This is a genomic window from Hydrogenophaga pseudoflava (genome assembly GCF_004353865.1).
Lineage (GTDB): Bacteria > Pseudomonadota > Gammaproteobacteria > Burkholderiales > Burkholderiaceae_C > Hydrogenophaga > Hydrogenophaga pseudoflava.
On sequence record NZ_CP037867.1, the window covers coordinates 1442842 to 1497058 of the forward strand.

Here is a 54217-nt window from a genome sequence, read left to right on the forward strand (position 1 = left end):
TCGCCCTGGTGCGTGCCGACGGTGATGAACGGCACCAAGGTGGTGATCGTGCACACCGACCTGCGCGAGGCCGAGCCCATGGCCTGGGACTTCGTCATGAACTTCGCCAAGGACAACGACCTGCAGGTCGTCGAAGGCTGCCTGCTGCCCGAGCCGCCCGCCAAGGGCTGAAGCCCGCGTTTCTTCGCGGGTATGCTCCCGCTCCGGATTTCTTCCCAACCGAATCAGGAGCGTGTTCCCATGGCAATGGACGTTGTTGACTACTACCTGCACGGCGACGACATGCAGTTCGTCGAGATCGAGCTGGACCCGGGCGAGGCCGCAATCGGCGAGGCCGGCAGCATGATGTACATGGAGGACGGCATCGGCATGACCACCGTCTTCGGTGACGGCTCCGCCGGGTCGGGCGCCGGCGGTCTGTTCGGCAAGCTGCTGGGTGCGGGCAAGCGCCTGATCACCGGCGAGTCGCTGTTCACCACGGTCTACACCAACCAGGGCAGCGGCAAGCGCAAGGTGGGGTTCGCGGCGCCCTACACCGGCAAGATCATTCCCTTCGACCTGTCCCAGATCGGTGGCACCCTGATCTGCCAGCGCGACGCCTTCCTCTGCGCGGCCAAGGGCGTGTCCCTGGGCATCGCCTTCCAGCGCAAGCTGGGCACCGGCTTCTTCGGCGGTGAAGGGTTCATCATGCAGAAGCTCGAAGGCGACGGTCTGGCCTTCGTGCACTCAGGCGGCACGGTGCTCAAGCGAGATCTGGCGCCGGGCGAGGTGCTGCGGGTCGACACCGGCTGCGTGGTGGCCTACACCACGGGCATCGATTTCGACATCCAGTTCGTGGGTGGCGTGAAAACCGCGCTGTTCGGTGGCGAAGGCCTGTTCTTTGCCACCCTGCGCGGACCGGGCACGGTCTGGATCCAGTCGCTGCCGTTTGCGCGCCTGGCCTCGCGCATCTTCGCGGCGGCGCCGCGCACGCAGGGCGGTGGTGGCTCGGGCGGGGAGCAGGGCGGCCTGGCGGCGGGCATCCTGGGCGGTGGCCTGCTGGGCGGGCTCATCGGCGGGGATGACTGAATGAAGTCCCCCCTGCGCCGCTGACGCGGTTTCCCCCCTGCTGCGCGGGGGGACGCACCCTGTGGCCTGGCAAAGCCAGTTCCACGGGTGCCCTGGGGGACGGTCACGCGCGCCGGAAACCTCTCCTGTCGGTTGTCGAGCGCCCAAAGAAAAACCGCCCCGGAGGGCGGTTTTCTTTTTTTGCTGGCAGCGCACCGTTTCAAACGGCGGACCGGAGAACCGGTCCGGGCTGGTGCACGTCGCCCGAATCAGGCGGCGGCGGTGGCCAGGGCCTTGACCTTGGCGGACAGGCGGCTCTTGTCGCGCGAGGCCTTGTTCTTGTGGAAGATGCCCTTGTCGGCAACGCTGTCGACCACGGCCTGCATCTTGCCGAACAGCTCGGCGGCCTTGGTCTTGTCGCCGGCCAGAATGGCCTTCTCGACGTTCTTGACGGCGGTGCGGTACTTGGAACGCAGCGAGGTGTTGGCGGCGTTCAGTTTGACGTCCTGGCGGACGCGCTTGCGGCCAGACGCCAGACGGGGGTTCTTTTTCTTCGGCTTGGTTGCCATGTGTATATCCTTTGAGTGTTTGGGGATGTTGCCAGCAAAGCCCGCGATTCTATCACGCACCCCCAGGTGAGGCCAGTTCTGGCCGCCGGGCGGCGACCGGGTGGTTACACTGCCGCGGTGTCGCTCTTCAAGTCCGCCTCCCTGGTTTCCCTGTTGACCCTGGCCTCGCGCATCACCGGTCTGGTGCGCGAGCTGCTGATGGCGTCCACCTTCGGCGCCAGCGCCCTGACCGACGCCTTCAACGTCGCCTTCCGAATTCCGAACCTGCTGCGCCGCCTGTTCGCCGAGGGCGCGTTCAGCCAGGCCTTCGTGCCGGTGCTCGCGGGTGTGCGTGCCAAGGATGGCGACGACGCCACCCGCGAACTGGTGAACCAGATCGCCACCGTGCTGGTCTGGGCCTTGGTGGCCACTTGCGTGGTGGGGGTGGCGATCTCTCCGATGCTGGTCTGGGCCATGGCCAGCGGCCTCAAGCAGAGTCCCCAAGGCTTCGAGTCGGCGGTGCTGATGACGCGCTGGATGTTTCCCTACATCGGCTTCATGTCGCTGGTGGCGCTGTCGGCGGGTGTGCTGAACACCTGGAAAAAATTCGCCGTGCCAGCTGCGACGCCGGTACTGCTGAACGTGGCGATGATCGGCGCCGCCTGGCTGGGGGCGCCCTGGTTCCAGTCCTTGGGCATCGAGCCGATCTACGCGATGGCGGCCGGCGTGATGCTGGGAGGTGCCCTGCAGCTGGGGGTGCAGATCCCGGCGCTGTTGCGCATCGGCATGCTGCCGCGCGTGGGCCTGCGCTGGTCGTCGCTCAGGGCGGCCTGGGCGCACCCGGGCACGCGGCGCGTGACCACGCTGATGCTGCCGGCCCTGCTGGGCGTGAGCGTGGCGCAGATCTCGCTGCTGATCAACACGCAGATCGCCTCCCACCTGGCCACCGGCAGCGTGAGCTGGCTCAGCTACGCCGACCGGCTGATGGAGTTCCCGACCGCGATGCTGGGCGTGGCGCTGGGCGTGGTGCTGCTGCCTCAGCTGGCGGCCGCCCGGGCTGCCGACGACGGCGAGCGCTACAGCGCGCTGCTGGACTGGGGGCTGCGGCTGGTGGTGCTGCTGGCGGTGCCCTGCGCGGTGGCCCTGTTGACCTTTGCCAAGCCCCTGGTGGCGGTGCTCTACCACTACGGCGCGTTCTCCGAGCGCGACGTGGCCCAGACCACGACCGCCCTCATGGGCTACGGCGCCGGCCTGCTGGGCCTGGTGGCGATCAAGGTGCTGGCGCCGGGTTTCTATGCGCGCCAGGACATCCGCACGCCGGTGAAGATCGCCATCGTGGTGCTGCTGCTGACCCAGGCCATGAACCTGGTGTTCGTGCCCCGCCTGGCCCACGCCGGTCTGGCGCTGGCCATCGGCCTGGGCGCGATGGTCAACGCGCTGTGGCTGCTGATCGGCCTGGTGCGGCGTGGCGCCTACCGTCCGGCCCCGGGCTGGGCGCGCTTTGCGATGCAGGTGCTGGCCGCCAGCGCCTTGTTGGCGGTGTTCCTGATGTGGAGCGCAGGTTCGGTGAACTGGGTGGCGTTCGAGGGCGGTGCGCTGCTGCGGGTCGGCCTGATGGCCGCGATCGTGGTGGGGGCGGCGCTGCTGTACTTTGTCGCTCTGGTGCTTTCGGGTTTAAAACTTCGGCAATTCGTCCGAAAATGAATCCATCATGCCTTCCGCCTTTGAACTTCCCTCGTCGACGCCGCTGGCGTATTTCGCCTCGCTGGTGAAGGACGACGACAGCCTGCCCCTGCTGGAAGCGGCCGCTTCCATCGCCCAGGACGAGTACCCGGACCTGGATGTGCAGGAGGTGTTGGGCGAGGTGGATGTGCTGCTCTCGCGCCTGCGCCGGCGCAGCCCCTCGGACGCCGAGCCCCTGCAGCGCCTGCGTGCGCTCAACCAGTTCTTTTTCAGGGATCTGGGCTTTGGCGGCAACGTCAACGACTACCACGATCCCGACAACAGCCACCTCAACGTGCTGCTCAGGACGCGCCGCGGCATCCCGATCTCGCTGGCGGTGCTGTGGCTGGAGCTGGCGCAAGGGCTGGGCCTGAAGGCTCGCGGCATCAATTTCCCGGGCCACTTCCTGGTCAAGATCAACCTGCCGGAAGGGCAGGTGGTGATCGACCCCTTCACCGGCCAGTCGCTCAGCCGCGAGGAGCTGTCCGAGCGGCTGGAGCCTTACAAGCGGCGCAACGGGCTGGTCGACGACTTCGACGTGCCGGTGGGTCTGTACCTGCAGGCGGCGCCCTCGCGCGACATCATCGCCCGCATGCTGCGCAACCTCAAGGAAATCCACCGCACGCAGGAAGACTGGCTGCGCCTGATCGCGGTGCAGGACCGGCTGCTGATCCTGCTGCCCGATGCCTGGATCGAGTACCGTGACCGGGGCCTGGCCTGGGCCGAAATGGGCGATGCCGCCCTGGCCGCGCAGGACCTGGAGGTCTACATCGCCCACACCGACGATGCGCTGGACCGCGACGCCATTCAGTCGCGGCTGAACGAGCTGCGCCGCGCCCGGGGCTGAGCGCTCAGCGGGCCGCCGCTCTGTGCGTGGTGCCGGGCGTGCCCGGCTGTCCGTGCCGGTGCCAGGCGCGGCGCAACTGGGTGTCCGACCCGAACCCCGAAATCTGCGCAGCCTGCGTGACGTTGCGCCCGCTCTGCAGCGCTGCCTGGGCCACCGCGAGCCGGATGCGCTGCAGGTAGGTGAGCGGTGACACCCCCGCGTGTTCTTCGAACAGGCGGGTCAGGTGGCGCGCCGAGGTGTGGCCCCGGTCGGCCATGCGCGGCACGGTCCAGGCCTCCTGCGGCGCCTGGCTCACCGCGTCCTGCACCCGGTGAAGGACGGGGTGCAGGTGGTCGCGGTGGTGCAGGAAGGGCGAGAGTTCGGGGTCCTGCGGGCCCCGGCGCAGCGCCACCACCATGGTCTGTGCCACTTCGGCTGCGAGTGCCGGCCCCAGGCGGGCGGCGATGCGGTGCAGCGTGAGGTCGATGCCGGTGGTCACGCCGGCGCTGCTGAACACCGGAGCGTCCAGCACGAACACCCGGTTGGCCAGCACCTCGCAGTCGGGCGCGGACTGGCGCAGCTCGTCCAGGTGGTGGTGGTGCGTCGTGGCCTTGCGGCGCGCCAGCAGGCCGGCGCGGGCGGCCACCACGGCACCTGCGCAAATGCACATCAGCTCCACCTGTCCCTCAGTCAGGCGCAGGCCGCGCAGCCAGTGCAGCAACTCGCGCGCCGCAGGGCTGTCCAGCTCCACCCGGTCGCCCGGCTGGCCCACCAGCACCACCCACTGCGGGCGCTGGGGCTGAGACAGGTCGGGCAGCGGGGCCAGATGCGACACCCGGGCACCCACCGAACTGACCGTTTCGGCGCGGGGGCCGGTGAAATGCAGCGCAAAGGCCGCCGGCCGGCCTTTGGCCAGCAGCGACTGGTTGGCCATGCGCAGCGCCTCGGCCGGGCCCGCCCAGTCGAGGATCAGGCTGTCGTCCAGCAGCACAAAGTGCACGTCCACCACGGTGGGTGGTGTCAGTCGGGTCGGCTCATCCATCGGTAGTCCATCTGTCGTGCGGTGCGTTCGGCCAGTTCGGGGCAGGTCAGTCGGGCCACGAGGTGCAGCGACAGGTCGATGCCGGCGCTGATGCCCGCCGAACTGAACACGCGGCCGTCCTCGACCCAGCGCACGCCATCGACCACGTCCAGCAACGGCCACTGGCGGCGCAGGTCGGCCAGGTCCTCCCAGTGCGTCGTCACCCGGTGGTTGGTCACCACCCCGGCGGCGGCCAGCACGAACACGCCCGTGCAGACCGAGGCCGTGAGCGTCGCCCGCGCGCCGGCGCGCCGCACCCAGGCCAGTGTGTCCGGGCAGCGGGCGGCGGCGTCGACCACCCCGCCGGGCACGATCAGCAGGTCCACCGGTGTCTCGTCGCTGAAATCCCGGGTCGGCAGCACCTGCAGCCCGGCCCGGGCACACACCGGCGCCCGGGTGCGCGCCACGCAGGCCACCTGCCAGCCCGCCGCGACCGGTTGGCCGGGCCAGTCCGCGGCCTCGGGGCGGGCCGCCATGCGGGCGGCCGTGGTGAACACTTCGTAGGGACCGGCCAGGTCCAGCGCCTCGACATCGTCGAAGGCCAGGATGGCGATGCCGAACGGACGGGTCACGCCGAGGCCCCGGCGCGTGCCAGCGCCTCGTCCACCGAGGTGAGGGTGCAGAAGCGGCCTTGCAGCACGGTGGCGGTGCGCGCCTTGATCTCGGCCGCGGTCAGGGGCGAGCCGTCGGGCTGGGTCATGTCGAAGGTCAGCGTGGCGTCCAGCACATAGTCGACCTCCCAGCCGAGGTCGGAGGCGTGGCGGGTGGTGGTTTCGCAGCACTGCTCGGTGCGGATGCCGCTGACGATCAGGCGGCGGATGCCGTTTTCGGTCAGCCAGACGTCCAGCCCGGTGCCGACCAGGGCGCTGTGCCGGCGCTTGACGAAGCTGGCGGCCGGATCAAAAACGGACAACTCGGCCAGCGGACGGACATGGCCGCTGGCGTGCGAGAAGGGGTTGTCCGGTGTCCCCGGCCCGTCGCTGTGCAGGATGCGGACGACCGGGATGCCCTGCGCGAGGCAGCCATCGATCAGGGCGTTCTGCTCGGCCATGTAAGCGGGCAGTGCCGAGGCGTCGAAGTAGGGGCGGTGGCGGAAGGATTCCTGTACGTCGATGACCAGCAGGGCGGTGTTCATGGGGCAGCTCCTTTGAAAAGATGGCTGCATTGTTCCTGCCGGAGCGCCGCCTGTCCGCGTCCGCGGCGGACAGGTTTCGATCAGATCAGGACATCAGGCCAAGATTACCCAAGCGCCGCCGGGCTGGCTTCAGGCGCGCATGGAGGATCGTGGAGTGGCGCCGGATATGGGGGGGGTATGGCGACGCTCATTGATTCGCGGTCTGCCATCCTTGCAGGATTGAACAAACCGATCCGTTCGAAAAAAGCCGCGCCCGGTCATTTGGGGATAGTGTTCGCGCAAAAAGCACAAGAAGCAGCGCAGTGCTTCTGATGTCGCGTGGCGAACATTACACTTACTAAATACTCGGGAGGTTTTATGCGGAGATTCTTCAAACTGCATAGCTGGCGCTGGCCGGCATGCTGTTGGGCAGCGGTGCTGTTGAGTGCATGTGGTGGTGGCCAGAGTTCCACACCCGTGGCCAGTCAGCCTCATACCAGCGCAACGTCTTCCCGGGTCACCCCTCAAGAGTCCGACGCATTGCTCTTGAAGGCTGCAGGACTTAACAGCGCCGAGCTGGCGCAAGCGGCTGAGCAGTCGAACCGCAACAAGTCCACCGCACGCGCCGTCAAGGCTGCCGTCCTTGGCGGTCCAGCCACCGTCTACCGCTTCTTCAATGCACAGACGGCGGCTCACTTTTACACGGCAAGCGAAGCAGAGAGAGATGCGGTATTGGCCTCCTCCCCTCAATTCAGACTGGAAGGACCCGCCTTCATCGTCAGCAGTGTTCCGGGGGCAGGCTTGAATCCAGTGCATCGGTTCTTCAATACCCAGACCGGGGTTCACTTCTACACGATCAGTGAAGACGAACGGGCGATGATTCAGACCAGCTTGCCGCAATTCTCCTATGACGGCATTGCCTATTACGCCAGCAAAGTCCCGGGTGCACAAACCATACCATTGTATCGACACTACAACATCGCTCGCGGTTTTCATTTTTATACCAGCAGGTCCTCAGAGCGCGACTCGGTCATCAATGGTCTGCCTCAATATCGATATGAAGGCATTGGTTATTATGTCTTCACAATGTTGACTCTGCCGCATACGGGAATGACAGCGTTGCAGTGCTTTGAAGCCGGACTTAGTCCTGCGGCGGTGAATTGCAGCTCCGCCCGCACCATTCAATTCAACAGTGAACAAGACGGACACCGGGTTGCCTTCAATCCCATGAGTTACAGCGAAGTGCCAATGGCGGGTGGTGGCACTTATCCGCGCACCAGTTGCATCAGGGATGATGTGACCGGACTGGTGTGGGAGGGCAAGGAGGCGGCAGGCCCACGGAGTGGGGGCAATGTTTATACCAATTACGACGATACGACGCAGCCGCAAAAAGACGGTTTTCCTGGCCCAAATGTGAATCCGACTCTGGCGGAGATCAATGCTGCCAATAATACCGTAGGGTATGTTGGCTATGTGAACGGCATTGCTCTGTGTGGATTCACCGATTGGCGTTTACCCACCAGTGACGAACTGCATGGCGTGATGGATTACAGCCGGACTCGTCCGGCTGTCAAGCTCAATACGGACTGGTTTGTAAACGCTCCGTCTGCTCCCTGGGCATATCACTGGACATCCGATTCCGGGTACGCGTTTCCAAGTATTGCCTGGTATGTTGATTTTGAATCAGGGAATATTTCAACGATCAATCGCTACCGTGAGCTGAGGCTTCGATTGGTGCGCGATGGTCGGTGAAATGAATTGAAGTGAATTGATTTGACGGTAGGTTAGAGCAAATCAACCCGCTGCATTTGCAAAGCAAGTTTGTGCTTCAAACTCTAACAAAGGGATCATCATGAATTTCAGAGGGATGTTGGGCTTGCTTCTGAGCAGTTGGGTGCTGGCTTCCCAGGCCGCCTGCCCGGTCACGCCCGGGCGCTTCATCGCCAATGGCGCGGAGGTTGCAGACAGCAAGACGGGACTGGTGTGGGCGCGCTGCAGTGTGGGACAAACCTGGAACGGGTCCCAGTGCACCGGACAACCCACCCTCGTGTACCACGAGGAAGCGATGAGGCTCGCACAAAGTACGCCGGGTTGGCGGTTGCCCAACGTGAAGGAACTGGCCAGCCTTGTCGACAGGCGTTGCCAATCTCCATCAATCGATACAGTGGCTTTTCCTGGGTTTGCCGGGAATGAACACTGGAACTACTGGAGCTCCACATTGGACCTCAGCAACACGGACCGTGCCTGGATCGTTGTTTTTTTGGAGGGCCGTTTGCAGACGGATGGCCGAAACGGTGATTACGTTCCAGCCTTTCACGGAAGCCCAGGTTTCAACCGTCCGCGCACGGTTGCGGTGCGGCTGGTGCGCGCCTCACCATGAGGCTCCCGTTGGGTCGGAGGATGTGTTCTCAGGCCACGACCACCGACGCGCCGTCGCCCTTGGGCGCGATGGCACCGATCTGATACACCGTCTCACCCAGTTCGCGCAGCGTGGCGGCGCAGGCCGCGGCTTCGGCGGCGTCGATGACCACCACCATGCCGATGCCGTTGTTGAAGGTGCGGTTCATCTCGATGTCGTCGATGCCAGCGACCTTCTGCAGCCAGGCGAACAGCTCGGTCTGCGGCCAGCTGCCCTTCTTGAGGTGGGCGGCCGTGCCCTCGGGCAGCACGCGGGGGATGTTCTCCAGCAGGCCGCCGCCGGTGATGTGGGCCAGCGCCTTCACAGGGTGCTTGGCCAGGGTGGCGAGCACGTTCTTCACGTACAGGCGGGTCGGGGCCATGATGGCCTGGCGGAAGGGCTGGCCGTCCAGCGTGGCGGGCAGGTCGCTGCCGGCGCGTTCGATGCATTTGCGCACCAGCGAGAAGCCATTGGAGTGCACGCCGTGCGAGGCCAGGCCCAGCACCACGTCGCCCGGTTTCACGTCCTTGCCGGTCAGGATCTTGGACTTTTCGACCGCGCCGACGCAGAAGCCGGCCAGGTCGTACTCGCCGGCCGGGTACATGCCGGGCATTTCGGCGGTTTCGCCGCCGATCAGGGCGCAGCCGGAGAGTTCACAACCCTTGGCGATGCCGCCGACCACGGCCGCTGCGGTTTCCACGTCCAGCTTGCCGCAGGCGAAGTAGTCGAGGAAGAACAGCGGCTCGGCGCCCTGCACCAGCACGTCGTTGACGCTCATGCCCACCAGGTCGATGCCCACGGTGTCGTGCAGGTTCCATTCAAAGGCCAGCTTGAGCTTGGTGCCCACGCCGTCGGTGCCGCTCACCAGCACCGGCTCCTGGTAGCGCTTGGGCACTTCGAACAGCGCGCCGAAGCCGCCGATGCCGGCCAGCACGCCTTCGCGCATGGTCTTCTTGGCCAGCGGCTTGATGCGCTCGACCAGCGCGTCGCCCGCGTCGATGTCGACGCCGGCGTCTTTGTAGGAAAGGGGGGTGGTGCTGGAGGTCATAGGGGGAGGGCGGGGAGAGGGCCCGCGCGGGCCGGGGACTAGAATTTGCGGCTGATTTTAAGGGTTCGCCCTCCGGCCCCCGTTCACCCGAGCTTGCACCCCATGACCCTTTCCCCCGCGCAGATCCGTTCCCTGACCTGGGTCGCCATCGCCGTGGCGATCTGGGCACTGCTGACGGTGCTGGCGCCGGTGCTGATGCCCTTCGTGCTGGCCGCGGTGATGGCCTACGCGCTGCACCCGCTGGTGGAAAAGCTCAACGACCGACGGATTCCCCGCTGGCTGGGCGCTGGTGTGGCCATCGCCCTGCTCATGCTGGTGCTGCTGGCGGTGGTGCTGCTGATCGTGCCCGTCATCACCAAGCAGGTGCCGCTGCTCAAGGAACAGGTGCCGGCGCTGCTGGACCGGGTCAACGACAGCCTGGTGCCGCTGGCGGGGCGCTTCGGCATCGACCTGCAGATCGATGTGGCCCAGGTGCGCGAGTGGCTCAAGGATCTTGTCACCGGGCACGAACAGGAACTGATCAATGGCCTGCTGTCCTCGCTGCGCATCGGCGGCAGCGCGCTGGCGGCGGTGTTCGGCAACCTGGTGCTCACGCCCATCGTGGCCTACTACCTGCTGCTGGACTGGGCGGGGTTGGTGGAACGCAGCAAGCGGCTGATTCCTCCCCGCTGGCTGCCCTCTGTGCAGAGTTTCCTGGACGAGACCGACGAGGTGCTGGGCCAGTACCTGCGCGGCCAGCTGCTGGTGATGGGGGTGCTGGCGGTGTTCTACACGGTGGCGCTGGCCCTGGTGGGCCTGAAGCTGGCGCTGCCGATCGGTGTGTTCACCGGGCTGGCCGTGTTCGTTCCGTATCTCGGCTTCGGTCTGGGGCTGGTGATGGGCCTGCTGGCCGCGGTGCTGCAGTTCCAGAGCCTGACCGGCGTGGCGCTGGTGGGTGTGGTTTATGCGGTGGGGCAGGTGGCCGAAAGCATGTACGTGACGCCGCGCCTGCTGGGCGAGCGCATCGGCCTGCATCCCATCGCGGTCATCTTCGCCCTGATGGCCTTTGGCCACCTGTTCGGCTTCGTCGGCGTGCTGATCGCCCTGCCGGCCAGCGCGGTGCTGCTGGTCGGCATCCGGCGCGCCAAGGCAGGCTACTTGGCCAGCGACCTGTACCTGCCCGGGGCAGCCACCGCCCCGGTCGCGCCGGTCCAGCCGAAGGACGGCGCGGAATGAAACCGGTTCAGCCGCCCATGAAACAGATGGCGCTGGACATCGGGCTGGCGCCCGTGCCCACGCTGGACAACTTCGTGGCGGCGGGCAACGAGGCCGTGCTGGAGCACCTGCGGCTGTGGACCTACAACCCCCTGCGTTCGCCGGTGCCCACCTATCTCTGGGGCGAGCCCGGCAGCGGCAAGACCCACCTGCTGCGGGCGGTGCGCGAAACCCTGCGCGACCTGGGCGCCCGCACCGGCTGGATCGGGGCGGGCATCCTGCACCCGATCGAGTTCGACGAGAGCTGGGACGCGGTGATCCTCGACGACTGCCACCTCTACACCGCCGAGCAGCAGGCCGCGGCCTTCAACTGGTTCGTCAACGCCCAGACCCCGGCCCACGGCCCGGCGCGCTGGGTGCTGGCCGCGGCCGACCGGCCGCCGGCCGACCTGCGCCTGCGCGAAGACCTGCGCACGCGCCTGGGCTGGGGCCATGTGTTCCAGCTCAAGGCCCTGGGCGAGACCGAGCGCCGCTCCGTGCTGCGGCGGGCCGCCGACGAGCGCGGCGTGTTTCTGGGTGATGAGGTGATGGACTTCATGCTCAACCGCTTCTCGCGCGATCTCTCCAGCCTGATGATGCTGCTGGACCAGCTCGACGCCTACGCCCTGCGCACGCAGCGCGCCATCACGATTCCGCTGATCAAGTCCATGCTGGACAACGAATGAAGACCTTCCCGAATGAGACTTGCGCTGTTTGACCTGGACCACACCCTGCTGCCCCTGGACTCCGACCACGCCTGGGGCCAGTTCACCGTGGAGCTGGGCTGGCGCGACGCCGAAACCCACACCCGCGCCAACGACGCTTTCTACGAGCAGTACAAGGCCGGCACGCTGGACATCCACGAGTACATCCGCTTCTCGGTCGCCCCGCTGGCCGAACACGGGGTGGACAAGTCCAACGCCGCGCACCGCCGCTTCATGGACCAGGTGATCCGCCCGGCCATCCGGCCGGTGGCGGTCGAGCTGGTGCGGCGCCACCAGGCGGCGGGCGACCAGGTGGTGATCGTCACCGCCACCAACGAATTCGTCACCCGCCCCATCGCCGCAGCCTTCGGCGTCTCCGAGCTGATCGCCATCGACCTGGAGCGCGACCCGCAGGGGAATCCGACCGGTGCCATCTGGGGCACACCCTCGTTCCGCGAGGGCAAGGTCGCGCGTGTGGAACAATGGCTGGCTTCCCGCGGCCTGTCCTGGGCCGACGTGGAGCACAGCAGCTTCTACAGCGACTCCCTCAACGATCTCCCGCTGCTGGAGAAAGTGACCGAGCCGGTGGCGACCAACCCGGACCCCCGCCTCAGCGCCATCGCCACCGAGCGAGGCTGGCGCATCCTGAACCTATTCGAATGATCAAGAAATTCATCGACAAGCTGCTGGGCAAGGCCTCCGGCAAAAGCGCCAAGGCCAGCAAGTTCGGCAAGCGCGAGGACGTGCCGGTTTCCGTCCACGGCATCGACCCGAAGCTGGTCGACCAGCGCGCCCTGGACGTGGTGCGCACCCTCAAACAGGCCGGCTTCGAGGCCTACATCGTCGGCGGCGCGGTGCGCGACCTGCTGCTGGGCCTGCGGCCCAAGGACTTCGACGTCGCCACCAGCGCCACGCCCGAGCAGGTCAAGAACCTGTTCCGCCGCGCCTTCATCATCGGCCGGCGCTTCCGCATCGTGCACGTGATCTATGGCCGCGGCCGTGAACACGAGGTGATCGAGGTCTCGACCTTCCGCGCCTACCTCGACAGCGCCGACGCCGAGCAGGTCAGCGGCAACGAGCGCACCAGCAAGGGCGAGCTCTCGGGCATGAAGCACGCGGTGGACGCCAGCGGCCGGGTGCTGCGCGACAACGTCTGGGGTCCGATCGAGCAGGACGCCGCGCGGCGCGACTTCTCGATCAACGCCATGTACTACGACCCCGAGGCGCAGATCGTGGTCGACTTCCACCAGGGCATCCGCGACGCGCAGAAGAAGACGCTGCGCATGATCGGCGACGCCGCCACGCGCTATCGCGAAGACCCGGTGCGCATCATCCGCGCCGTGCGTTTCGCCGCCAAGCTCAATGCCCTGGGTTTCAAGTTCGACGCCAAGACGCGCGAACCCCTGGTGTCCTCGGTGGATCTGCTGAAAGAAGTCCCGCAGAGCCGCCTGTTCGACGAGATGCTCAAGCTGCTGCAGACCGGCCACGCGCTGGCCAGCGTCGAGGCGCTCAAGACCCACGGCCTGGCTCGCGGCATCTACCCGCTGCTCGACCTGGTGGTCGAGCGGGCCGAGGACGACTTCGTCAAGCTGGCGCTGCAGGACACCGACCGCCGCGTCGGCGAGGGCAAGCCGGTGGCGCCCAGCTTCCTGCTGGCCTGCGTGCTCTGGGCCGACGTGCGCAAGGGCTGGGAGCGGCGGCTGCAACCGCGCGGCAACCAGCGCCCGCCCACCCCGTTCGCGGCGCTGCAGGACGCGGTGGACGAAGCCTTTGACGCGCGCATCGGCGACGTGTCGGGCCGCGGCAAGCTGGGCACCGACATGCGCGAGATCTGGATGATGCAGCCGCGCTTCGACAAGCGCGTGGGCACCGGTCCGTTCAGCCTGGTCGAGCAGCCGCGCTTCCGCGCCGGTTTCGACTTCCTGCGCCTGCGCGCCCAGACCGGCGAGGTGGACGAGGAGCTGGCGCACTGGTGGGAAACCTTCAGCACCGCCGACGACGACCACCGCCAGGACATGGTCGACGCGCAGCGCAAGGCCGGCCAGCCCAAGGGCGCGGGCGGTGGCGGCAAGGCGCGCCGCGTAAAGAAGACCGATGCCGACCATCCGGCGTCGGGCGTCGCCGAGCCGGTGCGGGACGATCCGCGTTTCCGCCCCGCGGATGGCGGTGACGAGCAGGACGAGAGTCAGGCTCGCGCCGTGTTCTACGGCAGCGCTTTTGCACCCGACAGCGACCACGCCGACGACACCACCGCGCCTGGCGAAGGCGAGGCGCCGGCCCGCAAGCGCCGCCGTCGCCGCCGCAAGCCGTCCGGTGGTGGTGAAGGCGCCCCTCCTGCGCCGTCGGCCGACTGACAAAAGACCTCTTGTAGATATGAGCAACACCGGGCGCCCCGAGGTCACGGCCTATGTGGCCCTCGGTGCCAACCTCGGAGATGCCGCCGACACCCTGCGCAAGGCGCTGCAGGCGCTGGGCAGCACGCACGGCCTACGGCTCGTCAAGGCCTCCAGCCTCTACCGCACCGCGCCCATCGAGTCCAGCGGTCCCGACTACCTCAACGCCGTGGCCGAAGTGGCCAGCGCTCTCACCGCGCCCGCGCTGCTGGCGGCCCTGCAGGGGATCGAAAACGCCGCCGGCCGCGAGCGCCCCTACCGCAACGCCCCGCGCACGCTGGACCTGGACCTGTTGTTGTACGGCGGCGCCCGCATCGACTCACCCGCACTGACCGTGCCGCACCCGCGCATGTGGGAACGGGCGTTTGTGCTGGTGCCGTTGCACGAGATTGCGCCCAGTCTGGTGACCGGGCAACGCCTCTCAGCCGTTGCCGACCAGGCGATCGAACGTCTCTGAAAAGGGGCTCACGGCGCCAGCCGCTCCCGCAACCACTGACCGTCGGCCTGCAGCGAATAGCGCAGCCGGTCGTGCAGGCGGCTCTTGCGACCCTGCCAGAACTGCCAGGTGTCGGGTTTGAGGCGGTAGCCGCCCCAGTGCGGCGGGCGGGGCGGCCGCAGCATGAACTGGGCGCCGTACTTCGCGGCGTTGGTGACCAGCACCGCGCGGTTCTCGATCACCTCGCTCTGCGGGCTGGCCCAGGCGCCGATGCGGCTGTCCAGCGGGCGGCTGTGGAAGTACTCGTCGCTCTCTTCGTCGCTGACCTTCTCGACGAGGCCTTCGATGCGCACCACGCGCTCGAGTTCGACCCAGTGGAACTGCAGCGCGGCGTACGGGTTGCCAGCCAGCTGCCGGCCCTTCTGGCTGTTGTAGTTGGTGTACCAGACGATGCCGCGTTCGTCGTAGCCCTTGATGAGCACCACGCGCGTGGTGGGCCGTAGGTTGGCGCCCACGGTGGCCAGCGTCATGGCGTTCGGTTCGGGCACTTCACCACGGATGGCCTCGTTCAGCCATTGGTCGAATTGCTGCAGCGGGTCGGCGTGCGAGGCGGATTCACTCAGTTCGGCTTTTTCATAGCTCTTGCGCAGGTCGGCGATGTTCATGGTGGGTCCTGGTGGTGTCGTGTTCAGGGCAGATCGTCGGCAATGCTGAGCAGCTTGGCCAGCGCGCGGTCCTCGATGCCGTGCGCGCGCAGGCCCTGCAGGGTCTGGCGTGCGTAGTCCAGCGTGGTGCCGTAGCGACCGCGCGCGTGCTCGAAGATGTCGCGGTACTGGGCATTGCTCAGCGGTCCGGTGTGGTTGGGGCTGCGGGGCGAGAGGGTGAAGGCCAGTGCGCAGACCGGCCCCTGCGCGGTCCGGCAGAGCAGCCACCTGGGGTCGTAGACCGGGTTGGGCATCTCGCGTGCCCACAGCGCCGGCATGGTCGCCTCGACCTGGTCGTGCGGCAGGCGCAGCGCCATGCCGGTGCAGCTGCCGCCGGGCATGAGCGCGAACACCAGGCCCGGGCGCTCGGGCGTGCCGCGGTTGACGCGGCTGTACATGTTCAGGCAGCGGTGGTAGCCGTGCACCTGGGCCAGGCGCTGCTCAGCCGCTTCGAACTCGGGGCGCCAGACCAGCGAGGCGTAGCCGAACACCCAGAGGTCTGCGTCGGGGCCGAGCGAGCGCCACTGCGCCAGGGTGTCCGCCATCATCTGCCGTCCATCGCGTTGCGAGGGTTCCCAGGTGCTCTGGGGGCGGTTGCGGGGCATGAAGGGCAGCGGTCGGGCGCGAGGGGCAGCCATTTACAATCTTCGGGTTTTTGCGCCTGTCGGACTCCTTCAGGGAGGAGCTGCAGGGGGCTGAAGTTCAATCCCTCATTATTCTTCACGGAGTGTTGCCCATGTCTTCCCAGGACGAACAACAGGAATACCGCGTCGCGGCGGTGGTGCTGATCGCAGTGGTGCTGATGGCGGTCGGTCTGGCCATCGGTGTGGCGATCCAGAAGGTGCGTGGCTCGGGCGCAAAGGCAGCCCCGGCCGCGGTGGCTGCAGCGACGCCGGGAGACGCCTCCGCAGGGGCAGCGAACGGTGCCGCGGCCAGCACCCCGCCCGCGGCGGCACCCGAGGCCGCGGCGGCACCCGAGGCCGCGGCCCCGGCGGCGGGCAGCGACGATGCCAGCGTGGTGGTGGAAAACGGCGTGGTGAAGTTCTACTTCGCGTCGGGCAAGTCCGACCTGGCGCCGGGCGCTGTGGAAGCGCTGGCCGATGCCATTGCCGCCGGCAAGGCGGGTCAGAAGCTGGTGATCTCCGGCTTCCACGACTCGACCGGCGATCCGGCCAAGAACGCCGAGCTGGCCAAGCAGCGTGCCCTTGCGGTGCGCGACGCGCTCAAGGCCGCCGGCGTGGCCGAATCGAGCATCGAACTCAAGAAGCCCGAGACCGCCACGGGCTCCGGCAACAACGCCGAGGCCCGCCGTGTGGAGGTGGTGATCGCTCCCTGAGCGACCCCTTCGCCAACAAAAAAGCCCGCTGTCCAGCGGGCTTTTTTGTTGGTGGTCCGGCTCAGCGCAGGCCCTGACCGGCGCCGGTGTCGGCGCGCTGGATGAGTTCGATCTTGTAGCCGTCGGGGTCGGTGACGAAGGCAATCACCGTGGTGCCGCCCTTGACCGGGCCGGCCTCGCGCGTGATGGTGCCGCCGGCGGCGCGGATCTTGTCGCAGGCCGCATAGGCGTCGGGCACCCCCAGCGCGATGTGGCCGTAGGCCGTGCCCAGCTCGTACTGCTCGACGCCCCAGTTGTAGGTCAGCTCGATCTCGGCCTGGCCGGGGTTGCCGCCGTCGAAACCGAGAAATGCGAGGGAGTATTTGTATTCCGGGTTCTCGGACGTGCGCAGCAGCTGCATGCCCAGCACCTGGGTGTAGAAGTCGATGGAGCGTTGCAGGTTGCCGACGCGCAGCATGGTGTGGAGGATTCGCATGGTCTTGATGGTCAGGGAAGAGTGGCGCGCACGCCGGTGAGGGCCTGATAGCCCTCCCGCGTGGCAGGGGAAACCGCCTGCAGCACCTGCGCGTAGGCGGTTTTGTGGCGGGCCAGCAGCCGAGCCGACGCCAGAGCGTGCGAGCGGCAGAACCAGTGGCAGCTGTGCTGCATCAGGTAGAGCTCGGCCAGCAGGGTGCGGGCGCGCTCGCGCACCGGCCACTGCTGCGGGTTGGCGACCACACGCGCGATGCCCTGCGCGTGCAGCTGCATCAGGGCCCGAGCATCGAAGCCCGGGGCCAGCCAGGCGGGCAGCCAGCGGTGGGCCTGGGGCAGCGGGTTGCGGTTGACCCAGGTGGAGGAGGCGTCGGCCTGCGAGAACGCCTGCGCAAAGCGCTCGAACTGCTGGGCCAGCGCTTCCTCGGTGGCGGTGTGCAGCGACCAGATCTGCTGCTGGCGCTGCTCGTCCGGCTCGTCCAGCGCCCTCAGGTAGCCGTCGTTGAGCCGCTCCATCAGCTTCTCGATCTGGAACTGTCCGAGGTGGGCGCCCAGCAGGGCGATGCGCTGGCGCTGTTCGCGGGTCTTGAGCAGGAAACTGCCCACCGCAAACAGCAGGGCGAGGGTGAGGATGTCCATGCAGCGGGCCGGCGCGTCAGGGCTGCATGCCCAGCCAGCTGGAGAGACCGGCGGTGTCCATGGAGCCTGCGCGGGTGATCACCTGGCCGCTGCCCGCATGGCGTGCCACGATGAAGGGCACCGAGTCGGCGCCCAGCCGGTCCAGCAGGGCGGTGTTGGCCTTGATGGTGGCCTCGACCTCGGCCGGGATGCTGGCCGAGGCGGACATTCCACCTTGTCCCGCCAACAGCGATTTTTCGTGCGCGGTCATGGTCTCGACCGGGTTGGCCGCCTGCATCAGCGCCGCGCCCTGCGGCAGGCTCTTGGGACCGATGATGGCCACCGGTGCCCAGACGAATTTCACCTTGGTCTGCAGCGGCAGGGACGACTCCCAGAGGTGGCTGCAGTGCGGGCACTGCGGGTCGAACAGCACATAGACCGTGTGGGCACTCATCATCGCGCCGGCGGTGAACCCCTTGGCCTCCCGGGACACGGTGTCGTAGGCCTGGGCGGGATCGATCGGGGCGGCGGCCGCGGGCTGTCCGCTGGCAGCATCTTCTTTGGAGCAGGCCATCAGCCCGAGGGCGGAGGTGGCCAGCAGGGCGAGCGAGAGGCGGCGGGTGATCATGGTGTTCTCCGGAAAATGGGTTGGGATCGGCCGGCAGAGAGGAAGTTCGTCAGGCGCGGGCGCGCAGGCCCTGCAGCAGGGCGCCCAGGGCAATGCCGCCCAGCGCCCACAGCAGGTCCCAGTTGCCGGTGCCCAGCCCGGCGATGGCCGGACCGGGGCAGACGCCACACAGGCCCCAGCCGGCACCGAACAGGGCGGCACCCATCAGAGTGTCGCGGTTCCAGACACTCACGTGCTGGTGAAAGTAGCCGCCCAGCAGCGGCTGGCGCAGCAGCGCCGGGCTGAAGCGGTAGGCCAGCAGGGTGACCAGCACCGCGCCGCCCATGACCAGCATCAGCCCCATGTCCTGAAAGCGCAGGAAGCTCAGCACCACCTCGGGCCGGATCATGGTGGCCAGCGAGAGCCCGAAGCCGAACAGCGCCCCGCTGGCGAGCACGGCCAGGGCTTTCGAGGGGGTCAGAGAAAAACCGCTCATGCGAAGCTCCCGACCAGATTGGCCACCAGGAAGGCGGTGGCCATGAACGTCAGCACCGCCCCCAGGGAGGGCAGTTGCAGCGAACCCAGGCCGCAGATGCCGTGGCCCGAGGTGCAGCCGTTGCCAAGTCGCGCGCCGTAACCAACCAGCACGCCCCCCAGCAGCAACTGCCAGGCCGGGATGTCGGTGGAACCGGGCGTGCCATCGGAAAATCCGAGCCACCAGACCAGCGCTCCCAGGACCAGGCCGGCGGCGTAGACCAGGCGCCAGACCCGCGAATCGGTGAACCGCGCCTGCTGGAAGAACGGCCGCCGCACGACGAACGACCAGGTGGACGAGAACACCGTGCTCATGCCGCCCACCAGGCCGGTGCAGACGAACAGCAGGGCCACGCCCGCGCCGATCAGCAGCCCGCCGGCCAGGTAGTGGATCCAGCCCAGGGGGAACAGGGCGGCAATGGAAGAGGCGATGGCGTCCATGGGGTGAATGAAATGAAAAAGCCCTGAGTCTTTCGAGTCAGGGCTTTGGGATTGGTGCCGGAGAGAGGAGTCGAACCCCCGACCTTCTCATTACGAATGAGCTGCTCTACCAACTGAGCTACACCGGCGAAGCCCGAGATTCTAGCAAAAACTCATTTGGCCGCTTCGGCCTCGAGGTGGTAGGCCGTGATGCGCTCGACCTCGTTCTTGGAACCCAGGATCACGCTCACGCGCTCGTGCAGCTTGGTCGGGGTGATGTCCAGGATGCGACCGTGGCCGTTGGTGGCGGCGCCACCGGCCTGTTCCACGAGCCAGCCCATGGGGTTGGCCTCGTACAGCAGGCGCAGCTTGCCCGGCTTGTCCGGGTCGCGCTTGTCCCAGGGGTACATGAAGACGCCGCCGCGGGTGAGGATGCGGTGCACATCGGCCACCATCGAGGCCACCCAGCGCATGTTGAAGTCCTTGCCGCGCGGGCCCTCCTTGCCGGCCAGGCACTCGTCCACGTAGCGCTTCACCGGTGGCGCCCAGTGCCGCATGTTGCTCATGTTGATCGCGAACTCCTTGGTGTCGGCCGGGATCGTCACGTTTTCCTTGGTCAGCACGAACGAGCCCTGTTCGCGGTCCAGCGTAAACATGGCCACGCCGTCGCCCACGGTCAGCACCAGGGTGGTCTGCGGGCCATAGACGCAGTAGCCGGCGGCCACCTGCTGGCTGCCGGGCTGCATGAAATCGGCCTCGCTCACTCCGGGGCTGCCTTCGGGCTTCTTCATCACGCTGAAGATGGTGCCGATGGAGACGTTGACATCGATGTTGGACGAGCCGTCCAGCGGATCGAACATCAGCAGGTACTCGCCCTGCGGGTAGCGGTTGGGCACCAGGTAGATGCTGTCCATTTCCTCGCTGGCCATGGCCGCCAGGTGGCCACCCCATTCGTTGGCCTCGATCAGCACCTCGTTGGCGATGATGTCCAGCTTCTTCTGGACCTCGCCCTGCACGTTCTCGGTGTCGGCCGTGCCCATGACCTCGCCCAGGTCGCCCTTGTTGACGGCCTGGCTGATGCGCTTGCAGGCTCGCGCGACCACTTCCAGCAGCAGGCGCAGGTCGCCGGGGATGTGGCCGTCGACGCGCTGCTGCTCGACGAGGTAGCGGGTGAGGGAAATGCGTTTCATGGAGGCTCCAGATGTCTTTTATTCGGCCAGGGCGCGGGTGACGACTTCGCGCACGTCGGCGCTCAGGTCACTCTTGGCCGCGACGCGGGCGATGGCCTCGCGGGCGGCGCTGCGGTAGGGCTCGGCCAGCTTCTTCCAGCGGTCCAGCGCGCGCGCCAGGCGGGCGGCGACCTGCGGGTTGATGGCGTCGAGTTCGAGCACGCGCTCGCTCCAGAACACGTAGCCCGCCGCGTCGCTGCGGTGGAAGCCGGCCGGGTTGGCGGAGCAGAAGCTGAAGATCACGCTGCGCGCGCGGTTGGGGTTCTTCAGGTTGAAGTCGGGGTGGGTCATCAGCTGGCGCACAGCGGGCAGCACGTTGCCGCCGCGGTCGGGCGCGCCGGCCTGCAGCGCGAACCATTTGTCGATCACCAGGGCCTCGTCCTTGAACATCGCGTGGAAGCGCGCCAGCGCCTCCTGCGCCAGCGGCTGGCCGCTGACCACCAGGGCCGACAGCGCGTTGAAGCGGTCGGTCATGTTGCCCGCGTCCTTGAAGCGCTGGTAGGCCTTGCCGGGCCAGACGGTGTCGCCGGTCTCGCGCGCTGCGATGCAGAGCATGGTCAGCGCCATGCCCGCCAAGGCGCGGCGGCCGCTGCTGAGCGGGTCGGGCCGGTAGGCGCCGTTGTCCTTGTGCTGTTCATAGGCCCAGGCCCAGTCGGCCTGCAGCGCTTGGGCCAGCTGCTCGCGCATGGTTTCGCGCACCGCGTGGATGCGCTGCGGATCGACCACGTCCAGCTGCTCGGCGATGTAGGTTTCGGCCGGCAGGGTGAGCACCAGCTCCTTGAGCGCGGCGTCCAGCGTGGGGTGGCGCAGCACGGCGCGCATCGCGCCGATGAAGGCTTCGTCCAGCGGCGCAGCGCCCACCGGACCCTCGGCGCGCACGGCCTGCACCGCGCGGCGCAGGGCCAGTTGCTGGCCCGCTTCCCAACGGTTGAAGGCGTCGCTGTCGTGGGCCAGCAGGTGCAGCAGCTGGTCGTCGGTCAGACCGTTGTCGACGATCACCGGCGCAGAGAAGCCGCGCAGCAGGGACGGCACCGGCTCGGCGTCGATGTCCTCGAAGGCAAAGCTCTCGCTGGCCTGCGTCAGCACCAGCAGGCGGGTGCCGCGGCTGGTCTGCGATTCGCCCTGCAGCCGCAGCGCCAGGTCCTGGCCCTGGGCGTCGATCAGGCCGAGCGTGACCGGGATCACGAAGGGCTGTTTCTCGCTCTGGCCCGGTGTGGCCGGGCAGCTCTGGCTGAGCGTGAGGGTGTAGCGGCGCTCGGCGGCGTCGTAGTGGCCGCTGGCCTGCAGCCGCGGCGTGCCCGACTGGCTGTACCAGCGCTTGAACGGCACGAGCTGGCGCGCCAGTTCGCTGTCGGGGTTGGCGTCGGCGATGGCCTGCGCGAAGTCGTCGCAGGTGACGGCCTGGCCGTCGTGGCGCTGGAAGTACAGGTCCATGCCCTTGCGGAAGCCGTCGCGCCCCACCAGGGTCTGCATCATGCGCACGACCTCGGCGCCTTTTTCATAGACCGTGACGGTGTAGAAGTTGTTGATCTCCACGTACTGGTCGGGCCGCACCGGGTGGGCCATCGGACCGGCGTCCTCGGGGAACTGCATGGTGCGCAGCACGCGCACGTCCTCGATGCGCTTGACCGCGCGCGCCGAAGGCTCGGCGCACAGATCCATGCTGAACTCCTGGTCGCGGAAGACGGTCAGGCCTTCCTTGAGCGAGAGCTGGAACCAGTCGCGGCAGGTGATGCGGTTGCCGGTCCAGTTGTGGAAGTACTCGTGGCCGACCACCGACTCGATGTTGGCGAAGTCGGTGTCGGTGGCCGTGGCGCTGTTGGCGAGAACGTACTTCGTGTTGAAGATGTTGAGGCCCTTGTTCTCCATCGCACCCATGTTGAAGTCGCTGGTGGCGACGATCATGAAGCGCTCCAGATCCAGCGGCAGGCCGAAGCGGGCCTCGTCCCAGACCACGCTGGCGATCAGCGAGTTCATGGCGTGCTCGGTCTTGTCCATGTCGCCCGGGCGCACGTAGACCTGCAGCAGGTGTTCCTTGCCGGCGCGGGTGACTATGCGCTGCTCGCGCGAGATCAGGCGGCCGGCCACCAGGGCAAACAGGTAGGACGGCTTGCGGTGCGGGTCGACCCACTTCGCGAAGTGGCGGTTGTCGGGCAGTTCACCCTGCTCGACCAGGTTGCCGTTGGACAGCAGGACGGGGTATTTGTCCTTGTCGGCGCGCAGCGTCACGGTGTAGCTGGCCATCACGTCGGGACGGTCCAGGAAGTAGGTGATGCGGCGGAAGCCCTCGGCCTCGCACTGGGTGAAGAAGTCGCCCTGGCTGAGGTACAGGCCCGAGAGCTGGGTGTTCTTTTCGGGCGAGCAGGTGGTGAAGATCTCCAGTTCGAAGGGCTCGGGTCCTTCGGGCAGGCTGCCCAGCACCAAGGCGTCGCCGTCCATCTTGAACGAGCAGCCGCCGCCATTGAGCACCACGCGCGCCAGGTTCAGCTCTTCGCCGTCCAGGCGCAGAGGCTGCGCCGGCACCTCGGTGTTGCGGCGCAGGACCATCTTGTTGAGCACGCGGGTCTTGGCCGGGTCGAGGTCGAACGTGAGTTCGATGCGGTCGATCCAGAACGGGGGCGGGGTGTAGTCTTCGCGACGGATCACCATCGCAGGGCCGGTGGCCTCACGCAGTTGCATGGACGGTCTCCAGAAAACGGGTTTTGATCAGGGTCTGGTAGTCGGGAACACGGGCCAGCACATGGGGCCCGTCGAGTTCGTCGGCGTGGTGCGAGCTGCAGATGCCCACGGCGCGCATGCCGGCGCGGCGCGCGGCCTCGATGCCCAGCGGCGCATCCTCGAACACGATGCAGTGCTCGGGCGCCACGCCGATCCGGCGCGCCACCTCCAGGAAGATCGCGGGCTCGGGCTTGCCGGGCAGGCCTTCGTCGCCGCCCACGGTGGGCAGGGTCTGGCCCAGCGACAGGTGACGGTAGGCGAAGGCCTGGTTGTGGCGGTCGCCGGCCGTTCCCACACCCACCGCCAGACCGCGCGACTGCGCCTGGCCGAGGAAGGCCTTGAAGCCGGCGATCTCGGCGAACACGGGGGCGAACAGCTCGCGGTAGATGCCTTCTTTCTCGTCGACATAGGCCTGAGCCTGTTCGGGCGGCAGGCCGCCGAACAGCTCGACCATGCATTCGATGCCGGTGCGGCCGGTGGTGCGGCGCATCAGGTCGGGCACGTCGATGTCCAGGCCGCGGCGTTCGCAGAACGCGACCCAGCTCTTCTGGTGCCACGGCATCGAATCGATCATCGTGCCGTCCATGTCGAAGATCAGCGCGCCGACCATCACACGCCCTGCTTGAGCGAGGCTTCGATGAACGGGTCCAGGTCGCCGTCGAGCACCTTCTGCGTGGCCGAGATTTCGACGTTGGTGCGCAGGTCCTTGATGCGGCTGTTGTCCAGCACGTAGCTGCGGATCTGGTGGCCCCAGCCCACGTCGGTCTTGGTGTCTTCCAGCTTCTGCTGCTCTTCCTGGCGCTTGCGCATCTCGTGGTCGTACAGGCGCGAGCGCAGGCGCTGCCAGGCGACGTCGCGGTTGCTGTGCTGGCTGCGGCCGTCCTGGCACTGCACCACGATGCCGGTCGGAATGTGCGTCAGGCGCACGGCCGAGTCGGTCTTGTTGATGTGCTGGCCGCCGGCGCCGGAGGCGCGGAAGGTGTCCACCCGCACGTCGGCGGGGTTGATATCGATCTGGATCGAGTCGTCGATCTCGGGGTAGACGAACAGCGAGGCGAACGAGGTGTGGCGGCCGCCCGAGCTGTCGAACGGGCTCTTGCGCACCAGGCGGTGCACGCCGGTCTCGGTGCGCAGCAGGCCGTAGGCGTATTCGCCCTCGACCTTGATGGTGGCGCTCTTGATGCCGGCGGTGTCGCCCGGGGTCTCGTCCTCGACCGTGGTCTTGAAGCCCTTGCGTTCGGCGTATTTGAGGTACTGGCGCAGCAGCATGCTGGCCCAGTCGCAGGCTTCGGTGCCGCCCGCGCCGGCCTGGATGTCCACAAAACAGTTCAGCGGGTCGGCCGGGTTGTTGAACATGCGGCGGAACTCGAGCTTCTCGACCTCGGCCTGCACGTTCTTCGCCTCGCCTTCGATGGTCTCCAGCCCGGTGTCGTCACCCTCGGCCTCGGACATCTCGAACAGTTCGCTGTTGTCGGCCAGCTCGCTGGAGAGGCGGTCAAGCACGACCACCACGTCTTCCAGCGATTTTTTTTCCTTGCCCAGCTCCTGGGCGCGTTTGGGGTTGTCCCAGACGGTGGGGTCTTCCAGCGCGCTGGCGACCTCCGACAACTTCAATGCCTTGGCATCGTAGTCAAAGATACCTCCGGAGCTCGACCACGCGTGCGCTGAGGTCGGCCAGTTGATTGCGGATGGCGTTGATGCGTTCGGCTTCCATGGTGTGTTCTCGCTGTCGGTGGCGCGGGGCAGCCCCGCGAAACCCGCGATTTTCTCACGCCAGGAAGTTTTCGATCAGCTGTGCCAGTTCTTCCGGCTGGTCGTGGTGCAGCATGTGGCCCGCGTTGTCGATGTGCGCCTCGGTGAGCTGGGGCACGTGGCGCAGCCGCTCGCGGTACTGCTCCAGCGTGAAGCGGCCCTTCCACCACTGGCCCAGGCTGTCGTCGCTGGCCGTCACCGAGAGCACCGGCGCGCTGATCCGCTCGTACAGGGCCAGCGCCTCGGGCACCTGGTAGAGGTGGGCGTTGACCACCTTGTGCGCCGCGTCGCCGAGGATGGTCCAGCGGCCCTGGGCGTCCGGCGCGGCCCACTGGCGGGCCAGCCAGTCCGCCTTGTCTTGCGTCAGGCGCGGGTTGGTCTTCATCAGCCGCCGCGCCACACCCTCGGCGCTGTCGTAGGGCTTGAGGTCCATCTCGCCGCGGTGCAGCGCCTTGAGCTCGTCGATCCACTGCGCATAGCGACCGGGTGCCTGGGCCGGCCGGGTTTCGGGCATGCCGAAGCCTTCGAGATTGATCAGGCGCCGGATGCGCTCGGGCCGCACGCCCGCGTACATCATGGCGACGTTGCCGCCCATGCTGTGACCGACCAGATCCACCGCCTGGCCGGGCGCGATCGCGTCGAGCAGGAAGTCCAGATCGGCCAGGTAGTCGGGGAACCAGAAGTTGTCGGCCGGAGGTCCGTCGCCAACGCCCGATTTGGTGAGGCCGTAGCCGCGCCAGTCGGGCGCCACGATCCATCGCGGCGTGCGCAGCGCGTCCACCATGAACTGCCACGAGGCCGCGACGTCCATCCAGCCATGCACCAGCACCAGCGGCGGTTCACCGGCCACCGGTGTGCCCCATTCGCGCACGTGGTAGGACAGGTGGCGCACGGGCACGAAGCGGCTGCGGGAGGCGTTCAGGGCTTGATACATTCGATCCATCATAAGGAACGAGACGGAGACACGCGATGCGGCAGCGTCAACACAGCGACACCCACAAACCCCGCCCGCAGGCCGATGGCTACGCCGATCTGCACCGGCGTTTCGGCTGGAAGGTGCCGAGGCACTTCAACATGGCCGAGGTCTGTTCGCGCCGCTGGGCGGCTGACCCGGCCACGGCCTCGCAGACGGCGGTCATCGCCTGTTCGCCCGACCGTGAGGACCGTTACCACGGCTATGCCGAGCTGCAGGCGCAGGCCAACCGGCTGTCGAACGCGCTCGCGGCGCTGGGTGTGCGCCGCGGCGACCGCGTGGCCATCGTGCTGCCGCAGCGCTTCGAAACCGCCGTGGCCTACATGGCGGTGCTGCAGATGGGCGCGGTCGGCATGCCGCTGTCGCAGCTGTTCGGCCCCGAGGCGCTGGAGTTCCGCCTGCACGACAGCGAGGCGGTGGTGGCCATCTGCGACGCCAGCACCCTGCCGGCGCTGCAAGCGGTGGCGGCGCAGTGCCCGCTGCTTGGCCACGTGATTGCGGTGGACGCCGCGGCGCCGGGTGTGCTGGACTGGTCGGCGGTGCTGGCGCAGGAGCCGGCCAAGTTCAAGGCGGTGAACACGCTGGCGGACGAGGCGGCCGTGCTGATCTACACCAGCGGTACCACCGGCAATCCCAAGGGCGCGCTGATTCCGCACCGCGCGCTGATCGGCAACCTGACCGGCTTTGTCTGCAGCCAGAACTGGTTCGGTTTTGACCCGTTCGACGCGTCGGCAAGCTCGCAGGCGGTGTTCTGGTCGCCGGCCGACTGGGCCTGGACCGGTGGCCTGATGGACGCGCTGCTGCCCACGCTGTATTTCGGCCGCACCATCGTCGGCTTCAACGGCCGCTTCGCGCCACAGACCGCGTTCGAGCTGATGCAGCGCCACGGCGTCACCCACACCTTCCTGTTCCCCACCGCGCTCAAGGCCATGATGAAAGCCTTCCCGACGCCGCGCGGACAGTTCACGCTGAAGCTCGAAGCCATCATGAGTGCGGGCGAGGCGGTGGGCGACGCGGTGTTCGCCTACTGCCGCGAGCAGCTGGGTGTGACCGTCAACGAGATGTTCGGTCAGACCGAGATCAACTACATCGTCGGCAACTGCGCGCGGCTGTACCCCGCGAAGCCGGGCAGCATGGGCAAGGGCTACCCGGGTCACCGCGTGGCGGTGATCGACGAGGAAGGCCACGAGTGCCCGGTCGGCGTGCCGGGCGATGTGGCGGTGCACCGGCTCGACATCCACGGCGACCCGGACCCGATCTTCTTCCTGGGCTACTGGAAGAACGAGGCGGCCACAAAAGCCAAGTTCACCGGTGACATGGCGGACAGCTGGTGCCGCACCGGCGACCTCGCGGTGCGCGACGCCGACGGCTACCTCTGGTACCAGGGCCGCAGCGACGACGTGTTCAAGGCCGCCGGCTACCGTATCGGGCCCAGCGAGATCGAGAACTGCCTGGTCAAGCACCCGGCGGTGGCCAACGCCGCGGTGGTGCCCAAGCCCGACCCCGAACGCGGCGCGGTGGTCAAGGCCTATGTGGTGCTGACCCCGGGCACCACCGGCGACGAGGCGCTGGTCGCCAGCCTTCAGGCCCACGTCAAGGGCAAGCTCGCGCCCTACGAGTACCCCAAGGAGATCGAGTTCGTCGACGCCCTGCCCATGACCACCACCGGCAAGGTGCAGCGGCGCGTGCTGCGCCTGAAGGAGGAGGAGCGGGCGCGGGAACGCGCAGGACAGCGTGGGCTTTGATTCGCTTCTAAACTCGCCGGCTGTCTCGCGTTTCCACCCTTTCCAGAACCACCCATGAATCACGTCACCCTCGGCCAGAGTGGCCTGTCCGTCACCCCCATCTGCCTGGGCACCATGACCTTTGGCGAGCAGGTGAACGAGGCCGACGCCCACGCCATCCTCGACCGCTCGCTGGCGCGCGGTGTCAACTTCATCGACGCCGCCGAGATGTACTCGGTGCCGGCCAGGGCCGAGACCTGCGGCTCCACCGAAACCATCATCGGGAACTGGTTCGCCAAGAACCCCGGCGCGCGGCAGAAGGTGGTGCTGGCGACCAAGGTCGCCGGCCCGGCGCGCGGGATGCCCTGGATTCGCGGCGAAGTCAGCAAGGCCGGGATCATCGAAGCCTGCGAAGGCAGCCTCAAGCGCCTGCAGACGGACGTCATCGACCTCTACCAGATCCATTGGCCAGCGCGCAACGTGCCGGCGTTTGGCGCGATCTACTTCGATCCGGCCAAGGACCGGCCCATGCCGTCCATCGAGGTGCAGCTCGAAGCCATGGCCGAGCTGGTCAAGGCCGGCAAGGTGCGCGCCATCGGCCTGTCCAACGAGTCGCCCTACGGCGTGCACGAGTTCGTGCGCATCGCCGAGCAGATGGGCCTGCCGCGCGTGGCCACGGTGCAGAACCCGTACTGCCTGATCAACCGCGCCTACGAAAACGGCCTGGACGAAACCTGCCACCGCCTGGGGGTGTCGCTGCTGGCCTACTCGCCGCTGGGCTTCGGCCTGCTGACCGGCAAGTACGACGAAACCGGGCTGGTCGGCAACCACGGCCGCATGGCCCTGTTCGACAGCATGAAGGCGCAGCGTTGGGGCAGGCCTGAGGCGTTGGCCGCCGCGAAACGCTACAACGCGCTGGCGCGTGAACACGGCCTGACGCCGGCCCAGCTGGCGCTGGCCTTCTGCTACCACCACCCCAAGGTGGCCAGCACCATCATCGGCGTGACCTCGGTGACACAACTGGAGCAGTGCCTGGACGCGTGGGGCACCACGCTGTCGCCCGAACTGCTCAAGGCCATCGACACGATCCGCTGGGAGCTGCGCGACCCGGCCCAGTGATGGCGAAGAAGCCCCACGTCAGTGAAACACCCGCCACTGCCTGGCTCAAGGCGCACGGTGTGGTGTTCACCGAGCACCCCTACGAGTACCTGGAGCACGGTGGTGCTCAGCACAGCGCGGCGGTGCTGGGCTTCGACCCGTTCGCGGTGGTCAAGACGCTGATCATGCAGGACGAGACGGCGAAGCCGCTGGCCATCCTGATGCATGGCAACCGCACGGTGTCCACCAAGAACCTGGCGCGGCAGATCGGTGCCAAGTCGGTCGAACCCTGCAAGCCCGAGGTGGCCAACCGGCACAGCGGCTACCTGGTGGGCGGCACCTCGCCGTTCGGCCTGAAGCGCGACATGCCGGTCTACGTGGAGTCGACCGTGCTCGAATTGCCGAAGATCTGGATCAACGGCGGGCGCCGCGGCTTTCTGGTCGGCATCGATCCCGCCGTGCTCGCAGGGCCGCTGGGCGCGAAGCCGGTGCAGTGCGCGCTGGCAGAATAGTTGCCCGCGCCGCCGCCGTGCGGCGTCAACAAGGACGTCGAACGTGGAATTCCTGACCCCTGCCATCGCCACCATCGTGGCCTACCTGATCGGATCGCTGTCGTTTGCCGTGGTCGTCAGCCGCCTCATGGGGCTGCAGGACCCGCGCACCTACGGCAGCAAGAACCCGGGCGCCACCAACGTGTTGCGCTCGGGCAGCAAGAAGGCGGCCATCCTCACGCTGCTGCTGGACGCGCTCAAGGGCTGGGTGCCGGTGGTGGCCGTGAAATGGTGGGGCGAGGCCTGGGGCCTGGGCGATGGCTCGGTGGCCCTGGTCGGGCTGGCGGCCTTCCTGGGTCACCTCTGGCCGGTGTTTTTCCGATTCGAGGGCGGCAAGGGCGTGGCCACCGCGGCGGGCGTGATCATCGGCTTCAACCCCTGGCTGGGGCTGGCCTCGCTGCTGACCTGGGTAATCGTGGCCTATGCCTTCCGCTATTCGTCGCTGGCTTCCATGGTCACGGCCATCTTCGCGCCCACGTTCTTCCTGTTCGGCAACCACGTGGCCTGGACCGCACCGTCGACCCAGGTGCTGGCGCTGGCGCTCATGGCCCTGCTGCTGATCTGGCGACATGCGGAAAACATCAACCGCCTGCTCGCAGGCAAGGAAAGCAAGCTGGGAGCGAAGAAGTCATGAGCCACGACACCACCCGAGAGATTCAGCGCCACGGCATGGCCGCGCGCTACAGCGAAGCGGCCGTGTTCAACGGCGTGGTCTACCTCGCCGGCATGGTGCCGGAATGCGAGGCCACCGACATCCGCAGCCAGACCGCCGACGTGCTGGCCCAGGTCGAACAACGGCTGAAGGACGCGGGCAGCGACAAGTCGCGCATCCTGCGCACGCAGATCTACCTGACCGACATCCGCGAGATCGGGGCCATGAACGAGGTCTGGGACGCCTGGGTGGTGCCGGGCACCGCGCCGCCCCGGGCGACGGTGCAGGCCGCGCTGGCCGACCCGGTGTGGAAGATCGAGATCGTCGTGACCGCGGCGCAGGTCTAGAAACGTTTCTCCAGCGTCAGCTGGTCGTTGTTCTTCTGCATCTGGAAGCGGTTGAGGAAGCTGTTGCCCAGCAGCACGAAGGGCATGGGCTGTGGCGAGACCACGGCGTCCACGTCGTAGGCCACGACATCGCCCACCCGCACCGACGCCAGACGGATCAGGTAGCCAGTGGACAGGCCATTGGCGGTGCTCATCTGGATGCGGCGCCCGTGGTCGTACTTCAGGTTGATGCGCCGGGCTTCGGCCGCCCCGAGGGCGACGGTGGTGGCGCCGGTGTCCACCAGAAACTTCACCGACTTGCCGTTGATCTGGCCATCGGGCAGGAAGTGGCCGCTGGGGTCGGCGGTCAGCACGATGCGCTGTCCTCCCCCGTCCGAACGCCCGTTGCCGACGCTCACCGGCGCCGCGCCCACCTGCAACACGTGTCGCTGGCCCTGGATGTCCACGGTGGCCGAGTCACCATCCACCGACAGGAGCTTCACTCCCTGATGTGTCTGTCCGGCGACCAGGAACTTTGGTGCAGCGCCGTCGACCACGAGCAAGGCCTTCTGCCCAGACACGCCGGACAGTGCCACCTGTGGTGAGGTCTGGGCGGCCGCCTGACCCGCGAGCAGGGCCAGGAGCAGGGCGGTCGACACGGCGTGAAAGACGGGCTTCGTCGACATGCATCCCCACGTGGTGAGTATCAGCGGCCGCTGCCGACCGCCGAATAGATATCGGTGTGGCGGTTGTCCAGGAAGGAGCGCAGCTTGACCGGCGCGCTCTTGCAGTTGTCCGTGTTGCGCGCCGCATCGTTGCCGGCCCGCGTTTGAAGGGACTGCTCCAGCAGGGCGACGATGTCGCTGACACCATCGGCACGTTCGCGCGTGGTGGTGTACTTCTCGATCAGCCGGTCGGCGGTGCCGATTGCGACGGCGTGCTGCTGGCGCCACCCGCTGTAGACCTGCTCGATGCCGGCCACATGCGCGGCCGCGTGGGTCTTGCAGAACTCGATGCCTTTGCGCATGCCCAGATCAAGCCCCGCGATCTTGAGCGCCGCCATCAGCCGGTCCCTTTCTTCGGGTGTCTTGAATCGTTTGTCCAGAGGCTGGGTCAGATCGACCGGGGGGCTGTTGCCAGCTTTCGGCGCCTGCAGCGGCTGGCTTCCGGGACCACATTCGCTGTCCTGGAAGATGGTGGCGCCATCCGGGGCCTTGCACTTGAAGACAGCGGCGAGAGCCGGCCCGCCGAGCATCAGCGGTATTGCCAGGACCAGCGCCGGGACAGGACAGAAGGGGCTGCGCATGAGGCGAGGGAGCCGGTGTCGCTCAGTCGCGGAAGTTGTTGAAGCCCAGCGGCAGTTCCTTGAGTTCGCTGCGGATCAGGGCCATCGCCGCCTGCAGGTCGTCGCGCTTGGCGCCGGTCACGCGCACCGCGTCGCCCTGGATCGCGGCCTGCACCTTCATCTTGCTGTTCTTGATGGTCTGCTGGATCTTCTTGGCGTCTTCGCTGGCGATGCCATTGCGCACCTTGACCACCTGCTTGACCTTGTCGCCGCCGATCTTCTCGACCTTGCCGATGTCCAGGAAGCGCACGTCGACGTTGCGCTTGGTCATCTTGTTGCGCAGGATATCCTCGACCTGCTGGAGCTGGAAGTCGGCGTCGCCGAACAGGGTGATTTCCTTGTCTTTTTCCTTGAGCTCGATGCCGGCGCTGGTGCCCTTGAAATCGAAGCGCGTGCCGATCTCCTTGGCCACCTGGTCGACCGCGTTTTTCACTTCCACGAAATCGGCTTCAAGAACGGTGTCGAAAGAGGGCATGAGTGGTACTCCCGGATGCGTGAATGAGACAATCCATGGATGTTAGTCGAGAACAATGTCGCCCTCCAGCCGATGAACACCTTCGGTATCGCCGCGCGTGCGCAACGCCTCGTTCGTCTGCGCTCCGTCGATGATCTGCTCGGCCTGATGGCCAGCCCCGACTGGCGGCAGCCGTCGGCGGAACACCCGGTGTTCGTGCTGGGCGGCGGGAGCAACCTGGTGCTGACGGGAGACCTCAAGGCCGTGGTTCTCAAGGTGGAGATCGCCGGGCGGCGGCTGGTCGAAGAAACGGACAAGGGCTGGCTGGTGGAGGCCGGCGGCGGAGAGGGCTGGCACGACTTCGTGCACTGGACGCTGGAGCAGGGCTGGCCGGGGCTGGAGAACATGGCGCTGATCCCGGGCACGGTGGGGGCGGCGCCGGTGCAGAACATTGGCGCCTATGGCGTCGAGCTGCAGGACCGGTTCCACTCGCTGGACGCGATGGACCTGGAGACCGGGCGGATGTTTTCGCTGGATGCGGCCCAGTGCGGTTTCGGTTACCGCGATTCGGTGTTCAAGCACGCACCCTCGGACGAGCGCAGTTTTGGCCTGAAAGGTCGTGCACTCATCACGCGGGTGCGCTTCTGGCTGCCCAAGCCCTGGAAACCGGTGCTGGGTTATCTGGACCTGGAGCGCAAGATGGACGAGACGGGCATCCGCCAGCCCGATGCGCGCCAGATCTTCGACTGGGTGGTCGCGATCCGCCGCGCCAAGCTGCCCGACCCGGCCGTCATCGGCAACGCCGGCAGCTTCTTCAAGAACCCGACGGTGACGCCCGAGCAGTGCGCCGACATCATCGCGCGCGATCCGAAGGTGGTGCACTACCCGATGGATGACGGCAGCATCAAGCTGGCCGCCGGCTGGCTCATCGACGCCTGCGGCTGGAAGGGCAAGACCATGGGCCATGCGGGCGTGTACGACAAGCAGGCGCTGGTGCTGGTCAACCGGGGGGATGACGAGCACCCTTGCACCGGTGGCGAGGTGATGACCCTGGCCAAGGCGATCCAGACCAGTGTCTACGAGCGCTTTGGCATCCGGCTGGAGCCGGAGCCTGTCGTCATCTGACGTCTTCGATCTTTGCGTGCCCAGGGCGGTGCCGGGGTGGGGTGCTGCAAAGCGAAGTAAAGGAGGAGGCGGCCACAGGCCGCCGGGGGACATGAGCGGCGCAGCGCCGTACCCCGGCGCCGCCCGCTCCACGAAGTCAGATCACTTCCCGCCTTCGAGCTTGAAGATCTCCGACGTGCCATCGCCCATCGACAGCAGGCCGGTGTGGGCGTAGATGCCCAGCTTGGCGCGCGTGTCGGTGATGTCGAGGTTGCGCATGGTCAGCTGGCCGATGCGGTCCAGCGGGCTGAACGGGGCGTCCTCCACCTTCTCCATCGACAGGCGCTCGGGCGCATAGGTCAGGTTGGGCGACTCGGTGTTGAGGATCGAATAGTCGTTGCCGCGGCGCAGTTCCAGCGTCACTTCGCCGGTCACGGCGCGGGCCACCCAGCGCTGGGCGGTTTCGCGCAGCATGATGGACTGCGGGTCGAACCAGCGGCCCTGGTAGAGCAGGCGACCCAGCTTGAGGCCGTTGATGCGGTACTGCTCGATCGTGTCTTCGTTGTGGATGCCGGTGACCAGTCGCTCGTAGGCGATGTGCAGCAGCGCCATGCCCGGGGCTTCGTAGATGCCGCGGCTCTTGGCTTCGATGATGCGGTTCTCGATCTGGTCGCTCATGCCCAGGCCGTGGCGGCCACCGATCTCGTTGGCCTTGAGGAACAGCTCGACCGGCGAGGCGAAGGTCTGGCCGTTGAGGGCGACCGGCTGGCCTTCCTCGAAGCGGATCGTGACTTCCTCGGCCTTGACCTCGACTTCCGGCTTCCAGAACGCCACGCCCATGATGGGGTTGACGATGCGGATGCCCGACGACAGTTCTTCCAGGTCCTTGGCCTCGTGCGTGGCGCCGAGCATGTTGCTGTCGGTGCTGTAGGCCTTTTCCACCGACATCTTGTAGTCGAAGCCGTTGGCGATCAGGAACTCGCTCATCTCCTTGCGGCCACCCAGCTCGTCGATGAAGCGCTGGTCCAGCCAGGGCTTGTAGATCTTGAGGCTGGGGTTGGTCAGCAGGCCGTAGCGGTAGAAGCGCTCGATGTCGTTGCCCTTGAAGGTCGAGCCGTCGCCCCAGATGTGGACGTCGTCTTCCTTCATGGCGGCCACCAGCATGGTGCCGGTCACCGCGCGGCCCAGAGGGGTGGTGTTGAAGTAGGTGATGCCGCCGGTGCTGATGTGGAAGGCGCCGCACTGGATGGCGGCAATACCTTCGTGCGCCAGCTGCAGGCGGCAGTCCACCAGGCGGGCTTTTTCAGCGCCGTAGGCCATGGCCTTGCGCGGGATTTCTTCGTAGTCGCTCTCGTCGGGCTGGCCGAGGTTGGCGGTGTAGGCGTAGGGCAGGGCGCCCTTCTGCTTCATCCACAGCAGGGCGGCGGAGGTGTCCAGGCCGCCGGAGAAGGCGATGCCGACTTTCTGCTGGGCGGGCAGGTTCTGAAGAATGGTGGCCATGTGTGTGCTCTCTTTGGGATCGGCTGCGGATCAACCGAAATGGCAGATGTAGTGGTAGGCCTCGGTCACGCGGATGTCGAAGCTGCTGTTGCCGGGCACGCTGAACTTGTCGCCCGGGCCGGACTTGATCCAGGCGTCGGTGCCGGCCAGCTTGTATTCGCAGCCGCCGGCCACGCATTCCATGATCTCGGGCGCGCCGGTGTTGAAGGTCAGGGTGGCGGGCAGCACCACGCCGACCGACTTTTTGGTGCCGTCGGGGAAGGTGATGCCATGGCTGACGCACTTGCCGTCGAAGTAGACATTGGCCTGGGTGGTGACGGCAACGCCGTCGATGCGCGAGGTGGTCATGAGGAAGGTCCGGAAAAGGAAACGGGCGCCGAACGGCGCCCGGGCAACCCGCGATTTTAGTGGACCACTGGTGGTGTCAAAGGTTGGTCCAGTAGATGCCGTTCAGAGAGGCGATGTAGAGGCGACCATTGCGGATCGCCAGGCCGCCAACTTCTGCCAGACCTGCGGGTAGGGCGCCGAAGAAGACACCGCAGTTGTATGGCGTGCCCACCACAGTAGTCACCTCTCCTGCAGGTGTGATTTTGCGCACGACGCAGCCGTTCCAGTCGCTCACGTACAGATTTTCGGTCGATCTATCGATCGTTATTGAAAACGGGCCGTCAAAACGCGCCGACGTGCCTACGCCATCAACCACGCCCTTGTTGCTTTGTCCTGCGAGCGTTGTAACGACACCCGAGGGGCTAATCTTTCGAATAAGGTGATTGCCGTAGTCGGCTACGTAGAGGTTGTTGCTCGAATCGATGGTGATTTGCTTTGGGCCATTGAAGCGGGCATTTGTGCCAACACCATCGGCGTTTCCAGTTTTGTATTGTGCGGATGGATCTGCTCCGGCGAAAGTAGTTACCACCCCCGTGGTTGATATCTTTCGAATCGCATGATTGTCAGTGTCTGCGACATACAGGTTGCCCAAGCTATCACGTGCAATACCTTGAATTCCTCTGAAACGAGCTGACTGTGCTTGACCGTTGAGATAACCCGGTTCAGACAGGCTGCCTGCGATCATTCTCGATTCAGTAGATGTGTTGATTGATCTTACCGTTCGACCATCGCCAATGTAGATATTTCCTGTTGAATCGATCGTCAATGCTCGCAAATCATAAAAAGCAATACCGCTCCCAATGCCGTTGCTGTATCTGTATTGGGATAGCCATGAGCCAGCGAAACTTGTGACCACTCCGTTTGGAGAAATTTTGCGAATCTCAGGGTTGCACATCATTCCGTAACATTGCTCGACATCAACGGCGTATAGATTGCCTGCAGGATCAAATGCCATGCCACGCAAAAGACCGAAGCGAGCGCTTTCCCCCAGGCCGTTGACATTTCCGTACGTATTGACCTTGCCGGCAAGCGAAGCCAGCGCCCTGTTGTAGCTTCCTACGGAGGCATTGACGAAATAGCCAACGCCGTCATATTGGTAAGTACCGGCCAAGTTGGCGATCAAGTGATCTCGTTCGCCAGCACTCGCTGTATAGAAATGAAATCCGCGTTGCAGGTGGTAGAAGCGATAGAGGGCAGTGGTTCCAGGAAGTGCTGTTCTCGCCGCGTAGTAGGCGGTACCCTCCAGCGTCATCCATGGCATGGTAGCGACGATGTTGTTCCGCTCGGACTCGCTGATGGTGAACATGTGTGTCCCTGTCCGATTGTTGAAAAATCGGTACACAGGTGCTAGGCCGGTGTCGGTTGTTTGCCAAGCCGAAAAGACGGGGCCCTCATAACGGAACTGGGGCATCGTGTTGAGGGTGGAGTCGCGCTCTGTGATTGATCTGGTCAGCAAGTGCGCGCCAGTCTGGGTGTTGAAAAAGCGGTAGATCGGGGCTGCGGGCGCTGTCACCGCTTTTGGGGCGACAAATGACAAAGTCTCTGCGCGGTTGCTGCCCTCTCGGCCCTGCTCAACGTCCGCCTGGCTCAAGGCCGCTGATCGTGCCCATGCCGCGTTGTCTTCGGGGGACGCGACGGGTGGCCCAGCAGGGGGAGGGGCGGTGGTGGTGTCCGCCGACGCTGTATCAGTGCGGGCCTCTTGCTCCAGCGACTGGTCTTGTCCGCCTCCGCATGCGCTCAGCAGCGCGCAGGCGAGCAGAGCACTGACGATGCTCGTTCGTATCATGTTGAATCACTCCCTGAAAAAAATATCTATCAAGACTCGATCTGAAATCGATTCATGAGGCCTTAAGTATAGGTTTTTTGGGCTTCTTGGGGCCGTGTGAACCGCTTCGGGTTCAACTGACCTCGGTGAGTTGGACGGTCCTGATGCCGTCTGCCAGACGGTACTTCTCAGCTGGCATTGCACTTGGATGGGCCTTGCCACGAGCCAGATGCGCTTGTGCTTGCAGTAGCTGCTGCAGTGAGCTGAGACGGAATGCGTGGTAGCCGCCGGCCCATGCACCCCCAACGCACGTCTGGGCTGGTATGGCAAAGGGCGGCGACTGGGCTTTGGCGCGGCACCTAGGATTGCCGGGCGGTTTCCACGAGGGATGTCCGCTCAAGGAGCCCAGCATGAAATCCTCCATCGTCGTCATCGGTTCCGGCCACATGGACATCGGCATCCTGCCCGGCCGCGATGCGCCCAGGCTGCGGGCCCGGTTGCCTGTCATCGGCGCGCTGGCCGCCGCGTGCCGCCGCACGTCCCCATCGGCCTCAACCGCTCGGGCCACGGCATCGACGACATAAATCCGCCTACCGCTGGCCGAAGGCGTGTGCCGTCTCATCCAGTCACCGGCAAGAAGACCACGTTGATCAGGCAGTACCTCCCGGCCCGCCCATCACACGCCTGCAGGACGCGCCTGACTGAGTCAGGCAGCGCGCCGCACCATCATTTCCTTGATCTTGCCGATGGCCAGTGCCGGGTTCAGACCCTTGGGGCACACATCGGTGCAGTTCAGGATGGTCCGACAGCGGAACAGGCGATAGGGGTCGTGCAGGTTGTCCAGCCTTGCTCCGGTGGCCTCATCGCGACTGTCCACGAGAAATCGGTAGGCCTGTAGCAGGCCAGCAGGGCCAACGTACTTGTCCGGGTTCCACCAGAAGCTCGGGCACGCGCTCGAACAGCAGGCGCACAGAATGCATTCGTACAGGCCGTTGAGTTCTTCACGGGCTTGGCTGGACTGCAGTCGCTCCCGGGATGGTGGCGGCGACTCGGTCATGAGCCACGGCTTGACCGAGTGGTACTGCTTGAAAAATCCGGTCATGTCGACGAACAGGTCGCGCACCACCGGCAGCCCAGACAGTGGCTTGAGGGTCACGGTCTGCGGCAAGGTCGTCATGTTGGTGAGGCAGGCCAGCCCGTTCTTGCCATTGATGTTCATGGCGTCTGAACCACAGACACCCTCGCGGCAGGACCGGCGGAAGCTCAGTGTCGGGTCCATGGCCTTGAGTCGGATCAGGACATCCAGCAGCATCCGGTCGCCCGGGTGCACGTCGATCTGGTAGCGCTGCATGCGCGGCGCTACATCCTTGTCCGGGTCGTAGCGGTAGATGTTGAAGACCCGCATGAGCCGTTCCCTCAGCCAGCCTGCTCGGATTGGAAGCGGTCCGTGTGATCCACCAGGTGGCGCATCTGGTCTTCCGAATGGATGGTGAGTGAGTGAGCTGTGCAGCCTGGCCGAGTGGAGAGGTCGCTGGCCATTTCACGGCATTGTGCCGTTTTATGGTGTCCGCACAAGCCTGCCAGTGCACTGACGCTTCTTGCGCATCCTGCGACTGGCTGGCGGCCAGCAGGTGCGGCGCCAGCCCTCAGAACAGCACGCGGCTGCGCAGGGTGCCCGGCACGCGTGCCAGCTCGGCCAGCGCCAGCTCGGAGTGCGCAGCGTCGATGTCCACCACCACGTAGCCCACGTCTTCGCGCGTCTGCAGGTACTGCGCAGAGATGTTGATCTGGTGGTCCGAAAATATGCGGTTGATGCCGGAGAGCACGCCAGGCACATTGCGGTGGATGTGCAGCAGGCGGTGTTTGCCGGGGTGTGCGGGAAGAGCCACCTCGGGAAAGTTGACGGCCGAGGTGGTGGTGCCGTTGTCGCTGTACTTGACAAGCTTTTCCGCCACCTCGATGCCGATGTTTTCCTGTGCCTCCAGGGTGGAGCCGCCAATGTGCGGCGTTAGGATCACGTTGTCCAGGCCGCGCAGGGGCGATTCGAACATGTCCTTGTTGCTGTGCGGCTCTTCAGGGAACACGTCGATGGCGGCTCCGAGAAGGGCCTGGTTTCGCAGCGCGCTGGCCAGCGCGTCCACCTGCACCACGGTGCCGCGCGAGGCGTTGATCAGCACGGCGCTGGGTTTCATGCGCGCGATCTGGGCCGCGCCGATCATCCATTGCGTGGCTGGCGTTTCGGGCACGTGCAGGCTCACCACGTCGGCGGTGGCCATGAGCTCGTCCAGGCTGGTGAGGGGCCGGGCGTTGCCCAGCGGCAGCTTGGTCGCCACGTCAAAGAACACCACCTGCATGCCCAAGGCTTCGGCCAGCACCGAGAGTTGCGTGCCGATGGCGCCATAGCCCACGATGCCCAGTGTCTTGCCGCGGATCTCGAACGAGTTGCTGGCCGATTTCAGCCAGCCGCCGCGGTGCGCCACGGCGTTCTTTTCGGGGACTCCGCGCATCAGCAGGATGGCTTCGGCCAGCACCAGTTCGGCCACCGAACGGGTGTTGGAGAAGGGGGCGTTGAACACCGCGATGCCGCGTTCGCGCGCGGCGGCCAGGTCCACCTGGTTGGTGCCGATGCAGAAGCAGCCCACGGCGGCCAGGCGGTGGGCGTGGCTCAGCACCTCGGCGGTGAGCTGAGTGCGCGAGCGGATGCCCAGAAAGTGCACTTCGGCGATCTTGGCCTTGAGTTCATCGTCTGGCAGGGCCCCTGGAAGGCTCTCGATCTGGCTGTAGCCCGTCGCGCGCAACACCTCGACGGCCGAGGGGTGAACGCCTTCCAGCAACAGGAAGCGGATCTTGCTTTTGTCGGTCGAGGTTTTCGGGCGAGGCGGGATGGCTTGGGCCGGCGTGGTGCTTGCGTTCATGGCTGATGAATGTAGTCACTTCTTTCGCTGGCGCCCTTTTCGCGGCTCATATCCCTCAGCCGGTTGCGGGTAGGCCCTTCACTCGGTCCGCGCCCGCCCACCCTTCTCGGCCCAGGTCCGCGTCCAGCGCACCTGCATCTTGCGCATCACGCCCAGCATCAGCAGCGAGAACACGGCCAGCACGATGAAGCCGGTGAGGAAGCTGTCGGTGTTCTGCTTGGACTGGCCCATGAGCATGGGCACCAGGCCACCGCCGAGGGCGCCGATCTCGCCGATCATGGAGCCGGCCACGGCGGTGGAGGTCGGCCAGCGCAGCGGCACCAGCTGGAACAGCGCGCCGTTGCCTGCGCCCAGTGCGGCAAAGCACACGATGAGCAGCAGTGTGGTGAGCACGATGGACTGCGAGGACAGGCCCACGCCGACCAGCGCCGCGGCCACCACCACCAGCACCACGGTCAGCGTGTTGACGCCGCCCCAGTGGTCCGAAATCCAGCCGCCGAAGACGCGCACTGCGGCGCCCATGAAGGCGGCGAGCATGGTGAGCTGGCCGGCCTGCACCTTGCTCACGCCGAACTGGTCGTGGTAGTAGGTGGGCAGGAAGGTGGTGATGCCGATGAAGCCGCCGAAGGTGACGACGTAGATCAGGCTGAACACCCAGCCGTCTTTCTCCAGCAGGCAGGCCAGGTGGTCCTTGAGGTGGGCGTGTTCGTCGCGGTCGGGCGGCTCCTTGGCCATGAACAGCACCACCAGCATGGGCACGAAGGAGGCGAGGGCGGCGAAGCCGTACACGGTCTGCCAGCCGAACTTCTGCGCCAGCGGCGGTGCGAGCAGGGCCGCCACCGCGGTGCCCACATTGCCCGCGCCCACCAGGCCCATGGCCAGTCCCTTGTACTTGGGTGGGTACCAGCCCGAACCCAGCGACATCGCGACGCCGAAGCTGGCGCCCGCCACGCCCAGCAGCAGGGCGAGCTTGAGCAGGTCGTCATAGCTGTGCACGAAGAAGTAACCGAAGGCCATGGTCAGCGTGATCAGGCTCAGCTCGACCAGGGTGGCGGTCTTGCGGCCCACGTACTGCGCCAGCAGACCCAGGGGGAAACGCATGATCGCGCCGGCCACGATGGGGATGGACAGCAGCAGGCCTTTCTGCGCCGGCGTGAGGTTGAACTCCTCGCTGATGAAGGGGGCCATGGCGCCGTTCATCACCCAGATGACGAAGGAGAACATCAGGTAGAAGAAGGCGGCGAACAGCGTGGGCGTGTGGCCACTTTGGAGGAACGAGCGGAATCCGGCCATGGTCGTGGTCTGTGGAGTGGGGCGGGGTGGATGCACCACGGCCGCAGGCCACCCGGGCGGGCGCTGCGGTCGCGGAGGCGCCTGTTCACCGCGAACGCGGTGTGGCGCAGAGAGGGAAGGCCTTCGTCAGCCTTCGCCCGATTTCTTGCAAGCTTCGTGCCCGTCGAATCACGGGCGGGATGCACCAGCTTGGGGTGCGTGCGCTCAGGCTGCCTTCTCGACGTGCGCCTGGCGCGTGTAGAGGAAGTCGATCACGGCCTTGCGGTGCTGCTGGTACTGCGGATCGTCGGCGAGGGCGACGCGGTGGCGCGGGCGCGGCAGGTCGACCGCGAGCACTTCGCCGATGGTGGCGGCCGGCCCGTTGGTCATCATCACGATCTTGTCGGAGAGCAGCACCGCCTCGTCCACGTCGTGCGTGACCATGACCACGGTGGCGTGGGTTTTGCCGACGATCTCCAGCAGCTCGTCCTGCAGCTTGGCGCGGGTGAGCGCGTCCAGCGCGCCGAAGGGCTCGTCCATCAGCAGCACCTTGGGCTCCATCGACAGCGCACGGGCAATGCCCACGCGCTGCTTCATGCCGCCCGAGATTTCGCCGGGGCGCTTCTGCGCGGCGGCCTTCAGGCCCACCAGTTCCAGCGCCGCATCGGTGCGCACCTTCAGCTGGATGCGGGTTTCGGTGCGGCCGAACACCCGCTCCACAGCCAGGAAGATGTTCTCGTAGCAGGTCAGCCAGGGCAGCAGCGAATGGTTCTGGAACACCACGGCGCGCTCGGGGCCGGGGCCTGCGATTTCCTTGTCGGCGCACAGCAGCACGCCACCGGTGGGCGTGGTCAGTCCGGCGATCAGGTTCAGCAGCGTGGACTTGCCGCAGCCCGAGTGGCCGATCAGCGCGACGAACTCGCCTTTGGCGACGGAGAGGTTGATGTCCTTGAGCGCGGGGAACAGGCCCTTCTTGGTCTTGAAGGTCTGTTCTGCGCCCTGGATGTCGATGTACTTCGTGTTCATGGCGCCGGTGTTCATGCCTTCACCTCTTCATAGGTAAACAGGGAAGCCAGCTTGATGAGCGCGAACTCCAGCAGCAGGCCGACGATGCCGATCACGAAGATGGCGATGATGATGCTGGACACGTTGAGGTTGTTCCACTCGTCCCAGACCCAGAAGCCGATGCCCACGCCGCCGGTCAGCATCTCGGCGGCCACGATCACCAGCCAGGCGGTGCCCACCGCCAGGCGCACGCCGGTCAGCAGGTAGGGCAGCACGGCGGGGAACAGGATCTTGGTGAAGATCTTCCACTCGCTGAGGTTGAGCACGCGGGCCACGTTCATGTAGTCCTGCGGCACGCGCTGCACGCCCACCGCGGTGTTGATGACCATGGGCCAGATCGAGCAGATGAAGATGGTCCAGATGGCGGCCGGGTTGGCGCCCTTGAACACCAGCAGACCGATGGGCAGCCAGGCCAGCGGCGAGACCGGGCGCAGCAGGCTGATGAGCGGGTTGAACATGCGCGAGAGGAACACCGAGCGGCCGATGGCAAAGCCCGCCGGGATGCCCACCAGCGCCGCCATGCCGAAGCCGATGGCCACGCGCTGCAGCGAGGCCAGCACGTTCCAGCCCACGCCCTGGTCGTTCGGGCCGTTGCGGTAGAACGGGTCGGAGAACACCTGCACCGCCTGCGCCCAGGTCTCGGCCGGTTTGGGTATGCCGCTGTTGGAGGTGGACGCGATGGCCTGCCACACCAGCACGAGCACCGCCAGGCCCAGCACCGGCGGCAGCACCGCCATCCAGAAGCCGCGGAGGTCGATCGCAGGCTTTTTCGGAGCGGGGGGCGCTGCGGCGGGCCTGGCTTGCGAGGCGGTCATGGCTTTGGCGATGGGCGAGGAGGTGGGGCTGGCGGCGGGCGGGGCCGAGGCCTCCAGCGGCATGTGAAAAACGGCTGCGACCATGGTGGTGCTCCTTGTAAAGGGTCAGGCCTTGATGGCGAAGCCGTCGGCGTACTTGGCGGGGTCCTTGCCGTCCCACACCACGCCGTCCATCAGCTTGCTGCTGCGCATCGGGTCCTTGGGCACGCTGATGCCCATGGCGCCTGCGACGGACTTGTAGAGCTCGATCTGGTTGATCTGCTTCGCGATGCCGAGGTAGTCGGGGTGGCTCTTGATCAGGCCCCAGCGCTTGTGCTGGGTGAGGAACCACATGCCGTCGGACAGGTAGGGGAAGTTGACCTTGCCGTCGTTGAAGAACTTCATGTGGTTGGGGTCGTCCCAAGTCTTGCCCATGCCGTTCTGATAACGGCCCAGGATGCGCTGGTTGATCGCGTCGACACCGGTGTTGATGTAGGCCTTCTGCGCCACGGTCTCGGCCATCTTCAGCTTGTTCTGCAGACCGGCATCGATCCACTTGCTGGCTTCGAGCACGGCCATCATCACGGCGCGCGTGGTGTTGGGGTACTTCTTGGTGAACTCGGCCGTGGTGCCCAGCACCTTCTCGGGGTGGTCTTTCCAGAGGTCCTGCGTGGTGTTGGCCGTGATGCCGATGCCGTCCATGATGGCGCGGTGGTTCCAGGGCTCGCCCACGCAGAAGCCGTCCATGTTGCCCACACGCATGTTGGCCACCATCTGCGGCGGCGGCACGGTGATCAGCTTGGCGCCCGACAGCGGGTTGATGCCCGCGGCGGCCAGCCAGTAGTGCATCCACATCGCGTGGGTGCCGGTCGGGAAGGTGCCCGCGAAGGTGTACTCGCGTTTGTTGGCGGCCATGAACCTGGCCAGGGACGGGCCGTCCACCGCGCCCTTGTCAGCCAGCGCCTTGGACAGCGTGATCGCCTGGCCGTTGTTGTTCAGGCTCATCAGCACGGCCATGTCTTTCTTGGGGCCGGCCGTGCCCATGTGCACGCCGTAGACCAGGCCGTAGAGCACGTGGGCGAAGTCCAGTTCGCCGTTGACCAGCTTGTCGCGCACGCCGGCCCAGCTCGCCTCCTTGGTGGGCACGATGGTCACGCCGTACTTCTTGTCGAAACCCAGCACGCTGGCCATCACCACGCTGGCGCAGTCGGTCAGGGGGATGAAACCGATCTTGACCTCGGTCTTTTCCGGCGCGTCGGAGCCGGCGGCCCAGACGCCGCTGTGGCCCAGGGTGGAGAAGAAGGTGGCGGCGGCCGCACCCTTCTTGATGAAGTCGCGGCGCGAGGCGCTGTCCGCGGTGGGCGCGGCGGCGGTCTCGGGTGTCGTGGCGCGGTGGTCGTTCATGCTCAACTCCTGTGAAGAAAAAAACCAAAAAAAGCTGAAACCGGAAAAACAAAACGGCGCCCATTTCAGGCCCCCCTGTCGGGGGCGAGAAATGGACGCCGTTGTCCTGAGTGTCCTGAGACGGTCGGGAGGGTGTGCCGCCATTGGCACGTCCCGTTGTCCATCCTTCAGCACGGACCGTGCCAGCTTGTTGCTCTGTGCCGCCGTGTTGGGGTAAGTTTTTGATTTGTATGTGTTTTTTGAAACGCTCAGTGAGGCGGTGGGGCGGCGGACGCCGTCGGGGTGGCTTCAAACTGGTGCGCTGTTGTGGTGCGGCACAGCTTTTGTGCGCCGCAGCAGGGCGGCTCAGCGCAGGCCCGGCGGCAGGATCTCGGCCATGGCCAGCACCGCCTGCGCCACGTCCACCAGGCGCCGGTTCTGGTTCATCGCCATCTGGCGCAGCGTCTTGTGCGCCTCGTGCTCGCTGAGCTGGCGGTGTGCCATCAGCAGGCCCTTGGCGCGTTCGACGATCTTGCGTTCGTTCAGGCTGGCACGGACCATGTCCAGCTCGTCACCCATCTGCTGCAGGCGCTGCGCCTGTTCGTGCACCAGTTCGAGGATCGAGCGTTCCACCTGCGGGCCGTAGGCCTGCACCGGGTGCCCCAGGTTCACCGGCGGCGCGGGGGCGGCCTGGCCTTCGTCGAAGAAGTCGCCGTGCTCGGGCAGGTCCTCGCCCAGCGACTCGGCGCGCTGCCACTTCTGGAAGTCGGCCAGGTCGCGGGTGGCGGCCGCCAGGCGCTGGTGGCACAGGGCCTCCAGCTCGGCGGCCAGCGCGTCCTCCACCGTCTTCATGGTGTCCATGCGGGCGGTGCAGGCGTCGAACCAGATCTGGCTCAGGCCGGTGTCCAGCGGGCCGCCGGGCAGCGAGGTGGCCAGGATGCGGCGCAGCCGCTCCAGCGAGGCCTGCGTGTCGTGCCGCTGCACGGCGGCCCAGGCCTCGCGCAGCGGCTCGCTGGCGAAGTCGGCGAACACCTGCAGGCAGCGTTCCTGCGAGTCGATCAGGTGCAGCAGGCGCTGCTGGCCGTCGGCCTGCGCGCAGCCCGCCGCAAACAGGGCCGAGCCGGTGGCGCGCTCCTGGCCGGCGAATTCCTTGCCCTGGATGAAGTTGAACAGGGCCACCAGGCGGCGTGAGATGTCGGGGTCCGAGGCGCTGTCGGCGGCCTCGAACACCACCGCCAGCAGGCCGTTGATCAGGCGGATGTAGCCGGCGGTGGCGCGTGCGGCGCTCCAGACCTGTGTCTGCACACGCAGGCGCAGCAGGGGCAGGGCGTCCAGGCCTTGCAGCACATAGGCGATGCGGCTGAACAGGCGGGCGCCGTTGCCGGCGCGCGGGGTCTCGGTGTCCAGGGTGTCGAAGGCGGCGCGCACCTCGGCCTGCAGCTCGTCGCAGCACGCCACCTGGGCCAGGCGCTCATCGGCCCAGTGCTGGCCTTGCGAGGCGAGGTACAGGTTGGACAGGCCGCGCTCGCGCTGCAGCGCATGGATGAAGCGGCCGGTGGCGTTGACCAGGGCGCTGGTCAGCGCCAGCTGTTGCAGGCCGGCGATTTCACAGCGCTTGGCGGCAATGAGGAAACAGAAGGCCGATTTCATGCCCCGGGGTGGCAGCAACATTCGTGCCGCCGCGCGGCGTGCGAGGCGCACCGACTGGTGGGTGAAACGGCGCCGCCTGTCAGCCCGGCGGGCCGCAGCCGAATGACGGCGGGGGATTCGGGTCCAATTCCGGGTTCGTGCGTTTTCCGGAAGCAGAGGGTGCCCATGGTGTGGTTGAAGCGAGGTGTGGCGTGGGCGGTGTTGTCCGCGGGTCTTCTGACCGCCTGTGGTGGTGGCCAGACAGACCAGGAGGCCAGCGCCCGGCAGCAAGCGGCCGACGCCGGCGTGGTCGCCAGGGCTGCGTCTTCGACCGGCGGCGCAGACGCGGTGCCTGTCTCGCTCGGGGTGGCGAATGTGCGCAAGGCCGCTTCGGGCCGGGTGGCGGTGTTCCGCTTCTACAACACGGGCACGGGCGCGCACTTCTACACCACCAGCATCGAAGAGCGCGAGGCGGTGTACCGGACCGCGGCCCACATGAGCCCGGAGGGCGAGGCCTTCTACGCGGCCGGCGCCGCCGGAGCCGGGCTGAGCCCGGTGCACCGCTTCTACAACACGCAGACCGGTGTCCACTTCTACACCATCAGCGAGGCCGAGCGGGCCAATGTCGAGGCCAACCTCCCGCAGTTCACCTACGAGGGCATCGCCTACTACGCCAGCCAGACGCCAGCGGCCGGGTTCACGCCGCTCTACCGCTTCCTCGTGGTGCGCCAGGGCGTGCACTTCTACACCGCCAGCGAGGAAGAAAGCCTGCGCCTGCAGGCCACCATGACCGCGACGCACCGGTATGAAGGCGTGGGTTACCACGTGATGGCCTCGGCCTGCGCCAGCCCGCCTTGCGGCCCGATCGGCCCCAACCGGCCCCGGGTCTTCATCGCCCTGCATGGCAACAACGAACTGGCCGACAACGCCGCGCTGGACGCGCAATGGACCTACGTGCGCCAGAACGCCCATGGCATCTGGGGCAACAACGCCAACATCTCGGACGCCCAGAGCGCCAGCCTCATCCGCAAGATGACCACGCGGAACCTGATCACCGAATACCCGGTGCCCCCGGGCACGTCTGCGTGGCTGCCGCTTCTCGCGTTCAACAACCTCCAGGTGCTCTACCCGGACATGGACCAGAGCCTCAACCCGGAGGCCATTGCCTTCTACACCAGCGACACCAGCCGCTGGAATGGTCGCACCGTGGCCCAGGCCGAAGCGATCTACACCGACCCCACCGCGCCGGCGAGCCGCCGCTACGGAGCCGTCTACACCGGCTGGCAGCCGCAAAACTTCGACCCCACCAACCCCAGGTACATCTACGCGAATGCCAACGCGGTGCTGGCTTTCCGCAGCAGCAAAGGCACCTTCATCGAGTGTCCGCTGGGTGCCTGCACCAGCGGGAAGCTCGGCGAGGCGTTCCGCCGGGCGATCCGGGAAACCCACGTGCGCGGCCGGCCCTTCATCTGGTTTGCGAGCAATGCGTTCAGCACCAGCCCGGGCTGGCTGGCCGCCTTCCAGGCGACCTACAACGCCGTCGCGGCCGAAGGGCTGTGGCGGCCCGAGGACGCGATTGCCATCGTGAACTACGACGGCGTGTATCCCAAGCTGCCGGAAACCCTGGGCGGCGGTGTTGCCGCCGACACGTCGATGGGGCTGGCCTACTGGGCGCTCCAGCAGCGCGCCGCTGCCACCCCCTGACCGCGCCGCGCCCGGGGGGCGGCCGAAGCCCTTGTCAGGCCGGCGTCATGCCGTGCCGGCGCTTGAGGTCGGCGGTCTGCGGGCTGGCCAGGAAGTCAAGGAAGCCTTGCACGGCCCCGGCCTGGGTGCTCACGGTGGCGCGGGCCGCCGAGAAGGTGGTGACGATCTGCACGGCCTCGGGCAGACCGCCGATCACGTCGATGCCCGGAACCCCCGTCATTTCGCTGAGCTGCTGGAAGCCCAGCGCAACCTCGCCTTTGGCGATCAGCGACGCCACCGAGGTGCCTGGCGGCGGCGTGACGATGCGCGGTGCGATCTGCTGCGCAATGCCCCAGCGCTCGAACAGCTTCGCCAGTTGCACACCGCTGGGACCGGTGGAGTAGCCGAGCGTGGGCGCGGCCAGCACCGCGGCCTTGAGCGCGGCTTCGGTGGCGATGTCCGGGTGCGGGGTGCCGGCCGGCACGGCCACGGCCACGGCCGAACGGACCATGTCGGTGCGGCTGTCGGCCGCCACGTGGCCGCTGGCGGCCAGCTTCTCGATCGCGTCCGAGGCCAGGGCCACGATGTCGAAGGCCTCGCCGGCCACGACGCGTTTGGCCGCGTCGACGCCGCCGACCGAAGTGACGGCGACCATGGTGTCCGGCTGTTGCGCCGAATACGCGGCCACCAGGTCGGCCAGCAGGGCCTTGGTGGCCATGGAAGAGATCAGGTTCAGGGAAGTGGTCGGCATGGCGGCAAAGGGCTCGTGGGCGGAGCCCGCCAGCGTATCAAAGCCACTCTCGTCTGACCCGTGTCCGCGCGTTCTTTCTGTTATCAGGCCACGGCATGGACCGGCGCGGCCGCCGCCGTGACCGGGGGCGCTGAGGGCACCAGCTGCGCGCGCACCGACACCACCCCGCCGACCATGATCAGCGCCGGCGGGCGCACCTGGTGGCGCAGCGCCAGCGCGGGCAGCTCGGCCAGCGTGCCGGTGATGCAGCGTTCGTCGGGCAGGGTGGCCTTCTCGACCAGTGCGGCTGGCGTCTGCGGCGACAGGCCGTGGGCGATCAGCTGGCGGCAGATCTCGGGCAGGTTGTTCACCCCCATGTAGAGCACCACGGTCTGGCGCGGGCGCGCGAGCATGGCCCAGTCCATGTCCAGGCCCTGGCCGTCGCGCAGGTGGCCGGTGGCCAGCACGAGGGAACAGGCGTGGTCGCGGTGGGTCAGCGGAATGCCGACCGAGGCCGCAGCACCCTGAGCGGCCGTGAGGCCGGGGACCACGGTGAACGGAATGCCCTCGGCCGCCAGGGCCTGGGCCTCTTCGCCGCCGCGGCCGAAGATGTAGCCGTCGCCGCCCTTGAGCCGCAGCAGTGAGCGGCCGCTGCGCGCCAGTTGCACCATGAGTTCGATGATCGAGGCCTGGGGCAGGGTGTGGCGCGAGCTTTCCTTGCCGACATAGATGCGCTCGGCGTCGGGGCTCAGGTGTTCCAGCACCGCCGGGCTGACCAGGTGGTCGTACAGCACCAGCCGCGCCGCCTGCAGGGCCTTCACCGCCTTCACCGTCAGCAGATCCGGGTCGCCCGGGCCTGCGCCCACCAGCGTCACCGTGCCCGGAGGCGCTGCGCAGCCATCGGCATCGGCGGTCCGCGCGGGGGTGATCAGGTTGACCAGGTTCATGACTCGCTCCGTCGTGGGATGGCGGCCCGGCTGCATCGCCGGGACGTCCGTTGTTGTGAGGCCCATTGTTCGGACGCGACGGAGGACCGTCCTTGAACCAGTTCAAGGACAACGCCTGTGACCGGGCAGAGCATGTGCCTGCTCGCATCGGCCATGGACAGCAGCCGGGCGAGCGGGCACAGCGCCCCACCAGGGACGGCCACTTCAAACGCTGCTCCACGACGGAGAGAGAACATCATGAGATCCCGCACCACGATTCGCCTGACGATGCTGGCGATGGCGGCACTGATCGGCACCGGCGCGTTCGCGCAGGCGGCTGCAGACAAGAAGCTCAGCCCGGCGGAAGCCAACTACCAGGCCGGCGGATCGCCGCTGGTCAACGAGCCGATGTACCAGGCGACCAATCCCAAGGCGCCGCCGATGACGCAGGCCGAGTTCGACACCGCACGCAAGATTTACTTCGAGCGCTGCGCCGGCTGCCACGGCGTGCTGCGCAAGGGCGCCACCGGCAAACCGCTGACACCCGACATCACCATCGGCAAGGGCACGGACTACCTCAAGGTGTTCATCGCCTACGGCTCCCCGGCCGGCATGCCCAACTGGCAGACCAGCGGCGAGATGAGCGAGAAGGAAGTGGACCTGATGGCGCGCTACATCCAGCACGACGCGCCCACGCCGCCCGAATACAGCCTGGCCGACATGAAGGCCACCTGGAAGGTGATCGTCCCGCCCGAGAAGCGGCCGACGAAGAAGATGAACAACTACAACATCACCAACATCTTCAGCACCACGCTGCGGGACACGGGCGAGGTGGCGTTGATCGATGGCGACACCAAGCAGATCATCAACGTCGTCAAGACCGGCTACGCGGTGCACATCTCGCGCCTGTCGGCTTCGGGTCGCTACCTGTTCGTGATCGGTCGCGACGCCAAGATCAACATGATCGACCTGTGGATGGAAAAACCCGACAACGTGGCCGAGATCCGCACCGGGCTGGAAGCACGCTCGGTCGAGACCAGCAAGTTCAAGGGCTTTGAAGACAAGTACGCGATCGCCGGGTCCTACTGGCCGCCCCAGTTCGTGATCATGAACGGCGACACGCTGGAGCCGCTGAAGATCGTGGCCACCCGAGGCAACACGGTCGACACGCAGGAGTACCACCCCGAGCCGCGCGTGGCCTCCATCGTGGGCAGCCACTACAAGCCCGAGTTCGTGGTGAACGTGAAGGAAACCGGCCAGACCCTGCTGGTGGACTACTCCAACATCGACGCGCTCAAGGTCACCACCATCGGCACCGCGCGCTTCCTGCACGACGGCGGCCTGGACTCGACCAAGCGCTACTTCATGGTGGCGGCCAACAACAGCAACAAGATCGCGGCGGTGGACCTGAAAGAGGGCAAGCTGACCAAGCTGATCGACGTGGGCAAGATCCCGCACCCGGGCCGTGGCGCCAACTTCGTGCACCCGACCTACGGGCCCGTATGGTCCACCGGCCACCTGGGCGACGAGACCATCTCGCTGATCGGCACCGACCCGGTCAAGCACCCCAAGAATGCCTGGAAGGTGGTGCAGACCCTCAAGGGCCAGGGCGGCGGCGCGCTGTTCATCAAGAGCCACCCGAAGAGCAGGCACCTGTACTCGGACACCCCGCTCAACCCCGATCCGAAGATCTCGCAATCGGTCGCGGTGTACGACATCGACAACCTGGAGAAGGGCTACACCGTGCTGCCGATCGCCGAGTGGGCGGGCATCAAGGACGACGGCGCCAAGCGCGTCGTGCAGCCCGAGTTCAACCGTGCCGGCGACGAGGTCTGGTTCTCGGTGTGGAGCGCCAAGAACAAGGAGAGCGCGCTGGTGATCGTGGACGACAAGACGCTCAAGCTCAAGGCTGTGATCAAGGACCCGCGCCTGATCACGCCGACAGGGCACTTCAACGTGCACAACACCCAACATGATGTCTATTGACTCCCCCCTGCGCCGAAGGAAGTGACGCCCCCCTGCGCCGCTTCGCGGCTTCCCCCCGGAGGGGGGACGGCGCGAGTGGCCTGGCAAAGCCAGTTCCACCGCGCCCTCGGTGAAGTCACTTCGTCTTCGTTGTTTTTCTTCTGGAGAACTTCATGAGAGTGTTTGTTTCTGCTGTAGCGGCTGCTGTGCTTGCGCTGGGTTCCGGCGCTGCCTTCGCCGACGGCGAGGCGGCCATGAACAAGGCCGGGTGCATGGCCTGCCATGCCAAGGACAAGAAGCTGGTCGGTCCTTCGTTCAAGGACATTGCGGCCAAGTACAAGGGCCAGGATGTCACGGCCAAGCTGTTCGACAAGGTGCGCAAGGGCGGGTCCGGCGTGTTCGGCCCCATCCCCATGTCGCCCAACGGGCCCGACAAGATCGCCGACCCCGACCTCAAGGACGCCATCGCGGTGATCCTCAAGTCCTGATCCGGGAGGCCTGCCGTGCTGCGTACCGCTTCCATCCTGTCCGCGCTGTTGCTGGGGCCTGTGCTGGCCTTCGCGCAGTCGGAGCCTTCGCCCGATGCCTCGCGTTCGCGGGAGCTGGTGCGCATGGTGCGGCAGGACTGCGGTTCGTGCCACGGCATGCGCCTGACCGGCGGCCTCGGCCCGGCGCTGACGCGCGAGGCCCTGGCCGACTTTCCCCTCGACAGCCTGGCCGCCGTGATCTTCCACGGCCGGCCGGGCACCCCCATGCCGCCCTGGAAGACGATGCTCAGCGAGCCCGAGGCGCGCTGGATCGCGCTGCGCCTGCAGCAGGGCTTTCCTGAAGAAGTGGTGAAAACGCCATGAAGCGCCGTGAATGGCTGGCCGCTGCGGCCACCCTCTCGTCCATCGCCGCCGTGGGCGGCCTCACCGGTTGCGCCGCGCCCGTGCTGCGCGGCACCGGCGACCTGGGCGTGGTCATCGGCCGCGCCAACGGCACGCTCTACCTGGTGGACACGTCCACCCGCGCGCTGATTGGCGAGGTGCCCGGCCTGGGCGACCTCTCGCACGCCTCGGTGGTGTTCTCGCGCGACGGTCGCTATGCCTACGTGTTCGGGCGCGACGGCGCGCTCACCATGGTCGACCTGCTCACTCAGCGGATTGCCAAGCGCGTGATGCAGGCCGGCAACTCCATCGGCGGCGCCATCAGCGCCGATGGCACCCTGGTGGCGGCGCAGAACTACACGCCCGGCGGCGTGAAGGTGTTCGACGCGCGCTCACTGGAGTTGGTGGCCGACATTCCGGCCGAATACGCGCCCGGCAAGCTGTCCCGCGTGGTCGGCCTGGTCGACCTGCCGGGCCGGCGTTTCGCCTACAGCCTGTTCGACGCCGACGCGATCTGGGTCACCGACTGTTCGGACCCGAAGAAGGTCACCACACAGAAATTCGACGGCATCGGACGCCAGCCCTACGACGCGCTGGTCACGCCCGATGGCCGTCACTACATCGCCGGCCTGTTCGGCGAAGACGGTCTGGCCATGGTCGACCTCTGGGCCGACCAGCCCCAGGTGCGCCGCATCCTCGGCGGCTACGGCAAGGGCCAGGAGCCGCTGCCGGTCTACAAAATGCCGCACCTGCGCGGCTGGGCCGTGGCCGGGCGCCGCGCCTACCTGCCCGCCATCGGCCGGCACGAGGTGCTGGTGGTCGACACCGACAGCTGGCAGGAAGTCGGCCGCATCCCGGTCGCCGGCCAGCCGGTGTTCGTGATGGCGCGGCCCGACGGCCGCCAGGTCTGGGTCAACTTCTCGGTGCCCGACTACCACCGCGTGCAGGTCATCGACACCCAGCGCCAGCAGATCGTGCAGACCCTGGAGCCGGGCAAGGCCGTGCTGCACATGGAGTTCACGCCGCGTGGCGACACCGTGTGGATCAGCAGCCGCGACGCGAACCGCGTGAGCGTGGTGGATACGCAGAGCTTCGCCACCCGCGCGCGGCTGGATGTGCCCGCGCCCAGCGGCATCTTCTTCACGGCGCGCGCTGCGCGCATGGGGTTCTGAGCCGTGAACGCCGCCATGACCACGGACCTGCGCCTGCTCAACGACTGGCAGCACGGCTTCCCGCTGTGCCGCGATCCCTTCGGTGTGCTCGCAGCGCAGACCGGACTGGACCGGGAAGAGGTGCTGGCGCAGTTGCAGGCCGCGCAGGACGATGGCCGCATCAGCCGCATCGGCGGCGTGTTCGCCCACGGCAGCGGTGGTGATGCGGTGCTGGCCGCGATGGCCGTGGCGCCGCACCGCATCGAGGCCGTGGCCGCCGCCGTCTCGGCCCATCCGGGCGTGAACCACAACTACCTGCGCGAGCACCACCACAACCTCTGGTTCGTGATGACCGGCGCCGACCGGCACGCCGTCGAGATGGGCGTGAGCGGGCTGGAGCACGCCACCGGGCTGCCCGCCCTGCGGCTGCGCATGGTCCGGCCCTACCGCATCGACCTGGGCTTCGATCTGGGCGGCGACACCGCGCACCAGCCCATGCGCGCCACCGCCGCCGTGGCCTCACTCGCGCCGTTGCCCTCCAGCCAGTGGCCGCTCGCGCGCCGCGTCGAGGCCGGGCTGCCGCTGGTGGAGCGCCCCTATGCCCAGTGGGCCGACGAACTCGGTGGCGACGAGGACGGTGTGACCGAGCGCATCGGGCAGTGGCTGGCTGAGGGCCGGCTCAAGCGCTTCGGTGTCGTGGTGCGCCACCACGAACTGGGTTTTTCAGCCAACGCCATGACGGTGTTCGACGTGCCCGACGAGCGCGTGGACGCCTGCGGCCAGGCGCTGGCCGAACAGGCGGGCGTGACCCTGGCTTACCGCCGCACGCGCGCCGAGGGCTGGCCCTACAACCTCTACGCGATGGTGCACGGCACGAACCGCGAGGCGGTCATGGCCGTGATCGAGCGTGTGACCCACGCCGCCGGTCTGGCGAGCCATCCGCGCGAGGTGCTGTTCTCCACCCGCCGCTTCAAGCAGACCGGCGCACGCCGCTTCCGCGGCTGGAGCGTCGCGCCC

Annotated in this window: 57 protein-coding genes and 1 tRNA gene (2 of these 58 running past the window's edge); 25 read left to right on the plus strand and 33 right to left on the minus strand. The window is 66.8% G+C overall.

What is annotated here, in order from left to right; genetic code table 11:
- On the plus strand, window positions 1-171 hold the 3' portion of the coding sequence (locus tag HPF_RS07075; RefSeq protein ID WP_079366988.1) for a DUF3579 domain-containing protein. Its footprint begins 159 nt before the window's first position; only the last 171 of its 330 coding nucleotides appear in the window; the start codon falls outside the window, past its left edge; it ends in the stop codon at window positions 169-171.
- A gap of 69 nt (window positions 172-240) precedes the next feature.
- Entirely contained in the window at window positions 241-1068 is an 828-nt protein-coding gene (locus HPF_RS07080) for a TIGR00266 family protein (protein ID WP_066149842.1), read from the plus strand.
- Between the two features lie 248 nt (window positions 1069-1316).
- On the opposite strand, the gene rpsT is transcribed toward HPF_RS07080, so the two are convergent.
- Window positions 1317-1616 carry a 30S ribosomal protein S20 gene (gene rpsT / locus HPF_RS07085; RefSeq protein ID WP_133156158.1) on the minus strand — a complete coding sequence of 100 codons (300 nt, stop codon included), beginning with the start codon at window positions 1614-1616 and terminating at the stop codon, window positions 1317-1319.
- Between the two features lie 117 nt (window positions 1617-1733).
- Between rpsT and murJ the strand changes: the two genes are divergently transcribed.
- Both murJ and HPF_RS07095 read left to right on the plus strand, forming a co-directional pair.
- Window positions 1734-3299, plus strand: a complete 1566-nt coding sequence (murJ, locus tag HPF_RS07090; protein ID WP_133156159.1) for a murein biosynthesis integral membrane protein MurJ — start codon at window positions 1734-1736, stop codon at window positions 3297-3299.
- Window positions 3300-3306: 7 nt separating this feature from the next.
- Entirely contained in the window at window positions 3307-4164 is an 858-nt protein-coding gene (locus HPF_RS07095) for a SirB1 family protein (RefSeq protein ID WP_066149852.1), read from the plus strand.
- A 4-nt stretch (window positions 4165-4168) separates the two neighbouring features.
- Here the strand turns inward: HPF_RS07095 and HPF_RS07100 are convergent, their stop codons facing one another.
- The 3 genes from HPF_RS07100 to HPF_RS07110 are packed head-to-tail and all read right to left on the minus strand — an operon-like array spanning window position 4169 to window position 6359.
- Window positions 4169-5185 carry a GlxA family transcriptional regulator gene (locus HPF_RS07100; RefSeq protein WP_133156160.1) on the minus strand — a complete coding sequence of 339 codons (1017 nt, stop codon included), beginning with the start codon at window positions 5183-5185 and terminating at the stop codon, window positions 4169-4171.
- Window positions 5164-5796: a DJ-1/PfpI family protein gene (locus tag HPF_RS07105; RefSeq protein ID WP_133156161.1), complete on the minus strand. Its 633-nt coding sequence runs from the start codon at window positions 5794-5796 to the stop codon at window positions 5164-5166. The genes HPF_RS07100 and HPF_RS07105 overlap by 22 nt, the downstream gene beginning before the upstream one ends.
- Entirely contained in the window at window positions 5793-6359 is a 567-nt protein-coding gene (locus HPF_RS07110) for an isochorismatase family protein (protein WP_133156162.1), read from the minus strand. The genes HPF_RS07105 and HPF_RS07110 overlap by 4 nt, the downstream gene beginning before the upstream one ends.
- Window positions 6360-6884: 525 nt before the next feature.
- On the opposite strand from HPF_RS07110, the gene HPF_RS07115 reads away from it, so the two are divergent.
- Window positions 6885-8090, plus strand: a complete 1206-nt coding sequence (locus HPF_RS07115; protein ID WP_165961661.1) for a DUF1566 domain-containing protein — start codon at window positions 6885-6887, stop codon at window positions 8088-8090.
- 100 nt (window positions 8091-8190) lie between these two features.
- Window positions 8191-8718, plus strand: a complete 528-nt coding sequence (locus tag HPF_RS07120; RefSeq protein ID WP_133156164.1) for an Lcl C-terminal domain-containing protein — start codon at window positions 8191-8193, stop codon at window positions 8716-8718.
- Between the two features lie 28 nt (window positions 8719-8746).
- On the opposite strand, the gene purM is transcribed toward HPF_RS07120, so the two are convergent.
- Window positions 8747-9784, minus strand: a complete 1038-nt coding sequence (purM, locus tag HPF_RS07125) for a phosphoribosylformylglycinamidine cyclo-ligase (RefSeq protein WP_133156165.1) — start codon at window positions 9782-9784, stop codon at window positions 8747-8749.
- A gap of 102 nt (window positions 9785-9886) precedes the next feature.
- Between purM and HPF_RS07130 the strand changes: the two genes are divergently transcribed.
- Genes HPF_RS07130 through folK form a run of 5 tightly spaced genes read left to right on the plus strand, consistent with a single transcriptional unit; the run spans window position 9887 to window position 14571 of the window.
- Window positions 9887-10999, plus strand: coding sequence for an AI-2E family transporter (locus tag HPF_RS07130; protein WP_133156166.1), 1113 nt, complete (start codon window positions 9887-9889; stop codon window positions 10997-10999).
- Between the two features lie 17 nt (window positions 11000-11016).
- Window positions 11017-11703, plus strand: a complete 687-nt coding sequence (gene hda, locus HPF_RS07135) for a DnaA regulatory inactivator Hda (protein ID WP_066149869.1) — start codon at window positions 11017-11019, stop codon at window positions 11701-11703.
- Window positions 11704-11715: 12 nt separating this feature from the next.
- Window positions 11716-12384 carry a histidinol-phosphatase gene (locus tag HPF_RS07140; protein ID WP_133156167.1) on the plus strand — a complete coding sequence of 223 codons (669 nt, stop codon included), beginning with the start codon at window positions 11716-11718 and terminating at the stop codon, window positions 12382-12384.
- Complete coding sequence (pcnB, locus tag HPF_RS07145) at window positions 12381-14075, plus strand: polynucleotide adenylyltransferase PcnB (RefSeq protein WP_133156168.1); 1695 nt, start codon at window positions 12381-12383, stop codon at window positions 14073-14075. Before HPF_RS07140 ends, pcnB begins: the two co-directional genes overlap by 4 nt.
- Before the next feature lie 19 nt (window positions 14076-14094).
- A complete protein-coding gene (gene folK, locus HPF_RS07150) occupies window positions 14095-14571 on the plus strand; it encodes a 2-amino-4-hydroxy-6-hydroxymethyldihydropteridine diphosphokinase (RefSeq protein ID WP_133156169.1) in 477 nt (158 codons plus the stop codon).
- 8 nt (window positions 14572-14579) lie between these two features.
- Here folK and pdxH read toward each other — a convergent pair whose 3' ends face one another.
- Together pdxH and HPF_RS07160 are read right to left on the minus strand one after the other, a co-directional pair.
- Window positions 14580-15215, minus strand: a complete 636-nt coding sequence (pdxH, locus tag HPF_RS07155; protein WP_066149881.1) for a pyridoxamine 5'-phosphate oxidase — start codon at window positions 15213-15215, stop codon at window positions 14580-14582.
- 23 nt (window positions 15216-15238) lie between these two features.
- Window positions 15239-15859, minus strand: a complete 621-nt coding sequence (locus HPF_RS07160; protein WP_133158048.1) for a gamma-glutamylcyclotransferase — start codon at window positions 15857-15859, stop codon at window positions 15239-15241.
- Window positions 15860-15990: 131 nt separating this feature from the next.
- Between HPF_RS07160 and HPF_RS07165 the strand changes: the two genes are divergently transcribed.
- Window positions 15991-16590, plus strand: a complete 600-nt coding sequence (locus tag HPF_RS07165; RefSeq protein WP_133156170.1) for an OmpA family protein — start codon at window positions 15991-15993, stop codon at window positions 16588-16590.
- A 61-nt stretch (window positions 16591-16651) separates the two neighbouring features.
- On the opposite strand, the gene gloA is transcribed toward HPF_RS07165, so the two are convergent.
- The 11 genes from gloA to HPF_RS07220 all read right to left on the minus strand — a co-directional run bounded on the left by gloA (window position 16652) and on the right by HPF_RS07220 (window position 25873).
- Entirely contained in the window at window positions 16652-17065 is a 414-nt protein-coding gene (gloA, locus tag HPF_RS07170; protein ID WP_066149888.1) for a lactoylglutathione lyase, read from the minus strand.
- Window positions 17066-17076: 11 nt separating this feature from the next.
- On the minus strand, window positions 17077-17700 hold the full coding sequence (locus HPF_RS07175) for a hypothetical protein (RefSeq protein WP_127807137.1): 624 nt from the start codon (window positions 17698-17700) through the stop codon (window positions 17077-17079).
- 16 nt (window positions 17701-17716) lie between these two features.
- Window positions 17717-18307: a thioredoxin fold domain-containing protein gene (locus HPF_RS07180; RefSeq protein WP_243721700.1), complete on the minus strand. Its 591-nt coding sequence runs from the start codon at window positions 18305-18307 to the stop codon at window positions 17717-17719.
- A gap of 49 nt (window positions 18308-18356) precedes the next feature.
- The gene (locus HPF_RS07185; RefSeq protein WP_079366975.1) at window positions 18357-18782 is read right to left on the minus strand and encodes a DUF6691 family protein; all 426 of its coding nucleotides are present in this window, start codon (window positions 18780-18782) and stop codon (window positions 18357-18359) included.
- Complete coding sequence (locus HPF_RS07190) at window positions 18779-19261, minus strand: YeeE/YedE family protein (RefSeq protein ID WP_079366974.1); 483 nt, start codon at window positions 19259-19261, stop codon at window positions 18779-18781. The genes HPF_RS07185 and HPF_RS07190 overlap by 4 nt, the downstream gene beginning before the upstream one ends.
- Window positions 19262-19313: 52 nt before the next feature.
- Window positions 19314-19389, minus strand: a tRNA-Thr gene (locus HPF_RS07195).
- A 24-nt stretch (window positions 19390-19413) separates the two neighbouring features.
- Window positions 19414-20430, minus strand: a complete 1017-nt coding sequence (locus tag HPF_RS07200) for a class 1 fructose-bisphosphatase (protein ID WP_133156171.1) — start codon at window positions 20428-20430, stop codon at window positions 19414-19416.
- Between the two features lie 18 nt (window positions 20431-20448).
- Window positions 20449-23148 carry an aminopeptidase N gene (gene pepN, locus HPF_RS07205; RefSeq protein WP_133156172.1) on the minus strand — a complete coding sequence of 900 codons (2700 nt, stop codon included), beginning with the start codon at window positions 23146-23148 and terminating at the stop codon, window positions 20449-20451.
- Window positions 23135-23797 (minus strand): HAD family hydrolase, encoded by a 663-nt coding sequence (locus HPF_RS07210; RefSeq protein ID WP_133156173.1) that lies wholly within the window; start codon window positions 23795-23797, stop codon window positions 23135-23137. Before HPF_RS07210 ends, pepN begins: the two co-directional genes overlap by 14 nt.
- A protein-coding gene (gene prfB / locus HPF_RS07215) for a peptide chain release factor 2 (RefSeq protein WP_133156174.1) occupies window positions 23797-24901 on the minus strand; the annotation gives its coding sequence in 2 pieces (ribosomal slippage) (window positions 23797-24819 and window positions 24821-24901; 1104 coding nt in all). The genes HPF_RS07210 and prfB overlap by 1 nt, the downstream gene beginning before the upstream one ends.
- 54 nt (window positions 24902-24955) lie before the next feature.
- Entirely contained in the window at window positions 24956-25873 is a 918-nt protein-coding gene (locus HPF_RS07220) for an alpha/beta fold hydrolase (protein ID WP_133156175.1), read from the minus strand.
- A gap of 35 nt (window positions 25874-25908) precedes the next feature.
- Between HPF_RS07220 and HPF_RS07225 the strand changes: the two genes are divergently transcribed.
- Genes HPF_RS07225 through HPF_RS07245 form a run of 5 tightly spaced genes read left to right on the plus strand, consistent with a single transcriptional unit; the run spans window position 25909 to window position 30284 of the window.
- Complete coding sequence (locus HPF_RS07225; protein ID WP_133156176.1) at window positions 25909-27657, plus strand: acetate--CoA ligase; 1749 nt, start codon at window positions 25909-25911, stop codon at window positions 27655-27657.
- Window positions 27658-27711: 54 nt separating this feature from the next.
- On the plus strand, window positions 27712-28755 hold the full coding sequence (locus HPF_RS07230; RefSeq protein WP_066149920.1) for an aldo/keto reductase: 1044 nt from the start codon (window positions 27712-27714) through the stop codon (window positions 28753-28755).
- Window positions 28755-29246, plus strand: coding sequence for an aminoacyl-tRNA deacylase (locus HPF_RS07235; protein ID WP_133156177.1), 492 nt, complete (start codon window positions 28755-28757; stop codon window positions 29244-29246). The genes HPF_RS07230 and HPF_RS07235 overlap by 1 nt, the downstream gene beginning before the upstream one ends.
- Window positions 29247-29289: 43 nt before the next feature.
- The gene (gene plsY / locus HPF_RS07240) at window positions 29290-29919 is read left to right on the plus strand and encodes a glycerol-3-phosphate 1-O-acyltransferase PlsY (protein ID WP_133156178.1); all 630 of its coding nucleotides are present in this window, start codon (window positions 29290-29292) and stop codon (window positions 29917-29919) included.
- Complete coding sequence (locus HPF_RS07245; RefSeq protein WP_127806803.1) at window positions 29916-30284, plus strand: RidA family protein; 369 nt, start codon at window positions 29916-29918, stop codon at window positions 30282-30284. Before plsY ends, HPF_RS07245 begins: the two co-directional genes overlap by 4 nt.
- Here the strand turns inward: HPF_RS07245 and HPF_RS07250 are convergent.
- The 3 genes from HPF_RS07250 to HPF_RS07260 are packed head-to-tail and all read right to left on the minus strand — an operon-like array spanning window position 30281 to window position 32083.
- Window positions 30281-30949, minus strand: a complete 669-nt coding sequence (locus HPF_RS07250; protein WP_066149932.1) for a retropepsin-like aspartic protease family protein — start codon at window positions 30947-30949, stop codon at window positions 30281-30283. The two genes, HPF_RS07245 and HPF_RS07250, sit on opposite strands and share 4 nt — an antisense overlap.
- Window positions 30950-30969: 20 nt before the next feature.
- Entirely contained in the window at window positions 30970-31569 is a 600-nt protein-coding gene (locus HPF_RS07255) for a hypothetical protein (protein ID WP_133156179.1), read from the minus strand.
- 22 nt (window positions 31570-31591) lie between these two features.
- A complete protein-coding gene (locus tag HPF_RS07260) occupies window positions 31592-32083 on the minus strand; it encodes a YajQ family cyclic di-GMP-binding protein (protein WP_079366963.1) in 492 nt (163 codons plus the stop codon).
- Between the two features lie 39 nt (window positions 32084-32122).
- Between HPF_RS07260 and murB the strand changes: the two genes are divergently transcribed.
- On the plus strand, window positions 32123-33187 hold the full coding sequence (murB, locus tag HPF_RS07265) for a UDP-N-acetylmuramate dehydrogenase (RefSeq protein ID WP_133156180.1): 1065 nt from the start codon (window positions 32123-32125) through the stop codon (window positions 33185-33187).
- Between the two features lie 141 nt (window positions 33188-33328).
- On the opposite strand, the gene argG is transcribed toward murB, so the two are convergent.
- From argG to HPF_RS07280, 3 genes are all read right to left on the minus strand, one after another.
- A complete protein-coding gene (argG, locus tag HPF_RS07270) occupies window positions 33329-34666 on the minus strand; it encodes an argininosuccinate synthase (protein WP_127806806.1) in 1338 nt (445 codons plus the stop codon).
- Window positions 34667-34696: 30 nt separating this feature from the next.
- Window positions 34697-35014, minus strand: a complete 318-nt coding sequence (gene ppnP / locus HPF_RS07275) for a pyrimidine/purine nucleoside phosphorylase (RefSeq protein ID WP_066149948.1) — start codon at window positions 35012-35014, stop codon at window positions 34697-34699.
- A 76-nt stretch (window positions 35015-35090) separates the two neighbouring features.
- Complete coding sequence (locus HPF_RS07280) at window positions 35091-36839, minus strand: hypothetical protein (protein WP_133156181.1); 1749 nt, start codon at window positions 36837-36839, stop codon at window positions 35091-35093.
- A 389-nt stretch (window positions 36840-37228) separates the two neighbouring features.
- Between HPF_RS07280 and HPF_RS23625 the strand changes: the two genes are divergently transcribed.
- Entirely contained in the window at window positions 37229-37402 is a 174-nt protein-coding gene (locus tag HPF_RS23625; RefSeq protein ID WP_165961663.1) for a hypothetical protein, read from the plus strand.
- A gap of 122 nt (window positions 37403-37524) precedes the next feature.
- On the opposite strand, the gene HPF_RS07285 is transcribed toward HPF_RS23625, so the two are convergent.
- The 7 genes from HPF_RS07285 to HPF_RS07315 all read right to left on the minus strand — a co-directional run bounded on the left by HPF_RS07285 (window position 37525) and on the right by HPF_RS07315 (window position 45897).
- A complete protein-coding gene (locus HPF_RS07285; protein ID WP_133156182.1) occupies window positions 37525-38223 on the minus strand; it encodes a succinate dehydrogenase iron-sulfur subunit in 699 nt (232 codons plus the stop codon).
- Between the two features lie 241 nt (window positions 38224-38464).
- Window positions 38465-39733 carry a phosphoglycerate dehydrogenase gene (gene serA / locus HPF_RS07290; RefSeq protein WP_133156183.1) on the minus strand — a complete coding sequence of 423 codons (1269 nt, stop codon included), beginning with the start codon at window positions 39731-39733 and terminating at the stop codon, window positions 38465-38467.
- A gap of 78 nt (window positions 39734-39811) precedes the next feature.
- Entirely contained in the window at window positions 39812-41026 is a 1215-nt protein-coding gene (locus HPF_RS07295) for an MFS transporter (protein ID WP_133156184.1), read from the minus strand.
- 204 nt (window positions 41027-41230) lie between these two features.
- On the minus strand, window positions 41231-42046 hold the full coding sequence (locus tag HPF_RS07300) for an ABC transporter ATP-binding protein (RefSeq protein ID WP_133156185.1): 816 nt from the start codon (window positions 42044-42046) through the stop codon (window positions 41231-41233).
- Complete coding sequence (ntrB, locus tag HPF_RS07305; RefSeq protein ID WP_133156186.1) at window positions 42043-42969, minus strand: nitrate ABC transporter permease; 927 nt, start codon at window positions 42967-42969, stop codon at window positions 42043-42045. Before ntrB ends, HPF_RS07300 begins: the two co-directional genes overlap by 4 nt.
- Window positions 42970-42990: 21 nt before the next feature.
- A complete protein-coding gene (locus HPF_RS07310; RefSeq protein ID WP_133156187.1) occupies window positions 42991-44268 on the minus strand; it encodes a CmpA/NrtA family ABC transporter substrate-binding protein in 1278 nt (425 codons plus the stop codon).
- A gap of 345 nt (window positions 44269-44613) precedes the next feature.
- Window positions 44614-45897, minus strand: coding sequence for a nitrate regulatory protein (locus HPF_RS07315; protein ID WP_066149972.1), 1284 nt, complete (start codon window positions 45895-45897; stop codon window positions 44614-44616).
- Window positions 45898-46062: 165 nt separating this feature from the next.
- Between HPF_RS07315 and HPF_RS07320 the strand changes: the two genes are divergently transcribed.
- Window positions 46063-47580: a hypothetical protein gene (locus tag HPF_RS07320; RefSeq protein ID WP_133156188.1), complete on the plus strand. Its 1518-nt coding sequence runs from the start codon at window positions 46063-46065 to the stop codon at window positions 47578-47580.
- Window positions 47581-47614: 34 nt separating this feature from the next.
- Here HPF_RS07320 and HPF_RS07325 read toward each other — a convergent pair whose 3' ends face one another.
- Together HPF_RS07325 and cobA are read right to left on the minus strand one after the other, a co-directional pair.
- Window positions 47615-48310 (minus strand): substrate-binding domain-containing protein, encoded by a 696-nt coding sequence (locus HPF_RS07325; RefSeq protein WP_133156189.1) that lies wholly within the window; start codon window positions 48308-48310, stop codon window positions 47615-47617.
- A gap of 83 nt (window positions 48311-48393) precedes the next feature.
- Window positions 48394-49236 (minus strand): uroporphyrinogen-III C-methyltransferase, encoded by an 843-nt coding sequence (cobA, locus tag HPF_RS07330; protein ID WP_133156190.1) that lies wholly within the window; start codon window positions 49234-49236, stop codon window positions 48394-48396.
- A 267-nt stretch (window positions 49237-49503) separates the two neighbouring features.
- On the opposite strand from cobA, the gene HPF_RS07335 reads away from it, so the two are divergent.
- The 5 genes from HPF_RS07335 to ahbB all read left to right on the plus strand — a co-directional run.
- Window positions 49504-51201 (plus strand): cytochrome D1 domain-containing protein, encoded by a 1698-nt coding sequence (locus HPF_RS07335; RefSeq protein WP_481808306.1) that lies wholly within the window; start codon window positions 49504-49506, stop codon window positions 51199-51201.
- A 152-nt stretch (window positions 51202-51353) separates the two neighbouring features.
- Window positions 51354-51668, plus strand: coding sequence for a c-type cytochrome (locus tag HPF_RS07340; RefSeq protein WP_079366950.1), 315 nt, complete (start codon window positions 51354-51356; stop codon window positions 51666-51668).
- A 15-nt stretch (window positions 51669-51683) separates the two neighbouring features.
- Window positions 51684-52031: a c-type cytochrome gene (locus HPF_RS07345; RefSeq protein ID WP_424955189.1), complete on the plus strand. Its 348-nt coding sequence runs from the start codon at window positions 51684-51686 to the stop codon at window positions 52029-52031.
- Window positions 52028-53221, plus strand: coding sequence for a cytochrome D1 domain-containing protein (locus HPF_RS07350; protein ID WP_133156192.1), 1194 nt, complete (start codon window positions 52028-52030; stop codon window positions 53219-53221). The genes HPF_RS07345 and HPF_RS07350 overlap by 4 nt, the downstream gene beginning before the upstream one ends.
- 15 nt (window positions 53222-53236) lie before the next feature.
- Window positions 53237-54217 carry the 5' portion of a siroheme decarboxylase subunit beta gene (gene ahbB, locus HPF_RS07355; protein ID WP_165961664.1) on the plus strand. It continues 45 nt past the right edge of the window, so only the first 981 of its 1026 coding nucleotides appear in the window; the start codon lies at window positions 53237-53239; its stop codon lies off the right edge, out of view.

Bases quoted from the DNA above. Each gene is read 5' to 3' on its own strand.
- HPF_RS07185 (WP_079366975.1), bottom strand. From the start codon at position 18,782: ATGAGCGGTTTTTCTCTGACCCCCTCGAAAGCCCTGGCCGTGCTCGCC.
- HPF_RS07100 (WP_133156160.1), bottom strand. From the start codon at position 5,185: ATGGATGAGCCGACCCGACTGACACCACCCACCGTGGTGGACGTGCAC.
- HPF_RS07210 (WP_133156173.1), bottom strand. From the start codon at position 23,797: ATGGTCGGCGCGCTGATCTTCGACATGGACGGCACGATGATCGATTCG.
- HPF_RS07340 (WP_079366950.1), top strand. From the start codon at position 51,354: ATGAGAGTGTTTGTTTCTGCTGTAGCGGCTGCTGTGCTTGCGCTGGGT.
- argG (WP_127806806.1), bottom strand. From the start codon at position 34,666: ATGGCCACCATTCTTCAGAACCTGCCCGCCCAGCAGAAAGTCGGCATC.
- pdxH (WP_066149881.1), bottom strand. From the start codon at position 15,215: ATGAACATCGCCGACCTGCGCAAGAGCTATGAAAAAGCCGAACTGAGT.
- gloA (WP_066149888.1), bottom strand. From the start codon at position 17,065: ATGCGAATCCTCCACACCATGCTGCGCGTCGGCAACCTGCAACGCTCC.
- cobA (WP_133156190.1), bottom strand. From the start codon at position 49,236: ATGAACCTGGTCAACCTGATCACCCCCGCGCGGACCGCCGATGCCGAT.
- HPF_RS07245 (WP_127806803.1), top strand. From the start codon at position 29,916: ATGAGCCACGACACCACCCGAGAGATTCAGCGCCACGGCATGGCCGCG.
- HPF_RS07190 (WP_079366974.1), bottom strand. From the start codon at position 19,261: ATGGACGCCATCGCCTCTTCCATTGCCGCCCTGTTCCCCCTGGGCTGG.
- HPF_RS07325 (WP_133156189.1), bottom strand. From the start codon at position 48,310: ATGCCGACCACTTCCCTGAACCTGATCTCTTCCATGGCCACCAAGGCC.
- HPF_RS07160 (WP_133158048.1), bottom strand. From the start codon at position 15,859: ATGCCCCGCAACCGCCCCCAGAGCACCTGGGAACCCTCGCAACGCGAT.
- HPF_RS07140 (WP_133156167.1), top strand. From the start codon at position 11,716: ATGAGACTTGCGCTGTTTGACCTGGACCACACCCTGCTGCCCCTGGAC.
- HPF_RS07130 (WP_133156166.1), top strand. From the start codon at position 9,887: ATGACCCTTTCCCCCGCGCAGATCCGTTCCCTGACCTGGGTCGCCATC.
- HPF_RS07235 (WP_133156177.1), top strand. From the start codon at position 28,755: ATGGCGAAGAAGCCCCACGTCAGTGAAACACCCGCCACTGCCTGGCTC.
- HPF_RS07260 (WP_079366963.1), bottom strand. From the start codon at position 32,083: ATGCCCTCTTTCGACACCGTTCTTGAAGCCGATTTCGTGGAAGTGAAA.
- pepN (WP_133156172.1), bottom strand. From the start codon at position 23,148: ATGCAACTGCGTGAGGCCACCGGCCCTGCGATGGTGATCCGTCGCGAA.
- HPF_RS07175 (WP_127807137.1), bottom strand. From the start codon at position 17,700: ATGGACATCCTCACCCTCGCCCTGCTGTTTGCGGTGGGCAGTTTCCTG.
- ppnP (WP_066149948.1), bottom strand. From the start codon at position 35,014: ATGACCACCTCGCGCATCGACGGCGTTGCCGTCACCACCCAGGCCAAT.
- HPF_RS23625 (WP_165961663.1), top strand. From the start codon at position 37,229: ATGAAATCCTCCATCGTCGTCATCGGTTCCGGCCACATGGACATCGGC.
- rpsT (WP_133156158.1), bottom strand. From the start codon at position 1,616: ATGGCAACCAAGCCGAAGAAAAAGAACCCCCGTCTGGCGTCTGGCCGC.
- HPF_RS07320 (WP_133156188.1), top strand. From the start codon at position 46,063: ATGGTGTGGTTGAAGCGAGGTGTGGCGTGGGCGGTGTTGTCCGCGGGT.
- HPF_RS07110 (WP_133156162.1), bottom strand. From the start codon at position 6,359: ATGAACACCGCCCTGCTGGTCATCGACGTACAGGAATCCTTCCGCCAC.
- HPF_RS07250 (WP_066149932.1), bottom strand. From the start codon at position 30,949: ATGTCGACGAAGCCCGTCTTTCACGCCGTGTCGACCGCCCTGCTCCTG.
- HPF_RS07220 (WP_133156175.1), bottom strand. From the start codon at position 25,873: ATGTATCAAGCCCTGAACGCCTCCCGCAGCCGCTTCGTGCCCGTGCGC.
- HPF_RS07300 (WP_133156185.1), bottom strand. From the start codon at position 42,046: ATGAACACCGGCGCCATGAACACGAAGTACATCGACATCCAGGGCGCA.
- HPF_RS07335 (WP_481808306.1), top strand. From the start codon at position 49,504: ATGCTGGCGATGGCGGCACTGATCGGCACCGGCGCGTTCGCGCAGGCG.
- ntrB (WP_133156186.1), bottom strand. From the start codon at position 42,969: ATGGTCGCAGCCGTTTTTCACATGCCGCTGGAGGCCTCGGCCCCGCCC.
- HPF_RS07165 (WP_133156170.1), top strand. From the start codon at position 15,991: ATGTCTTCCCAGGACGAACAACAGGAATACCGCGTCGCGGCGGTGGTG.
- HPF_RS07310 (WP_133156187.1), bottom strand. From the start codon at position 44,268: ATGAACGACCACCGCGCCACGACACCCGAGACCGCCGCCGCGCCCACC.
- HPF_RS07200 (WP_133156171.1), bottom strand. From the start codon at position 20,430: ATGAAACGCATTTCCCTCACCCGCTACCTCGTCGAGCAGCAGCGCGTC.
- HPF_RS07285 (WP_133156182.1), bottom strand. From the start codon at position 38,223: ATGCGGGTCTTCAACATCTACCGCTACGACCCGGACAAGGATGTAGCG.
- serA (WP_133156183.1), bottom strand. From the start codon at position 39,733: ATGAACGCAAGCACCACGCCGGCCCAAGCCATCCCGCCTCGCCCGAAA.
- HPF_RS07225 (WP_133156176.1), top strand. From the start codon at position 25,909: ATGCGGCAGCGTCAACACAGCGACACCCACAAACCCCGCCCGCAGGCC.
- murB (WP_133156180.1), top strand. From the start codon at position 32,123: ATGTTAGTCGAGAACAATGTCGCCCTCCAGCCGATGAACACCTTCGGT.
- HPF_RS07180 (WP_243721700.1), bottom strand. From the start codon at position 18,307: ATGATCACCCGCCGCCTCTCGCTCGCCCTGCTGGCCACCTCCGCCCTC.
- HPF_RS07080 (WP_066149842.1), top strand. From the start codon at position 241: ATGGCAATGGACGTTGTTGACTACTACCTGCACGGCGACGACATGCAG.
- HPF_RS07255 (WP_133156179.1), bottom strand. From the start codon at position 31,569: ATGCGCAGCCCCTTCTGTCCTGTCCCGGCGCTGGTCCTGGCAATACCG.
- folK (WP_133156169.1), top strand. From the start codon at position 14,095: ATGAGCAACACCGGGCGCCCCGAGGTCACGGCCTATGTGGCCCTCGGT.
- HPF_RS07120 (WP_133156164.1), top strand. From the start codon at position 8,191: ATGAATTTCAGAGGGATGTTGGGCTTGCTTCTGAGCAGTTGGGTGCTG.
- HPF_RS07295 (WP_133156184.1), bottom strand. From the start codon at position 41,026: ATGGCCGGATTCCGCTCGTTCCTCCAAAGTGGCCACACGCCCACGCTG.
- HPF_RS07280 (WP_133156181.1), bottom strand. From the start codon at position 36,839: ATGATACGAACGAGCATCGTCAGTGCTCTGCTCGCCTGCGCGCTGCTG.
- HPF_RS07230 (WP_066149920.1), top strand. From the start codon at position 27,712: ATGAATCACGTCACCCTCGGCCAGAGTGGCCTGTCCGTCACCCCCATC.
- hda (WP_066149869.1), top strand. From the start codon at position 11,017: ATGAAACAGATGGCGCTGGACATCGGGCTGGCGCCCGTGCCCACGCTG.
- purM (WP_133156165.1), bottom strand. From the start codon at position 9,784: ATGACCTCCAGCACCACCCCCCTTTCCTACAAAGACGCCGGCGTCGAC.
- HPF_RS07350 (WP_133156192.1), top strand. From the start codon at position 52,028: ATGAAGCGCCGTGAATGGCTGGCCGCTGCGGCCACCCTCTCGTCCATC.
- HPF_RS07315 (WP_066149972.1), bottom strand. From the start codon at position 45,897: ATGAAATCGGCCTTCTGTTTCCTCATTGCCGCCAAGCGCTGTGAAATC.
- HPF_RS07095 (WP_066149852.1), top strand. From the start codon at position 3,307: ATGCCTTCCGCCTTTGAACTTCCCTCGTCGACGCCGCTGGCGTATTTC.
- pcnB (WP_133156168.1), top strand. From the start codon at position 12,381: ATGATCAAGAAATTCATCGACAAGCTGCTGGGCAAGGCCTCCGGCAAA.